The sequence below is a fragment of the Pseudomonas sp. F9001 genome (genome assembly GCF_013385435.1).
Classification (GTDB): domain Bacteria; phylum Pseudomonadota; class Gammaproteobacteria; order Pseudomonadales; family Pseudomonadaceae; genus Aquipseudomonas.
This window is the reverse complement of the sequence record NZ_JACAPX010000032.1, coordinates 55,844-105,973: the sequence shown is the minus strand read 5'-3', so window position 1 is coordinate 105,973 and position 50,130 is coordinate 55,844. Positions and strand designations below refer to the sequence as shown.

Sequence of the window (50,130 nt, the reverse complement as noted above, 5' to 3'; positions counted from 1 at the left end):
GCTCCCACATTTGATCTTCACAAGACCTTGCTACTCATTCGGCTTACTTAAGTAAGCCGGGATAAAACAATAAGAAAGGGATTCCATCATGCCCAGCGAACCGAATGGCGCTCCGGCGTCCGGGTCTTCCGTCGACTTTGAAAAGGTCGGCACCGAATACTTCCAACAACGGGAACTGAAAAAAGGCGCTGCCGGCTGGGTACTATTAGTCGGTCTCGGGGTTGCCTACGTCATCTCCGGCGACTACGCCGGCTGGAACTTCGGCCTCGCCCAGGGTGGCTGGGGCGGCATGTTCCTCGCCACACTGCTGATGGCCACCATGTACCTGTGCATGTGTTTCTCCCTGGCCGAACTGTCCTCCATGATTCCTACCGCTGGCGGCGGCTACGGCTTTGCCCGCAGCGCATTCGGCCCCTGGGGCGGGTTCCTCACCGGCACCGCGATCCTTATCGAATACGCCATCGCCCCCGCCGCCATCGCGGTGTTTATCGGCGCCTATTGCGAGTCGCTGTTCGGCATTGGCGGCTGGATGATCTACCTGGCGTTCTACATCATCTTTATCGGCATCCACATCTTCGGCGTGGGTGAAGCGCTGAAGCTGATGTTTGTGATTACCGCCGTCGCCGCGATTGCCCTGGGTGTGTTCCTGGTGTCGATGGTGCCGCACTTCAGTGTCGCCAACCTGCTGGACATCCCGGTGACCGAGGCCAAGGGCGCCAGCTCTTTCCTGCCCTTCGGTTATGTCGGCGTTTGGGCGGCGATTCCCTATGCGATCTGGTTCTTTTTGGCCGTCGAAGGTGTGCCACTGGCCGCTGAAGAAACCAAGAACCCCAAACGCGACCTGCCCCGCGGCCTGATCGGCGCCATTGTGGTGCTGACCAGCTTCGCCCTGCTGATTTTGGTGATCGCCCCCGGCGGTGCTGGCGCCTACGCGTTGATGGCATCGGGCAATCCGCTGGTGGAAGCCTTGTCCAAAGCCTACGGCGGCTCCACGTGGATGGGCCACTTCGTCAATCTGGTGGGCCTGGCCGGGCTGATCGCGAGCTTCTTCTCGATCATCTACGCCTACTCCCGGCAGATCTTCGCCCTCTCCCGCGCCGGCTACCTGCCGCGCAAGCTGTCGCAGACCAACAAAAGCAAGGCACCGGTACTGGCCCTGGTGATCCCCGGCATCATCGGGTTCGGCCTGTCGCTGACCGGCCAAGGCGATTTGCTGATCCTGGTCGCCGTATTCGGCGCAACCATTTCCTACGTGCTGATGATGGCCGCGCACATCACGTTGCGCATCCGCCGCCCCAAAATGGACCGCCCTTACCGTACTCCGGGCGGCATCTTCACCTCGGGCGTCGCCCTGGTACTGGCCTGCATCGCCGTTGTGGCGGGCTTTCTGGTGGATCCGCGCGTGGTGATTGGCGCCGCGATCATCTATGGACTATTAATTGCTTACTTTGCTTTCTACAGTCGGCATCACTTGGTAGCAGGCACGCCGGAAGAAGAATTTGCGGCGATCCAGGCCGCAGAGGCCGCCTTGCACTAACTGCCATAAACCTCGACGCGGGCGCTTTACTCACATTCAGCCCGCGTCGACAAGGAGACTCTGTATGGCAAGCTTTTCCCACGCGGTCGGTGCATTGACCTACCGCTTCGACAGCCTCAAGGACGTGATGGCCAAGGCCAGCCCGGCCCGCTCCGGGGATTTTTTGGCGGGTGTTGCCGCCCAGAACGATGGCGAGCGGGTCGCGGCGCAAATGGCCCTGGCCAACATTCCGTTGAAGCACTTTCTCGAAGAAGTGTTGATCCCGTACGAAAGCGACGAAGTCACCCGGCTGATTATCGACACCCACGATAAACAGGCGTTTTCCGTGGTCAGCCACCTGACCGTCGGGGGTTTGCGGGATTGGCTGCTCAGCGACGCGGCCGACGAACAGAGCCTGCGCGCCCTGGCGCCCGGGCTGACACCGGAAATGGCCGCCGCCGTGTCGAAGATCATGCGCGTGCAGGACCTGGTACTGGTGGCGCAGAAAATCCGCGTCGTCACACAGTTCCGCGGCACGATGGGCCTGCGCGGGCGCCTGTCCACCCGCCTGCAGCCCAACCATCCCACCGATGAGCCGGCCGGTATCGCCGCGAGCATTCTTGACGGCCTGCTCTACGGCAACGGCGACGCCATGATCGGCATCAACCCGGCCACCGACAGCATCGCCTCGATCTGCGCGATGCTGGAAATGCTCGACGCGATCATCCAGCGTTATGAAATCCCGACCCAGGCCTGCGTGCTGACCCACGTCACCACCTCCATCGAAGCCATCAACCGTGGCGTGCCGCTGGACCTGGTGTTCCAGTCGATCGCCGGCACCGAGGCGGCCAATGCCAGTTTCGGCATCAGCCTGAGCGTGCTGCAGGAAGGCTACGATGCGGGCCTGAGCCTGAACCGCGGCACCCTCGGGCAAAACCTGATGTATTTCGAAACCGGCCAGGGCAGCGCCTTGTCGGCCAACGCACACTTTGGCGTCGACCAGCAAACCTGCGAAACCCGCGCCTATGCCGTCGCCCGGCATTTCAAGCCGTTTTTGGTGAACACGGTCGTAGGATTTATCGGCCCCGAGTACCTGTACAACGGCAAGCAGATCATCCGCGCCGGCCTCGAAGACCACTTCTGCGGCAAGCTGCTGGGCGTGCCCATGGGGTGCGACATCTGCTACACCAACCATGCCGAAGCCGACCAGGACGACATGGACACCCTGCTCACCCTGCTGGGCGTGGCCGGGATCAACTTCATCATGGGCATCCCGGGCTCCGACGACATCATGCTCAACTACCAGACCACTTCATTTCACGACGCGCTGTACGCCCGCCAAACATTGGGTTTAAAGCCGGCACCGGAGTTTGAACAGTGGCTGGCGAAAATGGGCATCTTCACGCAAGCCGACGGCAAGGTGCACTTCGGCAACAGCCTGCCACCGGCATTCCGCCACGCCTTGGCGCAACTGGGATGAAGAAGGAACCGCCCGTGCACATCGACACCCCGGAAAACAACGTGGACAACCCGTGGCTTGAGCTGCGGCGCCTGACCCCGGCGCGGATTGCCCTGGGCCGCACCGGCACCAGCATGCCTACCGGCGCGCAGCTGGATTTCCAGTTCGCCCATGCCCAGGCCCGCGACGCGGTACACCTGCCGTTTGATCATGCAGGGCTCAGCAGCCAATTGGCGGAGCGTGGCCGCGACAGCCTGCTGCTGCACAGCGCCGCCGTCGACCGTCACAGCTACCTGCAACGCCCGGACCTTGGGCGCCGCCTCAGTGATGAATCCGCCCAGGCCCTGCGGGACTATGCCGAAGCCAACCCCGGCGGCGTGGACCTGGCGGTGGTGGTGGCCGATGGCTTGTCGGCCCTGGCGGTGCATAAACATACGTTGCCGTTTCTTACACGCATGGAGGAACAAACCCACGCTGAAGGCTGGTCGCTGTCACCGGTGATTCTGGTGGAGCAGGGCCGTGTCGCCGTCGCGGATGAAGTCGGCCAGTTGCTCGGGGCAAAAATGGTGGTGATCCTGATCGGCGAGCGGCCGGGGCTCAGCTCGCCGGACAGCCTGGGGCTGTATTTCACCTACAACCCCAAGGTCGGCCTCACTGACGCCTACCGCAACTGCATCTCCAATGTGCGCCTGGAAGGCTTGAGCTACGGCATGGCCGCTCACCGCCTGCTTTACTTGATGCGGGAGGCCTGTCGCCGGCAGTTGTCGGGGGTCAACCTCAAGGATGAAGCGCAGGTACAAACCCTCGAGTCGGATGATCCCGACCTGATGAAAGGAAACTTCCTGCTCAGCCCACCGAAGGACTGATCCCTGCACGATTGCGCTTTTTCTCTGCTTTAGGCAGCATCGAGACACGGCCGCTTGTGTGGTCATACCCCATTTGGAAGTTGAGGCCTGGCATGCGGATTACTCAAGCGACCCTTGAACACCTGGACCTGTTGACCCCGCTTTTCGTCAAATACCGCGAATTTTACGGTGCGCTGCCGTTTCCTGATTCGAGCCGCGCCTTCCTGGAAAAACGCCTGCGCCGCAAGGAGTCCGTGATCTACCTGGCGCTGGCCGACGATGACGACAAGAAACTGCTTGGCTTTTGCCAGCTGTATCCAAGCTTTTCATCGTTGTCCCTCAAGCGGGTGTGGATCCTCAACGACATCTACGTCGCCGAAGACGCACGCCGGCAGTTGGTGGCCGACAACCTGATGCGTACCGCGAAGAAGATGGCCAAGGAAACTCAAGCCGTGCGCCTGCGTGTGTCCACCAGCAGCGACAACCAGGTGGCGCAGAAAACCTATGAGTCCATCGGTTTTCGGGAAGACACCGAGTTCAAGAACTACGTGCTTGCGATCAACGATGACTGACAACTATTAACCAAACCTCATACATCTGTTGTGGGAGCCCCCTCCCACACTGACGCTGTGTCTACAATCAGATCGCTTTCGCGACATTCCCCGCTACAAAACCAGCACGCTTTTCACAACTCTATCCGTATAATGCGGACCTTTCAGGGTCGTAAGAAATACGCCACTACCTTGTAGCCCTTATTACCCGAAGCCTCCGCACAGGCCCGCTGAGCCAGGCCATTCACACAGGTGCCCTCCATGGATTTCAACCCGCTCGACCTTATCCTGCATCTCGACGTGTACCTCGACATGCTGGTGAGAAACTACGGAGTGTGGATCTACGCCATTCTGTTCCTGGTTATCTTTTGCGAAACCGGCCTTGTGGTCATGCCCTTCCTGCCGGGTGATTCCTTGCTGTTTATTGCCGGCGCCATCGCCGCAGGCGGCGGCATGGACCCGATATTGCTGGGCGGCTTGCTGATGCTCGCGGCCATCCTGGGCGACAGTACCAACTACGTCATCGGACGAACGGCCGGGGAACGCTTGTTCAGCAACCCCAACTCGAAAATATTCCGCCGCGACTACCTGCAAAAGACCCACGACTTCTACGACAAGCATGGCGGCAAAACCGTGACCCTGGCGCGCTTCCTGCCGATCCTGCGGACCTTCGCACCGTTCGTCGCCGGCATCGCCAAGATGCCTTACCCGCGCTTCTTCGGTTTCAGCGTGTTCGGCACCATCCTGTGGGTCGGCGGCCTGGTAACCCTGGGCTACTTCTTCGGCAACGTGCCCTTCATCAAGAAAAACCTGTCGCTGCTGGTGGTGTTCATCATCCTGCTGTCGCTGGTACCGATGATCATCGGCGTGTTCCGCAGCCGCTTCGGCCGCAGCTCTTCCGAAGCCAAGCCGCAGTAACCGGCTATGTGGTCCCTCAGCGCCTGGCGTCGCCGGCGCCTGCTGGCCAAGCACCCGATTGCCGATGAAACGTGGCAACGGGTGCGCCATCACCTGACTTTCCTCGACGGCATCACTGCCGAGCAAGACCAGTGGCTGCGGGAAGCCTGCGTGGTGTTCCTCGCCGAAAAACACCTCACCGCCCTGCCCGGCGTCGAACTGCACCAGGAACAGCGCCTGCTGCTCGCCGCCCAGGCACAGCTGCCGCTGATGAACCTTGGCGACCTCGACTGGTACCAGGGCTTCCACGAGATCGTGCTGTACCCCGACGACTTCCTCAGCCCGCAGCGCCATCGCGACGCCAGCGGCGTGGAACACGAGTGGGACGGCGAGCACAGCGGCGAAGCCTGGCAACAGGGCCCGGTGATCCTTGCGTGGCCCGGCGTACTGGCCAGCGGCAACTGGGAAGGCTACAACCTGGTCATTCACGAACTGGCCCACAAGCTGGACATGCTCAACGGCGACGCCAACGGCCTGCCCCCCCTGCACCACGACATGCGCGTGCAGGAATGGGCCAGCGTCATGCAAAGCGCCTTCGACGACCTCAACCGCCAGCTCGACCGCAACCCTGACGCCGAAACGGCCATAGACCCCTACGCCGCGGAAAACCCGGCCGAGTTCTTTGCCGTCACCAGCGAATATTTCTTCAGTGCCCCGGATTTGCTGGTCAGCAGTTATCCACAGGTGTACGAGCAACTGAGCCACTTCTACCGTCAGGATCCCCTGGCGCGCCTGCACCAACTGCAGGCCGGCGACGTGCGGTATCAGACGGAACGCCAAGCGCCCTACGACGTCTGACGCATGGCATCGGCGTCAGAATATGCCTATAATCGCCGCCACTTTTAGGCCAATCCGGCCATGTTCCATGGCCAACTACGGGGGCAACGCCCAATGAGCTACAGCAAGATTCCGGCTGGCAAAGACCTGCCGAACGACATCTACGTCGCCATCGAGATTCCGGCCAACCACGCGCCGATCAAATACGAAATCGACAAAGACAGCGACTGCCTGTTCGTTGACCGTTTCATGGCCACCCCGATGTTCTACCCGGCCAACTACGGTTTCATCCCCAACACCCTGGCAGACGACGGTGACCCCCTCGACGTGCTGGTCGTGACCCCTTACCCGGTTACCCCAGGCTCGGTTATCCGCGCCCGCCCGGTCGGCATCCTGAACATGACTGACGACGGCGGCGGCGATGCCAAAGTTATCGCAGTACCACACGACAAGCTGTCCCAGCTGTATGTCGACGTGAAGGAATACACCGATCTGCCGCCACTGCTGCTGGAACAGATCAAACACTTCTTCGAGAACTACAAAGACCTCGAAAAAGGCAAATGGGTGAAGATCGACGGTTGGGGCAATGCAGACGCCGCCCGCGCCGAGATCCTGAAGTCGGTCGCTGCCTACAAAGGCTGATACCGCTATTCGCTCTGAAAAAGCCCCGATTAAACGGGGCTTTTTTTGTGGGAAAAATATAAACATCCGCCTACTTTAATAAACACATTTACAGCAATTGTTTAACTAGCTTAATCAACTAGCAGAATAGTCCTGCGATAAGGAAACACCTACATACAGCAACTCAACGCATGGTTTATTTGATCTGATTTTACGGCCAGTAAACTCTGCGTTTATGAATACATCAGGTGATCGCTTAAGAGCGCTATTACGGGAAGTTCATCTTTCCGCTTCCGACTTCGCCAAGAACCGCGATGTTACGCCTCAACACGTAAACAACTGGTTCAAACGCGGCGTCCCCATGGGCCGGCTCAACGAGTTCGCAGAATTGTTGTGCGTCACCAGCCGTTGGCTGCGCACAGGCGAAGGCCCCAAACATCCACCCGCCAACTACCTGCTGGAAGGATCCGATGCAGACACCTCCCACCGTATCGCCCGCGAGACCAGCGGCAACTACATCACCCACCCGGTCTCGGGCCCGGTAAAAATCGACGTGGAGATCCCCCTCCACCCCACCTTCACCTCGACCGAAAGCATCCGCCTCTCCCTGCACACCCTTGAAGCCATCGGTGTAAGCCCGGAGCGGGCGCTCGGGGCCTACATGGTCGGCAACAGCATGATCGACATCATCCAGGACGGAAGTACCCTCGCCATCGACTGTGGCCGCAAACAGATCATCGACGGCGAAATCTACGCGGTAGAGCACGACGGAATGCTGCGGATCAAATACCTCTACAACCGTCCAGGAGGTGGCCTGCGGATGCGCAGCCACAACAGCGCCGAGCATCCGGACGAGTTTTTGACCTATGAGCAGCGGCATGAGCAGAACTTTGAGATTCTGGGTTGGGTGTTCTGGTGGGCGACACTGAATAACCGCCGCCCGCCGGTGCCGCTGGATGCGCATTTATTGGGCTACGAAGGCTCTAAATCGGATCCGGAGCTGGGAAATTGAGGCGAATATGGGTATTATCCGCCGCACATTTGGCAGGGGGTTGGCGTGAAGCCGGTCCGCCCTGCCTGGCGATGCGGAGGAGTTCCCGCTGATGCCCCTTATCACCTGGGTGTGAGCCTGGGTGAACGATTTGAAGGCTGGTGAGGTTTACCAAAAATAAGCTGAACCAGTCCCCGAGAAGCCGGCCACAAGCCGGCTTTTTAATGCCTGGAAGAAATGCGCTACACCTGCCAGGCATCGAGCTATTTGAGAACGCGCCAACCGCTCCAAGGCACGCAAGCCGTCTTTTCCATCCTCAGGACATTCGCCTGATACGTCGCTAAAAGCCCGTTCCAAGAACACGTTTCGCATACCTGTCGTTACCAACGACATGACATCAAGACGTGTCGCAAAAATCAAAATATAGCGACACGTAGTGCACGCATGTTTACACTGACGCCACGAAAGGGCGCCCTGATGAGCCCCTCTTACCTTTAGACGGATAAGTCAAAGACCGAGCCCCATCCATGACCGCATCCCACCTTCCCTGGCAGGCTGACAAGCCCTACAACCAGCTTCCCACTTTGCCACCGGCAACTGTTCTGGAAACCCATGCAGTGCTCAAACGCTGCATTGAGGCCCGCACAGCCCTGGCCGAATTGAAGCAAGCGGCTGAGCTGATCCCTAACCAGACAATGCTGATCAACACCATTCCATTGCTGGAGGCCAAGGACAGCTCAGAGATCGAAAGTATCGTCACCACCACGGATTTGCTCTTTCAGCATGCTCAGGATGGGGATAGCCACGCAGACCCAGCGACCAAGGAAGCACTGCGCTACCGCAAAGCCCTGCAGAAAGGTTATCAATCGTTGGCCGACCGCCCACTCTCCAGCGGTACTGCAGTCGAAATCTGCCGCACGCTTAAAGGCGTGAACATGGATATACGCCGGGTGCCAGGAGTCCAGCTAGCCAACGACCGAGCCGGCGAGATCATCTATACCCCACCGGAAGGCGAAGATCGCTTACGTGACATGCTCGCCAACTGGGAGCGCTTCCTGCACAACGAGACCGACCTGGATCCATTAGTACGTATGGCGGTTAGTCACTATCAATTCGAAGCCATTCACCCATTCACCGACGGCAATGGCCGTACCGGGCGAGTGCTCAACACCCTGTACCTGATCCAGGAAGGCCTGCTGAATCTACCGATTCTCTACCTTAGCCGTTACATCATTGCCCATAGAGCCGATTACTACCGCCTGTTGCTTGATGTCACTCGCAAACAAGCCTGGGAGCCTTGGCTGCTGTACATGCTCAGCGCTGTGGAAGAAACAGCACGCTGGACTTGTGCAAAAATTGCCGCTATTCGCAGCCTGTCCGAGCACACCACCCAGTTTGTTCGTGAGCAGTTGCCGAAAACCTATTCCCGCGAGCTGGTAGACGTCATTTTCGAACAGCCCTACTGCCGCATCAGCAACGTCGTCGACAAACAGATTGCCCAGCGTCAAGCAGCCTCCCGTTACCTCAAAGAACTAGTCGCCATCGGCGTTCTGCAAGAGGTTCAGGTTGGCAAGGAAAAGCTCTTCATCCATCCCAAGCTGATGCAGTTACTCACTCGCGACAACAACGACTTCAAGCCATACGCCTGAGGGGAGAGCTTTACTCGATGACAATCGTCTGCCGGGATCTGCGCCCCTGAGCCGTGATGATTAGCATTTGGTCAGTAGGTTGCTGACCAAATGCATCGTTACCTCAGTGTCGGCTTAGGATCCTCACCTCGGCTGCAAGCAATCCAACGCCCTATCCACCACCACCTTCGACATCTCCACCAAATGCATCACCGCCCGCTGCGCGCCGTTCAGCGGCTCGGTCGACGCCTGGGCGGTCGCCACGGCGCAATGCAATAACTCGGCAGCATGGGCCAGGGCATCTTCGAAACTCAGTTCGTCATCGACGGTAAACGGGTTGGGTGAAGGCTGCGCGTCCGGCGCTTTAAGGTAGTGATCGATCACTCGACGCGAGGCATCAGTGTCGCGGAGTAAGGCTTTATGGAATGCGGGTGGATCGGGGGTAACTTTGACCATGGTAGAACTCCTAGCAGTGAGTTAAACCACTAACCTCTCGCGACTAAACGATCAGAAGGTGGCAGCTGTACGCAGGTTAGTCGACCGGCCGCTAGGCACCGGCGCACCCGAAGGTGCCCTGCGCACAGCCACCATAAAGTGCAGGCGATAAATACCTGGCTTTGAGATGGCGCTGTACGCCTAGCGTTGTCCGGGCGACTAAACCCGATCACTGAATATGCAGTGACGGAACGCAGACTAGTCGCGGGATTTTGCTGGCGCAAGCGCTTGGAATTCTCTAGGAAACGTCCTGCAAATGAAAGGGATCAGTCTTCCTGGCCATTCCCAATCACCGCCTCTTCTTGACTCTCCCCCTAAGGTCACACCTCACCCTGAACCCCCAACTTTCAGGATCCCCACCACCATGAGCCAACGCATCCTGGTCATCCTCGGCCACCCTTCCCGCACCAGCTTCTGCTCTGCCCTCACCGACACCTACATCACCTCGGCCAAAACCGCCGGTCACGAAGTGCGCGTCCTGCGCCTCGGCGACCTGACTTTCGATCCCATCCTGCACAACGGCTACAACCAAACCCAACCCCTGGAACCCGACCTGCTCAACGCCCAATCCGACATCCTGTGGGCCAATCACCTGACGTTTGTCTTCCCCATCTGGTGGGGTGGCATCCCGGCTTTGATGAAGGGCTTTATCGACCGAATTCTCCTGTCTGGTTTCGCCTTCAAATACCGCAAAGGCAAAGCCTTCCCCGACAAACTCCTGAAGGGACGAACTGCGCATTTGCTGGTGACCCTGGACACGCCAGCGTGGTATTACAGGTGGTTCTACCGCATGCCCGCGCTGCACCAGATGCGCAAGACAACACTGGCGTTTTGTGGCATTCAGCCGATCAAGACGTTGCTGTTCGGGCCGGTGTTGGGCTCTACGCCAGCACAGCGGGAACAGTGGCTGAAACAGGCCGGCGCACTCTTTGGGAAAAGGACTTTTCATGTACATCGGCAAAGCCGCGCAACTGTCGGGCACAACCATCAAGGCGATTCGTCACTATGAAGCCATCGGCCTGTTGCCGCCGCAGCAGCGGGAAGGTCGTTATCGCATTTACTCCACGCAAAGTGTGGAGCTGCTGACGTTCATCAAGTGCGCTCAGCAGTTGGGTTTCAAGCTCAAGGAGTTGCAGGCAATTCTGGGTGGGCATCACGGTGATGGGCTGCCCTGGGGCCTGGCGGACAAGGCGATCGCCAACAAGAAGCAGGAGTTGGTGCGGCAGATCGAGGCATTGCAGAAGATGCATGGAGGACTGGTCGAGTTTGAGGCCAGTCTCAAGGATGCTCAGGGCCAATGCACCGCACCACTGAAAACGCCACTGCCGTCAATGAGCTGAACCGCTGTTTTACGTAGTACCGGGCAGCGGCTCGGAACAGAAAAAGCTTCGCAAGTAATGGAGTGGTTTCCGGCCGCACTGGGAAAGGTCCACTTCGAGCGCGATTGGCAATGGCGTGCTGGCGGGAAGTTGGACGGCGATTACCGGCGTGTGGGACGCCATCAAGCAAGCGCAGGAGATCTTCAAGGACGCCGGCAAGCTGTTTGAAAGCCTGGGGGCGACAGCCAGCGAATCGATGGAGCTGGCGAGTACTGCGCCAAAGGTTATGGAACAGGCGATCCTGCTGGCCAGTGATGAGGCGGCGCTGTACCTGATGTGCGCATCTGACTGGACAGTGAGCCGAATAGCTCACACAATCGGCTCACCAAATGAGCCGAATAAGCCTCCTATTCGGCTCACGCACAGAGCATGCCTCCATGGATCACCCGAACTGGATCTGGCAACAACCCGACTGGCCGCACTTTCACTGGCAACCAGAGCGCCTCGCAGCATTGTTGCGCGAGTGCACGCAGGCGCAAGGAAAGTTGCTGGGCATGCTCGGTTCGGTCAGCCAGGCACAGAGTTCGGAGAATGAACTGGATGCGTTGCTGCAAAACATTCTGACCTCCTCGGCAATCGAGGGTGAGCAGTTGAATGTGGGCTCGGTACGTTCCTCTTTGGCCCGGCGCCTGGGCCTGGAGCTATTGCAAGACGGCTCCGTGAGCCGGCGCAGCGAGGGTCTGGCTGACTTGATGCTGGACGCCACGCAACAGTTTGCTCAACCGTTTACCCTCACCCGTCTATTCAAATGGCATCGATGGTTGTTTCCCGCCGAGGAAGCCCGCTTTTCCACCCACGGCTTGAACGTAGGCGCGTTAAGGGGGGATGAGCCTATGCAGGTTGTGTCGGGACGACTGGACCGACCCACTGTGCATTTCGAGGCCCCACCCCGCCAAGGACTGGAGCAGTCGCTGGACGATTTCATCGAATGGTTTGAAGCCAGCCGGAATCATGCGGCCCTTGACCCATTGCTCCGCGCAGGCCTGGCGCATTTCTGGTTCGTCACCCTGCACCCCTTCGATGATGGCAACGGTCGTCTGACGCGGGCTATTACTGACCTCGCGCTTGCCCAGGCGGAGAACCAGGCGATCCGCTTCTACGCCATGTCGGCAAGCATCCTTGAAGACCGGGCAGGCTATTACCGTGCACTGGAAACCAGTCAAAAAGCCACGCTGGATGTCACCGATTGGCTAGAGTGGTTCCTGCAAACCCTGCTTCGTAGCCTGCAGCAGGCGATGGCGCGGATCGACCGGGTGCTGGGTAAAACTCGCTTCTGGCAACGGCATCGAGACAACGTACTCAGCGCCGAGCAGACAAAAGTCTTGAATCGCTTGCTCGACGGCGGCGAGAAGGGCTTTGAGCACGGGATCAGCGCGGCCCAATATCAAGCGGTAGCCAAAGTGTCCAAGGCAACGGCGACCCGACATCTGGCCGATCTTCTGGAAAAAAACTGCCTGGTTCGGCTACCCGGCGGCGGCCGCAGCACCCGCTATCAAATCAACACCCAAGGCGATTGATTTACAAGGCAAATCCCCCCACTCATTTGCCCCAATCCCCCATGTCTGCTAGTGTCGCGCCGGTTTACCGTCTACCGGAATAGCCGCCATGGCCCGCAAAAAAGTTGCACTCGATTTCGAACAATCCCTCGCCGACCTGCAAACCCTGGTCGAGCGGATGGAGAACGGCGAGTTGTCGCTAGAAGACTCGTTGACCGCATTCGAGCAAGGCATCGGCCTGACCCGCGACTGCCAGAGCGCCCTGGCGCAGGCGGAGCAGAAGGTCCAGGTGTTGCTGGAACGCGATGGGGAGTTGGCCGAAGAACCTTTCGATGCGGAACAGCCTGAATGATCGACGCTTATCAGGCCGGCAGCCAGGCCCGGGTCAATGCTGCGCTGGATCCGCTGTTTGTCGCGCCCAGCCCTGAGCTGAACCGCCTGTATGAGGCCATGCGCTACAGCGTGATGAACGGTGGCAAGCGCGTTCGCCCGTTGCTCGCCTATGCGGCCTGTGAAGCCCTCGGCGCCCAGGCGGAGGAAGCCAACGGCGCCGCCTGTGCGGTGGAGTTGATCCACGCTTACTCCCTGGTACACGACGATTTGCCGGCAATGGACGACGACGATCTGCGTCGCGGCCAACCCACTACCCATAAAGCCTTTGATGAAGCCTGCGCGATTCTCGCCGGTGACGGCCTGCAAAGCCTGGCGTTCAGCGCCCTGCTGGACCCGCGCCTGAGCAGCGTCAACGCCGAGATCCGTCTGCGCATGGTCACCGCGCTGGCGCTGGCCGCAGGGCCTGCCGGCATGGTCGGCGGCCAGGCGATTGACCTGGGCTCGGTCGGTTTGAAGCTCGATCAACAAGCCCTGGAATACATGCACCGCCACAAGACCGGCGCGCTGATCGAGGCCGCCGTGCACCTCGGCGCCCTGGCCAGTGGCCGTGCCGAAGCGGCGCAACTGGCGGCGCTGCAAACCTACGCGCGGGCCATCGGCCTGGCGTTCCAGGTGCAGGACGATATTCTCGACGTTGAAAGCGATACCGCGACCCTCGGCAAGCGCCAGGGTGCTGATATCGCACGGGACAAGCCGACTTATCCTTCGCTTCTCGGGCTGGAAGCCGCCAAGGCGTACGCCCTGGAGCTGCGGGACCAGGCCCTGGATGCCCTGCGACCTTTCGACGCGGCTGCCGAGCCACTGCGTGACCTGGCGCGGTATATCGTCGAACGTCGCCACTGACAACAGCGGCCTTTTCCACCGCATATCAGCCAAGTTCGGCGCTCTGCGTGGGCAGTTTGCGATGCTTGAGGTAAACTGCCGCCTCTTCTATACCTATAACGATTCGCCTGATGCCCACGACGTTTCAAGAGATTCCCCGCAAGCGCCCGGCCACGCCCCTGCTGGACCGTGCCAACACGCCAGCCGGCCTGCGCCGCCTGGGTGAAGCCGAGCTGGAAACCCTGGCCGATGAGTTGCGCCTGGAATTGCTCTACACGGTCGGCCAGACCGGTGGGCATTTCGGTGCCGGCCTGGGCGTCATCGAGCTGACCATTGCGCTGCATTACGTATTCGACACTCCGGACGACCGGCTGGTGTGGGACGTGGGTCATCAGGCCTATCCGCACAAGATTCTCACCGGACGCCGCGAGCGCATGGCCACACTGCGCCAGAAGGATGGCATCGCCGCCTTCCCGCGCCGCTCCGAGAGCGAGTACGACACCTTTGGCGTCGGCCACTCCAGCACCTCTATCAGTGCAGCGCTGGGCATGGCGATTGCCGCCCGCCTGCAGAACAGCGATCGCAAGGCGATTGCGGTGATCGGTGATGGCGCGTTGACCGCCGGCATGGCCTTCGAGGCGCTGAACCACGCGCCGGAAGTGGATGCCAACATGCTGGTGATCCTCAACGACAACGACATGTCGATCTCGCGCAATGTCGGTGGCCTGTCGAATTACCTGGCAAAAATCCTCTCCAGCCGCACTTACGCCAGCATGCGCGAAGGCAGCAAGAAGGTGCTCTCGCGTCTGCCCGGCGCGTGGGAAATTGCCCGTCGTACCGAAGAATATGCCAAGGGCATGCTGGTTCCCGGCACCCTGTTCGAAGAGTTGGGCTGGAACTACATCGGCCCGATCGACGGCCATGACCTGCCAACCCTGATCGCCACCCTGCGCAACATGCGTGACCTTAAAGGCCCGCAGTTCCTGCATATCGTGACCAAGAAAGGCAAAGGCTTCGCCCCGGCGGAAGTCGACCCGATTGGTTACCACGCGATCACCAAGCTGGAACCGCTGAACGCCCCGGCCGCCGCGCCGAAGAAGCCCAGCGGGCCAAAGTATTCCGGTGTGTTCGGCGAATGGCTGTGTGACATGGCCGCCGCCGACCCGCGCCTGGTGGGCATCACCCCGGCGATGAAGGAAGGTTCCGACCTGGTGGCGTTCAGCGAGCGTTTCCCGCTGCGCTATTTCGACGTGGCCATCGCCGAGCAACACGCGGTGACCTTCGCCGCGGGCATGGCCTGTGAAGGCGCCAAGCCGGTAGTCGCGATCTACTCTACGTTCCTGCAGCGCGGTTATGACCAGTTGATTCATGACGTCGCGGTGCAGAACCTCGACGTGCTGTTCGCCATCGACCGTGCGGGCCTGGTGGGCGAAGACGGCCCGACCCATGCCGGCAGCTTCGACCTCTCGTACCTGCGCTGCATCCCCGGCATGCTGGTGATGACCCCGAGCGACGAGAACGAACTGCGCAAGATGCTCAGCACCGGCCACCTGTACAACGGCCCGGCGGCTGTGCGCTATCCGCGTGGGAATGGTCCGAATGCGGTGATCGAAAAGGACCTTGAGCCTATCGAAATCGGCAAGGGTATCGTCCGCCGCCAGGGCAGCGGGGTTGCCTTGCTGGTGTTCGGCGTGCAATTGGCTGAAGCCTTGAAAGTGGCCGAGAAGATCGACGCCACGGTGGTAGACATGCGTTTCGTCAAGCCACTGGACGAGGCCCTGGTGCGCGAGATCGCCGGCAGCCATGAGCTGCTGGTGACCCTCGAAGAAAACGCCGTCATGGGCGGCGCCGGTGCGGCAGTCAGTGAGTTCCTGGCGCGGGAGAATATCCTCAAGTCGGTGCTGCACCTGGGCCTGCCGGATGTGTATGTCGAGCATGCCAAGCCGGCGCAGATGCTGGCTGAGTGCGGGCTGGATGAATCCGGGATTGAAGCTTCGGTTCGTCAGCGCATGGCACTCTTGAATCTGTAAACAACAATCAAATGTGGGAGCTGGCTTGCCTGCGATAGCATCACCTCAGTGTTACTGACAAACCGAGGTGCCTGCATCGCAGGCAAGCCAGCTCCCACATTGGTTTTGTATGGCCTTAACGCTACGGATAGCCCATGAACCGCCTTCGCCTCGCCCTGCCCCTTCTGTTACTGCCCGCCACCGACCTGCTCGCCGACAGTTTCGAACGCGACCAAGCCCTCAAGCTGCCCGACATGGTGATCAGCGCCAACCGCCAGGTCCAGGCGCGCAACGACAGCAGCGCCGCCAACACCGTCTTCACCCGCGACGACATCGACCGCCTGCAACCCACCAGCGTGACCGACTTGCTCAGCCGCGTGCCCGGGGTGCAGGTTTCACAGGCCGGTGGCCGTGGCAGTCTGGCAAGCGTTTACATTCGTGGCACCAAGTCGGCCCAGAGCCTGGTGCTGGTCGACGGCCAGCGCATCGGCAACTCGACTTCCGGGGACAGCAACCTGCAGCACCTGAACATCCAGCAGATCGAACGCGTAGAAGTCCTGCGTGGTTCGCGCTCGGTGATCTACGGCAGCGATGCGATTGGCGGGGTGATCCAGATTTTCACCCGGCGTGGTAACGAGTCCGGCCTGCAACCCCGCCTGCATGTGGGATTTGGCAGCAACCAGACGTGGGAACGCAGCCTGGGCTTGTCCGGCGGCGATGCGCAAACCCGCTTCAACCTCGGCGCCAGCCTGGATGACACGGCGGGAATCAATCGCACGTACGACTCCTATCCCAGCGACCGTGACCATGACGCCTATCGCAACCAGGCCATCAGTTTCAGCCTGAGCCATGCCTTCAACGATGACCTCGAAGCGGGTGTGAACGTGCTGGATAACCGCGGCAAAAGCGAATTCGACAACCCGTTCGGTCGCTTCGATTCGACCACCTTCCAAAGCTTCCAGCAAAAGCCCTACACCCACTTCACCGTGAGCAGTGTCAGCACCTATGTTGACGCGCGTATCAATGACACGTGGAAGTCCCGGCTGGAAGCGGGCCACAGCGAAAACCGCGAAGAAACCCGGGACAAGCTCAGCACCGAACGCAGCGTGTTCAACACTTACCGCAACTCACTGAATTGGCAGAACGACCTGACCCTCAATGAGCAGAACAGCCTGATCCTGGGCGGCGACTGGTACGAGGACCAGGTCAACAGCAGCACAGCGTTCGCCGAAGACAGTCGCTGGAATCGAGCGGCGTTTATCCAGCACCGCTTTCAAGCCCAGTCCTTTTCCACCGAACTGGGCCTGCGTCGCGACGATAACCAGCAGTTCGGCGGCCACAACAGCTGGAGCGGCACCTTCACCCTGCCGCTGAACCCGGACAATGATCTGTTGCTGAGCTACAGCGAAGGCTTCCGCGCGCCTACGTTCAACGACCTCTACTACCCGGACGAATTCGGCTTCAAAAACAGTAACCCGAACCTCAAGCCCGAGACATCGAAAAGCTACGAAGTGCAATGGCGCAGCCAGCTCAGCGACAGCAGCCGACTGGAAGCCTCGCTGTACCGCACCGATATTCAGGACGCGATCGTGTTTGCCAGCAACGGCCCGCAAAACGTCAGCGCCGCACGCATCAACGGCTTCGAGGCGGCGCTCAAGCAAGAACTGTTCGGCTGGCAAAGCAGCCTCGCCGTTGCATTGATCGACCCACGCGACCGCGACACCGGGCGCACACTGGCGCGTCGAGCCCGGCGCACCCTGAGCCTGGACCTGGATCGCCAATTCGATCAATTCGGCGTCGGCGCCAGCTGGCAAGCGGTCAGCAGCAGCTACGACGATGCGGCGAACCAGCAACGCCTGGGCGGGTATGGCTTGCTGGGGCTACGGGGCAGTTGGGCGGTGAACCATGAAGTCACGCTGGAAATGAAGCTCGATAACCTGCTGAACAAGGACTACAGCCGGGCGCTGTATCAGTATCAAGGCCAGCAATATGGCTATCGGGAAGAAGGCCGGGCACTGATGTTCGGGGTGACCTGGACGCCGGAACTCTAAGTCGTCTGCACCGGCCTCATCGCGGGCAAGCCCGGCTCCCACAGGGGACCGTGCTTATCCAGACGACTCGGTCAAATGTGGGAGCTGGCTTGCCTGCGATAGCGGTCTCACAGCCCCGGTGCAATCACCTGACACAACCGCGCCACCGCCTGCAGCATCTGCCCGCTGGGCCGTTCCAGGCCCTTGTCGGGCACCAGCAGCAAATGCCCGTTCGCTACCGCCGCCAGCTGGGGCCAGGCCTTCCAGGCATCCAACTGCGCTTGATCGCCCGCCAGAATCACCTCGGGATTACGCTGCAACACCGACTCAATACTGACCTGCGGTGCCGGTAATTTCAGGTCATCGAACACATTGCGCGCGCCGCACACACTCAGCGCATCGCTGATGATCTGCCCGCCACCCACGGTGTACAGCGGCTGGTTCCACACCTGATAAAACACCCGCAACGGCTCGGCCCGGTGATAGCGTGAGCGCAACTCGGCCAAGCGCTGACGCAACTGCGCGGCCAATTGCCGGCCGGCGTCATCCCGCCCGAGTTGCCGGGCAATGGTTTCGACCTGTGAGGTGAGTTGTTCGAGGCTGTGGGGTTCGGCGACAAATACCGGGATGTTCAGGCGTTGCAGCTGTTCACGCGGGCCCGGGCCGACGCTGCCGGGCCAAAGCAGGATCAGGTCGGGCTTGAGGCTGAGCAGCCGCTCCATGTCCAACTGCCCGTAGTTGCCCACAGACGGCACGTTCGCCAACGCCTGTGGCCGCTCGCCGCCATCCAGCACGCCCACCAGCAAATCGGCGGCGCCCAGTTCAACGACGATTTCAGACAACGAAGGCGCAAGGCTGACCACCCGCTCGACCGCCGCAGCCTGGGCCGCGACAACCAGCAGCCACACCGCCAGCCAGACGCGCATCAACCCAACTGGCGCGGGATGCGGTAGAGGTAGAACAGCACCAGGGTCGACAGTGCCAACAGAAACAGCGGCACCGCTTCCAGCCCGACAAACACTGCCAGCGCGCCGACCCAGGCCGGCAGTGCAGCCACCAGCAACGCCACACGACGGCGGGCCGCGAGGGTGATCCAGGCAGCCGGTTCTTCAGGGGTATCGAGGGCTTTGCCGGTGGCGATCAGCGCGTGTTTATAGCCGTGGAAGTAACGCAGGCTGACAAACATCGAGGCTACGCCGGCGATAAAAAACGGCATCGCCAGCACCGGCAGCAAGGGCTCGGCCTTGCCAAACACGAGGTTGATCACAAACAACGGCGCCAGCGCCAACGCCAGGTATTGCCACCAGTTAAACGACAGCCGCCGCTTGACCTGGCCGCGCGTCACGCCCGATCGGCCTCGCCCTGGTGCTCGTTGCCCATCATGTGGTCGAGCTTGCTGGCCTTGGTGGCCAGGTAGAGCTTGTTGTGCGGGTTGTGGCCGGTGTGCAGAGGCACGCGCTCGGCGACGGTGATGCCCATGTCGGTCAAGGCTTTGACCTTGCGCGGGTTGTTGGTCATCAGGCGCAGGGATTTGACGCCCAGGTGCTGGAGCATCGGCAGGCAGATCCCATAGTCGCGCTGGTCTGCGGCAAAACCGAGGCGCTCGTTGGCTTCCACAGTGTCGGCGCCGCCATCTTGCAGCTCATAGGCGCGGATCTTGTTCAGCAGGCCAATGCCACGGCCTTCCTGACGCAGGTACAGCAACACGCCACGGCCTTCGCGGGCGATGGCCTGCAGGGCGGCTTCCAGTTGCGAGCCGCAGTCACAGCGCTGGCTGAACAGCGCATCGCCGGTCAGGCACTCGGAGTGCACGCGACCGAGGACCGGGGCACCGTCCGCCACGTCACCGAGGCTGAGAACAACGTGTTCGCGCCCGGTGGCTTCTTCAAGAAAGCCATTCATGGTGAACGTGGCAAAAGGGGTTGGCAGCTTGGAAGCGGCGACGAAAACGACGGGCACCTTGTGCTCCTGATTTCAGATTTCACAGGGGAGGGATTGTAACAGTAGGTTCCTACAGACGCTTAAGCTGAATTATCGCTGATAAAGATCAATAGGTTCGATTGGCCTTCAGCTTGGTTCTATGCCTTTCAGAAATGTTGATAGCCACGAATGGCCGGCGTGACGTCCTGGCCAGACGCATCCAGCAGGGTAACGCCCTGCCCCGCCTCGACCCGGCCGATTACATGGACCGGTACACCGGCGGCCAACAGCGGCGCCAGTTCGGCGGGCGGCAAGGTGAACGCCAGTACGTAGTCGTCCCCCCCGCTCAACGCGGCCACCCGGGCATCCGCCTCACCGACGAACGCCAGCAAGGCGGCGGACAACGGCAGTTTTTGCTGCTCGATCAACAAGCTGACAGCCGACGCCTTGGCGATATGCCCGCAATCAGCCAAAAGGCCGTCGGAAATATCCATGGCAGACGTGGCCTTGCCCCGCAACGCCAAGCCCAGCGCCAACTGCGGTTGCGGCGACCAGTAATGGGCCAGCAGCGGCTCGGCGATAGCCGCCTCCGCCGTGCGCTGCCCCAGGACCAGCGGCAAGGCGCCCGCTGCGTTACCCAGCTCACCGCCCACACACAGCAAGTCGCCGGGCCGCGCGCCGCTGCGGGTCAAGGCCTGGCCCGCCGGCACCCGGCCAAACACGGTCATGGTCAGGCTCAGCGGCCCACGGGTGGTGTCGCCACCTACCAGAACCACGCCACAAACCTGCGCCATGGCGTTCAAGCCCTGGGCATAGCGTTGTAGCCAATCGGCATCAACCGTCGGGGTGGTGAGGGCAAGGGTAAACGCGAGGGGATTGGCGCCCATGGCCGCCAGATCGCTGACTGCCACGGCCAGCGAGCGCTGGCCGAGCAGAAACGGATCGCAGGGGTCGGCAAAATGCACGCCGGCCACCAGGGTATCGGTAGAAATCGCCAGCTGTTCCCCGGGAGGAACAGCCAGCAAGGCACAGTCGTCGCCAATCCCCAGTGCAATGCCTTCGCCGCCCTGCGCACAGGGCGCGGCGGCGAAGTAGTTGCGGATCAGCTCAAACTCGCCCATTGCGTCAGCAAGCGCCAGTTAGCGCTTGTACGCCTTCACTTCGGCTTCACGCAGGCGCGGGGCCAGCTTGTCGAGCACGCCGTTGACGAACTTGTGACCGTCGGTGGAACCGTAGACTTTCGCCAGTTCGATCCCTTCGTTGATCACAACGCGGTAAGGCACGTCGACGCGCTTGAGCAGTTCCCAGGTGGACAGGCGCAGTACGGCCAGTTCAACCGGGTCCAGCTCTTCGATCGCCAGGTCCAGGCACGGCGTCAGTGCAGCGTCGATCTCCGCCAAGTTGGCCGGAACACCGTGCAGGATGTCGTGGAAGTAGCTGGCATCGGCCGCGCTGAAATCGTTGTCGACGCGAAACTGCGCCTCGATTTCGTTCAGCGAGGTTTTCGCCATGTGGCGCTGGTACAAAGCCTGGGTCGCGAGCTGGCGGGCCGAACGACGCTTTTCGCTTTTCGATGGCTTGCCGGCGTCTGCCGGGCGCGGGTCCTGGGGGTTGAACTGATCGCTGTCGTCGCTAATCACTTGGCCTCCAACTGCGCCAGCAGGCTGACCATTTCCAGGGCGGACAGGGCAGCTTCAGCACCTTTGTTGCCGGCCTTGGTGCCGGAACGCTCGATGGCTTGTTCGATGGAATCAACGGTCAGGACGCCAAAGGCGACCGGCACGCCGAACTCCATGGACACCTGGGCCAGGCCCTTGGTGCATTCGCCAGCCACGTATTCGAAGTGCGGAGTGCCGCCACGAATGACCGCGCCCAGGGCGATGATCGCCGCGTATTCACCCTGCTGTGCAACTTTCTGCGCAACCAGTGGAATTTCGAAGGCGCCAGGAGCGCGGATGATAGTGATGTCGCTTTCGCTCACACCGTGGCGAACCAGGGCATCCACGGCACCGCTTACCAGGCTTTCAACCACGAAGCTGTTGAAGCGGCCAACCACCAGGGCATAGCGGCCTTTGGGGGCGATGAAGGTACCTTCGATGGTCTTCAGGGTCATTCGACAAATCTCTTAAAGAGCCGGGACGCGCTTAGTGCGCGCCCCTCAGTGATATTTGAACCGCGAACAAGGGGCAAACAACGCCGACCTTTATTCGGAGGGCACGTATTCTACTACTTCCAGGTCGAAACCGGATATGGCATTAAATTTCATTGGCGCACTCATCAGGCGCATTTTGCGCACGCCCAGGTCCCGCAGGATCTGCGAACCGGCCCCGACGATGCTGTAGGTGGTCGGTTTTTTCACCGGCGCGTGGTCGGCGGTTTCGCGGATATGCGCCAGAAGCACGTCGCCATCCAGCGGATGGCCCAGCAGCAATACAACACCGCTGCCGGCCTCGGACACCGCGGACATCGCGGCCCGCAGGCTCCAGCGCCCCGGTTGCTTGACCATCAGCAGGTCGCGCAGCGGGTCCATGTTGTGCACCCGCACCAAGGTTGGCTCTTCAGCGCAGATGGTGCCCAGGGTCAGGGCCATGTGCACGTCGCCTTCCACGGAATCACGATAGGTCACCAGGTTGAACTGGCCCAGTTCGCTGTCCAGCGGCTGCTCGGCAATCCGCTGAACGGTACGTTCGTGGATCATCCGGTAGTGGATCAGGTCGGCAATGGTGCCGATCTTGATGTTGTGCAGCGCGGCAAATTCTTCCAGCTCGGCGCGACGGGACATGGTGCCGTCGTCGTTCATCACTTCGCAGATCACACCGCTCGGCTCGAAACCGGCCATGCGCGCCAGGTCGCAGGCCGCTTCGGTGTGGCCGGCGCGAGCCAGGGTGCCACCCGGCTGGGCCATCAGCGGGAAGATGTGGCCCGGGCTGACGATGTCTTCGGCCTTGGCGTCTTTCGCGGCAGCGGCTTGTACGGTGCGGGCGCGGTCAGCAGCGGAGATACCGGTGGTGACACCGGTAGTGGCTTCGATGGACACGGTGAACTTGGTGCCAAACCCGGAACCATTGCGCGGCGCCATCAACGGCAGCTTCAGCAGCTCGCAGCGCTCGCGGCTCATCGGCATGCAGATCAGGCCACGGGCGTGCTTGGCCATGAAGTTGATGTGTTCCGGCTGGCAGCACTCGGCGGCCATGATCAGGTCGCCTTCGTTCTCGCGGTCTTCGTCATCCATGAGGATGACCATCTTGCCTTGGCGGATGTCTTCAACCAGTTCTTCGATGCTGTTGAGCGCCACGCGGCACCCCCTTGGGTCAGGATTTAAGGTAGCCGTTAGCGGCTAAAAAACTTTCAGTGATGTTCCCGGCGGGCCCTTGAAGAGAGTCAGACTCTGCGGCCTTATCGCCCAATAGAAGGCGCTCCAGGTAACGGGCAAGCAAGTCGACTTCCAGGTTCACCCGGCGACCCGGCTGGTACGACGCCATGATGGTTTCGCTCAGGGTGTGGGGAATGATGGTCAGTTCAAATTCGGCGCCATTCACGGCGTTCACGGTCAGGCTGGTGCCGTCGACGGTGATCGAGCCTTTGTGGGCGATGTACTTGGCCAGCTCTTTCGGTGCGCGAATGCGAAATTCCACGGCACGCGCGTTTTCGCTGCGAGCAACCACTTCGCCGACCCCGTCGACGTGACCGCTGACCAGGTGCCCACCGAGACGGGTGGTCGGGGTCAGGGCTTTTTCCAGGTTCACCGGGCTGCCGCTCTTGAGGTCGTTCATCGCGGTGCAGTCCAGGGTTTCCCGGCTGACATCGGCGGCAAAGCCGTTGCCAGGCAACTCGATAACGGTCAGGCACACACCGCTGACGGCGATGCTGTCGCCCAGTTTGACGTCGCTCAGGTCGAGCTTGCCGGTTTCAACCAGCAGGCGTACATCGCCGCCTTTTGGGGTCATTGCACGGATGCTGCCGATGGATTCTATAATGCCGGTGAACATGCCGTTCTCCTGAAGACGTGGCGCAGGCCGGGAATTATACGCTCGCTGATGGCAGAGGGATGGCAGTGACTCGCCAGTCATCTCCCACAGCGCGCATTTCAGTGATCTTGAGTTGGGGGGCGTCGGCCAGTTTCTCAAGCGGCCAGTCCAGCAAAGGCCGGGCGGCAGAGCCAAGAAACTTGCCGGCGACGAATATCACGTACTCGTCCACCAGCCCTTGCTGGGCGAAGGCACCCGCCAGGCTTGGGCCGGCTTCCACCAACACTTCGTTGACACCACGGGCCGCCAGGGCCACCAGCGCGGAACGCAGGTCGACCTGGCCGTCGACACCCGGCACCACCAGGCACTCGGGGCCTGTGGGGTACTGGTTATCCGGCGTCACGCAGGTGATGACCAGCGCGGGGCCAGCCTTGAAGAACGGCGCATTCAGCGGCACCCGCAGGCGGCCGTCGATCAGCACACGCAGCGGCGGACGGGACATCGCCAGGGCGGTGGTTTCTTCATCCAGGCCCAGTTCGGCGGCGCGCACGGTCAGGCGAGCACCATCGGCCAGCACCGTGTCGGCGCCGGTCAGCACCACACTGGCCTGGGCACGCAGGCGCTGCACAGCGGCACGGGCGGCCGGGCCGGTGATCCATTGGCTTTCGCCGTTGGCCATCGCGGTGCGACCGTCCAGGCTCATGGCCAACTTGACCCGCACAAACGGCAGGCCATGCTCCATGCGCTTGAGAAAGCCCGGGTTAAGCGCCCGCGCTTCGTTTTCCAGCAAGCCGCTGTGGGTCTCGATCCCGGCCTGGGCCAGGCGGCGCATGCCACGCCCGGCGACTTCCGGATTCGGGTCCTGCATCGCTGCCACCACACGGGCCAGGCCGGCATTCACCAAGGCATCGGCGCACGGCGGTGTGTGCCCGTGGTGGCTGCACGGTTCAAGGGTCACGTAGGCCGTGGCGCCCCGGGCTTTGTCGCCCGCAGCCCGCAGGGCGTGGACTTCCGCATGGGGTTCGCCGGTGCGCACGTGCCAGCCTTCGCCGACAACCTGCCCGTCACGCACGATCACGCAGCCAACCCGCGGGTTGGGGTGGGTGGTGTACAGGCCCTTGCGCGCCAGTTCCAGGGCACGGGCCATGTAATGGGCGTCGAGTACCGCTTGTTCTGCCGAAGGTGGGTTCATTCTTTTACCGGCTCACGGGCCAGGCGGTCGATCTCTTCGCGGAACTCGTTGAGGTCCTGGAAGCGTCGATACACCGAGGCGAAACGGATATAGGCGACTTCGTCGAGCTTTTGCAGCTCGCCCATCACCAGTTCTCCAACCACCAGGGATTTGACTTCGCGCTCGCCGGTGGCGCGCAGCTTGTGCTTGATGTGCACCAGCGCCGCTTCCAGCCGCTCGACACTCACCGGGCGTTTTTCCAGGGCGCGCTGCATTCCGGCGCGCAGTTTTTCTTCGTCGAAAGGCTGGCGACTGCCGTCGGTCTTGATCAGACGTGGCAATACCAGTTCGGCGGTTTCGAAGGTGGTGAAACGTTCACCGCAGCCAGAGGCCAGGCATTCACGCCGGCGACGCACCTGTTCGCCCTCGGCGACCAGACGCGAGTCAATGACCTTGGTGTCGTTGGCACCGCAGAAGGGACAGTGCATGGTGGCAGGCAACAAAAAATGGGAGGGCCATGGTAGCGCATCCCTGTGGCAAGACAAGCCATAGCCTTTACGGTATATAGGCTGACTATTATGTTTCATATTTTTTAAGCCACGGATTTTGTCCTTTCTGGAGCCGTACATGCAGTTACGACCACTTGTTTTGCTCACGTTGCTCGGTTTTCTGGTCGCCTGCAGCAGCCATGCCCCAAAACCTGCGGCGCCGGCTCCGGCACCGCAACAAGAGAAAAAACTGCCGGGTGTGGAAGAAGATCTCGGCCCGTTGCCCGCCTACCAGCGTGAAGTCAGCGGCCAATTGAACGGTATACCGGCGGGTGCGGAAGTCGAACTGGCGCTGCTGGTGATCGACGACCGTTCGCGCCCGCAACAACTGCTGGCCAGCAGCGTGCTGATCGGCAACAACAAGCCCCTGGCCTTCCGCCTGCGCTTCAACCCGCAAGCGTTCCCGGCGGGCGGGCGCGTTGAATTGCGTGGTCGCGCCAGCCAGTCCGGCCAGTTGATCCTGCACCTGCCGCCGGTGCGCATCACCCAGGCGATCACCCAGACCACCGGGCCGCTGCAACTCGTTCCCGCACCATGACGCCACCGCTGGGCCTGCAACGCGCACTGAGCGAACTGATCGGCGACGCCCAACTGGTGCCCTGCCCGCTGCCGGGCACCGAGTTGTCGCTGTGGTTACTGGACGCCGACAACATGGACCGCGCCTTCAGCCCCGAAGAAACCCGGCGCATCCTGCATGAGCCGCCGTACTGGAGCTTTTGCTGGGCCAGTGGCCTGGCGCTGGCGCGATACCTGGCGGCCAACCCCGAGTGGGTCGCGGGTAAGCGGGTGCTGGATTTCGGCGCAGGTTCGGGTGTTGCCGGGATTGCCGCGGTAAAGGCCGGAGCGCTGGAAGTGGTGGCGTGCGACCTGGATCCGCTGGCCCTGGCTGCCTGCCGGGCGAATGCCGAACTCAACGGCGTAACACTGGGCTATTCAGAAGACTTCTTCACCGAAGCCGACCGGTTTGACCTGATCCTGGTCGCCGATGTGCTGTACGACCGGGCGAACCTGCCGCTGCTGGATCAATTCCTGACACGCGGCCGCGAAGCGCTGGTCGCCGATTCCCGGGTTCGGGACTTCCAGCACCCGGAGTATCAGCGCCTGGGTATCCTCGACGCCCTGACACTGCCCGACCTGGCCGAGCCGTGGGAGTTTCGCAAGGTGAGCCTGTACCATTCGCAGCGCGCTTGAGAGCATCGCGGGCAAGCCCGCTCCCACATTTGAAATGCATTCCCCTGTGGGAGCTGGCTTGCCTGCGATTGCGATCCTGAGACCGCCCCGCTTTCAGCTAACCCCACCAACCCTTATAGTTGCCCCATCCCCTGCTTTCTTCGAGATTCCCCATGAGTGAGCCCACGCCGTACATCTTCGATGCCACCACCGCCACCTTCGATCAGGCGGTGATCCAGAACTCCTTCGAAAAACCCGTGCTGGTGGATTTCTGGGCCGAGTGGTGCGCACCGTGCAAGGCGTTGATGCCGATGCTCGCGCAGATTGCCGAGAGTTATCAGGGTGAGTTGCTGCTGGCCAAGGTCGATTGCGATGCCGAGCCGGACGTGGTCTCGCGCTTTGGCATTCGCAGCCTGCCGACCGTGGTGCTGTTCAAGGATGGCCAGCCAGTGGATGGGTTTGCCGGTGCGCAGCCTGAATCCGCCGTGCGCGCGATGCTGGAGCCCCATGTGCAGATGCCACCACCGGCGGCTGCCGATCCACTGGAGCAGGCCCAGGCGCTGTTTGCCGAAGGCCGTATCACCGACGCCGAGGCCGTGCTGGTCACCCTGCTTGGCGAAGACAACACCAACGCCGCCGCGCTGATCCTGTACGCACGCTGCCTGGCCGAGCGCGGTGAACTGGGCGAAGCGCAAACCGTGCTCGACGCCGTCAAGAGCGATGATCACAAGGCCGCACTGGCCGGCGCCAAGGCGCAGATCACTTTCCTGCGCCAGGCCGCCGACCTGCCGGACGCCGCAGACCTGAAAGCCCGCCTGGCGCAAAACCCGCAGGATGACGAGGCGGTGTACCAACTGGCCGTGCAACAACTGGCGCGCCAGCAATACGACGCCGCGCTGGATGGCTTGCTCAAGCTGTTCATCCGCAACCGCAGCTACAGCGAAGGCCTGCCCCACAAGACGCTGCTGCAGGTGTTCGAACTGCTCGGCAACGATCACCCGCTTGTCACGGTGTACCGCCGCAAGCTGTTCGCCGCGCTGTATTAAGCCTTACTCGATCCAACTGTACAGCGGCGTATCCCCGCCGCTGGCTACCTTGACCTTGGCGCTATGGCGCAGGCGCACCAGCAGGCGCTTGCCCGCCGAGGCGCTGCCGGCCAGGCCTTCCAGCTGATCAAGCAATTCCAGGCCGTTGAGTTGCCCGGCCTTGCGCAGCAAATCCTGGGCGGCCTGCCACAGGCTCTCGTCCAGGTTACCCGCCGCCGGCGTCACTACCGGTTCGGCGCTCGGGGTTTTGCTGGCCTGCAACTGCGCGCCCAGCCGGGCCCAGTCGCCGTCATCCAGCTCCAGGGTCAAGTCCACCGGCAGGTCACCGACGGTTCCACGAATTCTCAACATCGCACTTACTCCCGCACTTTTCTGACGAGCATGCTCCCACGCGTCTTGCGCTACGCCAAGCAGGCGGTCAAACTCCTCGCAAATTTGTTATAAGATCACATAACAAAACTTTCATCTTTGTCCGGGAGCTCCACCATGCGCCGTTTGCTGCTCGCTTTGCCGTTTGCCCTGTTGCCACTGGCCATCGCCCAGGCTGCCGACGAGCACGACCATGATCACGAGCACGGCAGCCTCGGTGCCCACGAACACGGCGTGGGTCGCCTCAACGCGGTGCTCGACGACCAGGCCCTGGAGCTGGAACTGGACAGCCCGGCGATGAACCTGGTGGGCTTCGAACACCTCGCTACAACGTCCGCCGACAAAGCCAAGGTCGCCGCTGCCCGCAAACAACTTGAACAACCTTTGGTGCTGTTCAGCCTGCCCAAGGCCGCCGGTTGCGTGATCAGCACCCAGGAACTGAACAGCCCGCTGTTCGGCGACAAGCCTGAAGGCGACCACGATGAAGACGATGACGACCACGCCACCGATGGCAAAGGCGCCGCCGCCCACGAACATCACCACGACCACAGCGAAATCCACGCTCACTACCAGTTCACCTGCGCCACGCCGACCGCGCTGAGCAACCTCGACCTGACCCAGGTGTTCAAGACCTTCCCCGCCACCCAGAAAATTCAGGTACAACTCATTGGCCCGAGCGGCCAGCAGGGTGTGGAAGCGACGGCCACAGCAGCCACCCTGAAATTCTGATGTAAACACCACACTGTAGGAGCTGGCTTGCCTGCGATGCAGACGCCGCGGTGCTCCAGAAACACTGCGGTGATGCCATCGCAGGCAAGCCAGCTCCTACAGTTGATCGGTGCCATCATCCAAATCGAGCCAGACCCCTGATTTCCTATGACCCAAGCACTTATCGAACTGTCTGACCTGGGCTTCAACTGGCCGGGTCACCCACAGTTGCTGGACATCCCGACGTTTCGCCTGGAGCCGGGGGAAACCCTGTTCCTCAAGGGCCCCAGCGGCAGTGGCAAGACCACCCTGCTGGGCCTGCTGGGCGGTGTGCAAAAGCCCAGCCGCGGCAGTATTCGCCTGCTGGGCCAGGAGCTGACCGAACTCTCGGCCGGCGCCCGCGACCGTTTCCGGGTCGACCACACCGGCTACATCTTCCAGCAGTTCAACCTGTTGCCGTTTCTCTCGGTGCGCGAGAACGTCGAGTTGCCCTGCCACTTTTCAACGTTACGGGCGCAGCGGGCAATCCAGCGTCACGGCAGCGTCGACCAGGCTGCCGCGACCTTGCTCGCCCACCTGGGCCTGAAGGACAAGAGCCTGCTGGAGCGCCGCGCCGACTCCCTGTCCATCGGCCAACAACAACGGGTGGCCGCTGCCCGTGCGCTGATCGGCCAGCCGGAGCTGGTGATCGCCGACGAGCCGACCTCGGCCCTGGACTACGACGCCCGGGAAGCCTTCATTCAGTTGCTGTTCGCCGAATGCCGCGAAGCAGGCGCCAGCCTGTTGTTCGTCAGCCATGACCAGAGCCTGGCGCCGCTGTTCGACCGCAACCTGTCGCTGGCCGAACTCAATCGCGCCGCCACGCCCGCAGAGGTTTGAGATGTATTTGTTTCGACTAGCCATGGCCAGCCTGGCTAACCGCCGCTTTACCGCGATCCTCACCGCCTTCGCCATCGCCCTGTCGGTGTGCCTGTTGCTGGCGGTGGAACGGGTACGCACCGAAGCCCGCGCCAGCTTCGCCAGCACCATCAGCGGTACCGACCTGATCGTCGGCGCGCGCTCCGGCTCGGTGAATTTGCTGCTGTATTCGGTGTTCCGCATCGGCAACGCCACCAACAACATTCGCTGGGACAGCTACGAGCACTTCGCGGCCAACCCGCAGGTGAAATGGGCGATCCCGATTTCCCTCGGCGACTCCCACCGTGGCTACCGCGTGATGGGCACCAACGAATCCTATTTCGAACACTACCAATACGGCCGCCGGCAGAACCTGGAACTGGCCAGCGGCCGCGCCTTCGCCACCGATCCATTCGAAGTGGTGCTCGGCGCCGAAGTGGCCGACGCGCTGCATTACAAGCTCGGCGACAAGCTGGTGCTGGCCCACGGCGTGGCGGTGGTCAGCCTGGTCAAGCACGATGACAAGCCCTTCACCGTGGTCGGCATTCTCAAGCGCACCGGCACTCCGGTGGACCGCACACTGCATATCAGTCTCGGCGGCATGGAAGCGATTCACATCGACTGGCACAACGGCGTACCGGCCCAGGGCAAAGGCCGGATCAGCGCCGACCAGGCTCGCAACATGGACCTGACGCCCCAAGCCATCACCGCGTTCATGCTCGGTTTGAACAACAAGATTTCCACCTTCGCCCTGCAACGGGAGATCAACGAGTTCCGTGGCGAGCCGATGCTGGCGATCCTGCCGGGCGTGGCGCTGCAAGAGCTGTGGAGCATGATGGGCACCGCTGAAAAAGCGCTGTTCGTGATCTCGCTGTTCGTGGTGCTGACCGGCTTGATCGGCATGCTCACCGCGATCCTCACCAGCCTCAACGAGCGCCGCCGGGAAATGGCAATCCTGCGTTCGGTGGGCGCGCGGCCCTGGCACATTGCAACCTTGCTGATCTTCGAAGCTTTCGCCCTGGCATTGTCGGGCGTGATCGCCGGCGTCGGGCTGCTGTATGTGTGCATCGCCGCGTCGCGCGGGTATTTGCAGGCCAATTACGGCCTGGACCTGCCGCTGTCGTTGCCGAGCGAATATGAATGGACTTTGTTGGGCGGTATTCTCGTCGCAGCCCTGCTGATGGGCAGCGTGCCAGCCTGGCGCGCCTACCGGCAATCGTTGGCCGACGGCCTGTCGATACGTTTATGAGGAAGCTGTTGATGCGTCGCGTCGTGCTCGCACTGTTACTGCTGGTGGCCCTGCCCGTGTGGGCTGAAGACCAGCCCAAGGACCTGTCGTGGCAGGAGATGATCCCGCCGGACGCGCCGCCGGAAATCCCCAACATGAAACCGCTGCACGACTTGTCGGGCATGGCCGATGCGTTGTCGGTGGAGTCAGCGCCGGCCGCCAAGCAGGACCTGCCCAACGCGCCGGTCGTACAAAGCCTGGACGGCAAGCACATCCGCCTGCCGGGTTATATCGTGCCGCTGGAAGTCAGCGAGGAAGGCCGCACCACGGAGTTCCTGCTGGTGCCGTATTTCGGCGCCTGCATTCACGTGCCGCCACCGCCGTCGAACCAGATCGTGCATGTGAAAAGCGAAGTCGGCGTGAAGCTCGACGAGTTGTATCAACCGTACTGGATCGAAGGCCAGATGCAGGTCAAACCGTCCAGCAGTGAACTGGCCGACGCCGGCTACCAGATGGATGCCGACAAGATCTATGTGTACGAGTTGCAGGAATAACCCGTGATTGCGCTTTCATTGAGCTGAGTCAAAAGCTCGAACGTTACGATCTTTACCATTGGACACAAGCAATTAATAACGTCCTTTGGAGCTCCCATGAACAAGTCCCTGCTCGGCGCGTCGCTTGTCGCGCTCGCCCTCGTCGCCCCTGTTGCCCACGCTCACGAAGCGGGTGACATCCTGATTCGCGCCGGTGCCATCACCGTCAACCCGAAAGCGGACAGCAGCAGTGTCAAGGTTGACCAGGGCCCGCTGGCCGGGACCAACCTGGGCGGCAAGGCGACCATGAGCAGCGACACCCAGCTGGGCTTGAACTTCGCCTATATGTTCACCAGCCACTGGGGTATCGAACTGCTGGCGGCCACACCGTTCGAACATGATGTGAAGATCAAGAACACCGCCCTGGCCCCGGCCAACGGCAAGCTCGGCTCGCTGAAACACCTGCCGCCGACCCTGAGCGTCGTGTACTACCCGCTGGACAGCAAGTCGGTATTCCAACCGTACATCGGCGCCGGTATCAACTACACCTGGATCTACGACGAGCACGTCGGCGGTCGCGCCCAGGAGGCCGGCTTCAGCAACTTCAAGGCGGAAAACTCCTGGGGCTGGGCGGCGCAGATCGGTGCGGACTACATGATCAACGACAAGTGGATGATCAACGCCCAGGCGCGCTACATCGACATCAGCACCAAGGCCACCGTGGACAACAACGCCCTGGGCCAGGGCACCCGGGCCAAGGTTAATGTGGATGTTGATCCGATGGTGTACATGGTCGGTATTGGCTACAAGTTCTAGGTTCTACCCAAAGGCCCTGTTGTACAGGGCCTTTTTTGTGAGGCTTCCCCTGGAGGCAAGCGCCAATCAGAAGCCAGGCACACGCCCGTGTGCTGCGAGTCAGGCTTCAGCCAGGAGCTGGCGAACTTCAGCAATGACCACGTCAATGTTGAACGGCTTATTCAACACTGCATTGAACAAGTCCGACCGCTCCATACCAATATGGGCCTGGGCTCCGCTGATCAGGATGATGGGCAAGTGATTGACTGCCGGTAGCGCGCGGACAGCTTCGGCAAACTCCTGGCCATCCATGACCGGCATCATGAAGTCGGTGATGATCAACGCTGGCCGCTCGCGCTCCAGGACCTCGAGTGCTTTCTGGCCATTGCTCGCTTTTACGACCATGTACCCCTCATCCTCCAGCGCATAGCCGAGAATGTCAGCGATCAAATACTCGTCGTCGACGACCAGGATGGTGGTCATGTCAGTTCAACCCGAATCAGAGACTTTGGACGTTGAGCCCGGCAGCGAAGAATCATTAGGGACCGCCAACGCATTTCTTGATGCCTTCTTCAGGTCAACGCCGTTTTCATGGATTACCACTTCAAGAAGCGAAGGATCGTAGAAGCTGTCTCGTACCTTAAGAATCGAAAGCATTCTTCTTAGTTCAGATTGAATCTCGAAGAAACGCATCAGCATCAGGTTATCGACAATACTGGAGAGGTCCGGGGTTGGAGAGCTGACCTCCGAACCAAAAACGTCACGCATCTCCCATGAGGCAAACACCGTTACGCCACGGGCACGAAGCTCGCTCATCAAGGCGCTGTAGAAATCAGTGATACGAGCCGGGTTTGTCGACACCCGGGTCATGCCGCTCAAGCTGTCGATGAACAGGCGCTTGATGCCCTTTTCCTCAACCATTTTCAGCAGCCGTGCGCCGAGACCATCGATCAGGCCTTCTGTGGTGGGTTGCCAGGCAATACTCAGCGCACCACTTTCTTCCATACCCTTGATATCAATCCCCAGCGATTGGCCTTTGAGACGTAACCGCTGCGGGCTTTCATAAAAACCGAAATGCAGGCCCGGCGCGTCCACTGTCGACTCTGCGAGAAACCTGAGCCCCAGCGTGGTCTTCCCGACGCCGGAAGGCCCCATGACGAGGGTAACGGAAGAGCTGTGCAGGCCACCGCCGATGATGGCGTCCAGCGAACCGATGCCGCTGGTGATACGCGTCAGATCGGCACTGTCAGGTAAAGACGGATGGCTGTAGAGGCTTTCCAGACGCGGATAAACCACCAGGCCATCGTCGGTAATTTCACACTCGTGCAGTCCGGTCAGTGCACCACTGCCTCGAGTTTTGCGCAGGTGAATACGGCGCACCGAACGGCTGCCGTGAAGCTCTTCACCCATCTCGATCACACCATCAACCATGGTGTGCTCGGGACTGCCGTCGTCCAACCGGGAACTGGTGAGAAACAGCACCGTACAACCGGCGAACGCGGCGTGCCCTTGCAGCTCGGAAATGAATTTTTTGGTGTCGATGGGCGAGTCAGCCTTGGAGCGTGCATTGAGCAAGCCGTCGACCACTAACACGGTGGCCTTCTGACGACTGATCTCACGCCGAAGCAGCTTGACCACTTCATCGAGACCTTCGTTCTCAAGGGTGTCAAACGCACTGACGAACTGAATCTCGGCTCCCACCCGGGAAGCATCAAAGAAGTTCAGGGTCGAGAGGAACTGAAATAAACGGTCGTGGGATTCGGCCAGCAACGTGGCAACCAGTACACGGCCCCCATTGCGCGCATGGTTAAACCCCAGCTGATTGGCGAGGATCGTTTTACCGGATCCCGGGCGCCCCTGGATGATGTAGGAGGCACCTGCGACTAGCCCACCCTTGAGCAGAGCATCCAGCCCTTCTATTCCGCTTTGAAGGCGATTTAGCTTTTCCACAATGCAACCCTGATGTGAACAACAGGCTCTTGAGCCGAAGGTTTACGATGCTAACTCCATTTGTGCAATCGGGCTATCCACTCAGCCCGTTCAAGCGCGGGGCAAATAAAGCGTGAACGTACTTCCCTGACCAGGACGACTCTCTACCCTGATCTCTCCCCCCGACTGCTTGGCAAAACCAAATACCTGGCTGAGCCCCAACCCGGTTCCCTGGCCGTTGCCTTTGGTGGAGAAAAACGGTTCAAAGATTCTGTCGAGGTTGAGCGGTGCGATACCCGAACCATTGTCTGTGATGGAGACGGCAACGTAACTTCCGTTCATAAGGGCATGACCATTGGACGCAGGGATAAGGTCCATCGACTCAACACGGATGACCACCTCACCGTGATCAGGCATGGCGTCTCGGGCATTCATGAGCATATTGAGAATGGCGGTTTCAAACTGTTCTGGGTCAACGTGAACAACGCAGGGTGCTGCTCTGGACTCAATGCGTACGTGGATGCCTGTGCCAACCCGCAAAGCAATCGTATCGGCCATGGCCAACGTGCTTGAATTGACGTCCAGCGGTGCGGGATGGAGGGTTTGCCTGCGAGCGAAGGACAGCAATTGGCTGGTGAAGTGAGAACCACGCTTTACCGCCTCGGAAATGGCTTGCACCAGGCGCAGCCGCCGCTCTTCCGATACTGAAGGACGCTTCAAAAGATCTGCTGAAGAACGGATCACCGTCAGCAGGTTGTTAAAGTCATGAGCCACGCGACCCGTTATCCGCCCCAGCGCTTCCATCTTCTGCGACTGCAGTAACCGCTCCTGGGTCGCATCCTGAACGGTTCCCGTCATCGCGACGGGCTGACCGTCATCGGCGTAACGGGCTCTGGCACACACGTGCAGCCAGCGAGTTTCACCGTGGGGCGTGACGATCCGGTAGTGAACGTCGTAGGCGCAGCGTTGAGCGATCGAGTGATCCCATGCGTCAGCCACTCGGCCTCTGTCTTCGGAGTGCACCAGGCGCTGCATGTGTTCATAACTGAACGGTATCTGTGGTTCGAGTCCGAAGTTGAGGCGGCAAGTGGCTGAGGTCTTCAGCTCGCCCGTCGTCAAATCCAGGCGCCATATACCAAGCCCGGCGGCACTCAAAGCGAACTGCAGGTCGTGCGCTTCCTCATACACATCATCGTGAGGCGGCGGCGAACCATTCAGCGGAGAATGTGTTGCCATGATGGGTGGGCTCCTCTTTTAGGCTGCCCATGGCTGGATGGGCGAAGTCTTCTTCTGAATGCAGACTTTTGCTTTTGCTGAACGAGCCGTAAGCACAATCAATCCCTATTGGCATGGATGACCGGGCGCACCAAAGGTTTCAAATTTTTCGTATGCCGTGGCGCATCCGACTTGCCAACACATATCACTTTTAACCGTCCGCGCACCGCCACAAAAAAAGGCGCCTGTTTCAGGCGCCTTTTTTATGTTTGACCGTGTCGATAGAACCGGTCGAGCAACGCCGGCAGCCCGGCCCGCCATGCCCGTGGCTTGATGCCGAAGGTGTGGAGGATTTTCTTGCAGGCCAGCACCGCGTGTTGCGGCTCGTCGGCTGCATCCGGACGGGCGGCGTGGGCCTGGGCGGTCGGCGCTTCCACGGCCAGCGGGTGGAAGTTGCGCGCTTCGGTCAGGATCGCCTGCCCCAGCGCCAGCGGGGTAGTCGCTTCGTGGCCGGCATAGTGATAAGTGCCCCACAACGGCGCGGCGCAATCCAGTTGCTTAAGCACCGAAATGATCACCCGCGCAGCATCGTCCACCGGCGTCGGGTTGCCCCGGCGGTCGTCGGCCATCAGCAGTTCGTCAGGTTTTTCGGCACGGGCCAGGAAGCGCCCGAGGGTGCCGTCGACGCTGTCATCCAGCAGCCAGCCGAAACGCAACAGCACGTGCTGCGGGCAGGTGGCGCGTACGCTCTGCTCGATGCGCCACAACGCCTGGCCTCGCAGACCCAAGGGCACGGGTTCGTCTTTCTCGCTGTAGGCGGTGGCGCGGGAGCCGTCGAACACCCGGTAGCTGGACGGTTGCAGCAGGGTGATGCTGTGGTGCTGGCACAGTTCGGCCAGGCGCTCAATCGCATATTCCTGGGCGGCCAGCCGTGTCTCGCTGACCGTCTCCGCCTGAAACCAGTCGAAGTAATAGGCGAGATTGATCAAGGCATCGGGACGGGTGTCGTCGAGCAGTTGCGTGAGGCTCGCGGCATCCCAGCCGTCTTGGGGCGGGCGCGGGGCGAGGAAACCGATGTCTTCCTCCGCACCGAGGCGAATCAGCGCCTGCCCGAGGGCATTCCCGCCGCCCAGTAACATAAGGCGCATTCGCATAGATTGAGCAGGCCCGGTCTGTTTGGAACGATGGTTATTATCGACAGGCTTGTGAGCCATGCCGTTGGCATTTGCCAGAATCGTTGCATTTTGCGGGTTTGTAGCGCAACCGTCACTTATAAAGTGCGCCGCCGATTGCGGCCGGGGGGGCTTTAGGTAGAGAGAGCCTTTTTATGGCCAGGGAGCATGCAGTGGCCAGGGGCCTTGCAGTGGTCAGCGAGCTTGCTGTGGCCAGGGAGCTTCTTGTGGCGAGGGAGCTTGCTCCCGCTGGGCTGCGTAGCGGCCCCAAAAAAGCGGGAGCGCTGCGCACTCCAGCGGGAGCAAGCTCCCTCGCCACTGCAAGCTCCCTGGCCACAACAAGCTCCCTCACCGCAACAAGCTCCCTCACCACAGGGAATGCATCCCGGGGTTGCAAGTTGCCGGGGCCGGCCGCATAAATTGGGGATGAACCTTCCTGAATCAACGGACACGGTCTTGAACGGTTTCCACCCCGCCGTCAGCACCTGGTTCCGCAGCACGTTCCCGTCGGTGACCGCCGCACAGGCCCAGGCGTGGCCGCTGATCCGCCAGCGCCGCTCCACACTGATCGCCGCGCCCACCGGCTCCGGCAAGACCCTGACTGCTTTTCTCGCCGTGCTGGACGATCTCGTGCACCAAGGCCTGGCCAATGGCGGCCAACTGCCAGACCAAACGCTGGTGGTCTACGTCTCGCCACTCAAAGCCTTGTCCAACGACATCCAGATCAACCTGCAAACCCCGCTGGCCGGCATCACCGAGCACTTGCAGCGCCTCGACCTGCCTCCGCTGGCGATCCGCACCGCCGTGCGCACCGGCGACACCCCACAGAAAGACCGCGCCCTGATGCGCAAGCACCCGCCGCACATCCTGGTCACCACCCCGGAATCGCTCTACGTGTTGCTCGGCTCGGATTCCGGCCGGCAGATGCTTGCCAGCACCCGCACGGTGATCGTCGATGAGATCCACGCCATCGCCGCCAGCAAGCGCGGCAGCCACATGGCCCTGACACTGGAGCGCCTGCAGGGTTTGTGCAGCGAACCGCTGACCCGCATCGGCCTGTCCGCCACGCAAAAGCCCATCGAGGCGGTGTCGCGCTTTCTGGTGGGCACCGGCCGGCCTTGCGAGATCGTCGATATCGGCCACGCACGCCCACGGGACCTGGATATCGAAGTGCCGCCGGTGCCGCTGTCGGCCGTCATGGCCAACGACGTGTGGGAGCTGGTCTACGACCGCCTCGCCGAACTGGCCAGGCAACACCGCACCACGCTGATTTTCGTCAACACCCGGCGCCTGGCCGAACGCCTGGCCCGGCACTTGAGCGAGCGCCTGGGCAAAACCGCCGTCGCCGCCCACCACGGCAGCCTCGCGAAGGAAATGCGCCTGGACGCCGAACAACGGCTCAAGGCCGGTGAGCTGCAGGTGTTGATCGCCACTGCGTCGCTGGAACTGGGGATCGATATCGGCGATGTCGACCTGGTGTGCCAGATCGGCTCGCCCGGCTCGATCAACGGTTTTCTGCAACGGGTCGGACGCTCCGGGCATCAGGTCGGCGGCACGCCCAAAGGCCGGTTGTTCGCCACCACCCGCGACGACCTGATCGAATGCGCCGCCCTGCTCGACTGCGTGCGCCGGGGCGAGCTGGACACCTTGCTGATCCCGGTTGCGCCGCTGGATGTGCTGGCCCAGCAGATCATCGCCGAAGTCAGCTGCCAGGAATGGCAGGAACAGGCCCTGCTCACGCTGATCCGCCGCGCCGCGCCCTACGCCGAGCTGGATGAACGTCACTATCAGGCACTACTGCAAATGCTCGCCGAAGGCTACAACGGGCGCCAGGGTCTGCGCAGCGCCTACCTGCACCGCGACGCCATCACCCGCACCCTGCGTGGCCGGCGGGGCGCCAAGCTCACCGCCGTGACCAGCGGCGGCACCATCCCCGACAACGCCGACTACAGCGTGCTGCTTGAGCCGCAAAGCCTGAACATCGGCAGCGTCAACGAAGACTTCGCGGTGGAAAGCATCGCCGGGGATATCTTCCAGCTGGGCAACACCTCCTACCGCATCCTGCGAGTGGAGCCCGGCAAGGTGCGGGTCGAGGATGCCCACGGCCAGCCGCCGACCATTCCGTTCTGGCTCGGCGAAGCACCGGGGCGCAGTGCCGAGTTGTCGTTTGCCGTGGCGCGTTTTCAGGGGCAACTGGACGCGCTGCTGGGCGCCACGCCGGGTAACCTGCAACCGGCGCTCGATTGGCTCACCGGTACCCTCGGCCTGAACCTGGCCAGCGCCGAACAACTGCTGGATTACCTGGCGCGGGCGCGGCTGGCGCTGAGCGCGCTGCCGTCCCAGGACACGTTGATCATGGAACGGTTTTTCGACGAGTCCGGCGGCACCCAATTGATCATCCACACGCCGTTCGGCAGTCGCATCAACCGCGCCTGGGGCCTGGCGCTGCGCAAGCGGTTTTGCCGCACCTTCAACTTCGAACTGCAAGCCGCCGCCAGCGAGGACGCAATCGTGTTGTCGCTGTCCACCAGTCACAGCTTTGAGCTGGACGAAGTGTGGCGCTACCTGAACAGCAACACGGCCGAGCACATCCTGATCCAGGCGGTACTGGATGCACCGCTGTTCGGCGTGCGCTGGCGCTGGAATGCCGGGGTGGCCCTGGCATTGCCGCGCTACACCGGTGGGCGCAAGGTGGCGCCGCAGATCCAGCGCATGAAGAGTGAAGACCTGATCGCCAGTGTGTTCCCCGACCAGATCGCTTGCCTGGAAAACCTCGCCGGCGAGCGCGAAGTGCCCGAGCATCCGCTGGTGGAGCAAACCCTCGACGACTGCCTGCACGAAGCCATGGACAGCGAAGGCTGGCTGGCCCTGTTGCGGCGCATGGAGCGCGGCGAAATCCGCCTGATCAGCCGTGATCTGCCGGCGCCGTCGCCACTCGCAGCAGAGATTCTCAGCGCCCGCCCCTACACCTTTCTCGACGACGCTCCGCTGGAGGAGCGCCGCACCCAGGCCGTGCTCAACCGGCGCTGGAGCGACCCGCAAAGCACCGATGACCTTGGCGCGCTGGATGCCGAAGCGATTGCCGGTGTGTGCGAGGAAGCCTGGCCGGCGCCCAATGGCCTGGACGAGATGCATGAAGCGCTGATGAGTTTGGCGTGCATTGCCGAATCGGAGGTCACGGCGCAGTGGGCAGAATGGCTGCAAGCCCTGGCCGACGGTGGGCGCGCCAGCCGATTGCAGATCGGTACCGACCAGGCCGTTTGGGTCGCTCTGGAGCGCTTGAGCTGTTTAGCGGCGATCTACCCGAACGAGCTGCCGCTGTTGCCCGGTTTCGATGAGCCCTGGACCTTCGATGAAGCCTTGGTGGAAGTGCTGCGGGCGCGCCTGAGCGGCTTCGGCCCATTGACGCTGATCGAGATCGCCGCGCCCCTGGCCTTGCCGGTGGCCGACGTATCACAGGCACTCGCGCGGCTGGAGAGCGAAGGCTACGTGCTGCGCGGCCGTTTCAGCCCCGGCGCCAGCGCCGAACAATGGTGCGAACGTCACCTGCTGGCGCGCATTCACCGCTACACGGTCAAGCGCCTGCGCCGGGAAATCGAGCCGGTGGCGTTGCAGGATTTCATGCGTTTTCTGTTCGACTGGCAGCACCTGTCGAACGGTACCCGCGGCCAGGGCAGCGCCGTGTTGCCGCAGATCGTCGCGCAGCTGGAAGGGTACGCCGCAGCCACTTCGGCCTGGGACAGCGATTTGCTCAGCGCACGAATCAAGGATTACGCGCCCCACTGGCTGGACGATTTGTGCCGCAGCGGCAAAGTGGTGTGGACACGCCTGAGCAACAAGGCCGGCGCGACGGCCCTGCGCAGCACGCCAGTGGTGCTGTTGCCCCGCAGCCAGGTGCCATTATGGAGTGGACTGACCGAAGCGCCGGACAGTACCGAGCTGTCGCCCAAGGCACAGAAAGTCCATCAGGCGCTGCGGGAAAACGGCGCGCTGTTTTTCGATGAATTGATCCACGAAGCCCATCTGCTGCGCAGCGAACTGGAAACCGCGTTGCAGGAACTGGTGGGCGCGGGGCTGGCGAACGCCGACAGTTTTGCCGGCCTGCGCGCCCTGACCACGCCGGCGAGCAAACGTCAGGCCCGCAGCAGTCGGCGCGGGCGTGGCGCGTTTGTCGGCGGGATGGACGATGCCGGGCGTTGGGCCCTGGTACGGCGGGCACCGGTGGCGGACGGCACACGTCCGGGGGCTCACTCGGCCGAGACGCTGGAGCATGTGGCGATGACCTTGCTGCGCCGCTACGGGGTGGTGTTCTGGCGCCTGCTGGAGCGCGAGGCGGACTGGCTGCCCAGTTGGCGCGAATTGCTGCGTACGTTCCACCGGCTGGAGGCCCGGGGCGAGATTCGTGGCGGGCGGTTTGTAAGTGGTTTGGCGGGGGAACAGTTTGCGTTGCCGGAAGCGATTCCGCTGCTGCGGGAAGTTCGGCGGCGGCCTCACGATGGAAGCTTGATTGCCGTGTGTGGGGCGGATCCGCTGAACCTGGTCGGTACGCTGCTGCCGGGTAGCAAGGTGCCGGCATTGAGCGGTAATCGGCTGGTGTACCGGGATGGTTTGCCGGCGGCGGTGGAGATTGCCGGCAAGCAGCAGGTGTTGCTGGAGTTGGATCAGCAGGAGGCCGGGTTGGTGCGGGAAAAACTGATCAGACACTGACTTGTGCAGCGCCCGTAATGACGCCTTCGCGAGCAAGCCCGCTCCCACATTCGATCCGGTTCCGCCCTTGGAATGCGATCGAATGTGGGAGCGGGCTTGCTCGCGAAGAGGCCGGCGGCCTCAACACAAAACTATTGGGTTCTTGGCTGCTCAGTGAGCACCACCGACGAAGGCACTTCTTCCTCCGGCTCATCCACCTGCTGCCCGACCCGCTGCGGCAGCATCACCTGCTGTGGATAAGTTTGCGCGAAGTGAACAAAGGCACAGTTATCCACAAGCTTTTTCAAGCGCTGGTTAAACGCGCGGCTCACCGCATATTGCCCACCCGACACCGTGCGGAACTGCGCCGTCAGCACCACGCCGTTGAGGTCCATCTTGTCGACGCCAAATACCTCCAGCGGCCCTTGCAGGTTGTACTTGAGGAACACGTCGTCGCGGATCGACTGCCCCGCCTCGCGAATCAGTTCCACGGCCTTGTCGACATCGGTGTCGTAGGTGAACTGCACCGAGAAGAACGCATAGGCGAATTGCCGCGACTGGTTGGTGACGGCCTTGATCTGCCCGAACGGCACCGAATGCACAAACCCCTTGCCGTCCCGCAGGCGCAGGGTGCGGATGGTCAGCCCCTCGACGGTACCGGCGTGGCCGGAGTCGAGCACCACCCAATCGCCAATCGACAGGGTGTCTTCGATGATGATGAACAGCCCGGTGATTACATCCTGCACCAGTTGCTGGGAGCCAAAACCAATGGCCAGGCCCACCACCCCGGCACCCGCCAGCAGCGGTGCGACGTTGATCCCCAGGTTGGCCATGGTGGTGATCGCGCAGATCACCACCAGGATGATTTTCACTGCGTTGCGCAGCAGTGGCAGGATGGTTTTCACCCGCGTGCTGGGCTGGCGGCTGGAGCGTTTGTTGACCGGGGGTTTCAATGCTTCCTGAATCGCCGTGTCGAGCACCACCCAGAACAGCCAGGTCACCAGCAGGATCAAACCGATGCTGCTCAGGGAGTCGCTGATGGCCCGGCCCACGGAGTTGCGCTGGGCAAACTCAAACAGCGAAACGCCCCAGATACGCCCGAGGATTTCGATAAAGGCGATGGCCATCACGATGCGCAACAGCGCGTGCAGCAGGCTGAGGAAACGTTCCTTGTAGGCACTGCTGCGCTGCACCGCCACCGTGCTGCGGGACTGGAACAGGTGCTGCAACACCGTGCTGAGGAACACCGTGCCGATCAGCAGGATCGTGGTGAACAGCGCACAGCGCAGGGCTTTCTGGCTGTCGTCGCCGGCGCCGATCAGGTTGATCGCCGACACCAGCACCATCAATAGAATCGGCCAATACCACAGGCCGGAAAACACCCGCAGGGATTGCTGCACCGCCGGGTGTTTCAAGCGCTGGGCCAGGGGCCGGTTGCGGATCAAATGCGCCACCGGACGGCGCAGGCGAATCACCAGCATGCCGAAGATCACCGAGGCAAACAGCCCGGTGAAGATCGCGACGCTGGCGGTGATATTGCCCCCCAGTTGGCGGGCGATCTGTGGGCTGGTCAGCGCATCGCTGAGGGCGGCAAGGAAGCCGATCAGGAACAGCGGCTTGGGGCAGTAGTCCCGAATAATCTGCACCGCCGGGCGCTTGTGGCCGACGTTGAACATGACGATCACGCACAACAGGATCGAGGTGGAGAAAATGCCGCTGCTGGTGGCGTAGGCAAAACACAGCGCCAGCGCACGGCCCACCGAGGTGGGCAGGAAGTGGCTGACGTAGAGCGTCAATGGCAGGCAGATAAGCGCCGGTATCGTGTAGGGAATCAGGTAACCCAGCAACGCCTGGAGGCGCTGGCGAGGTGCGATATGCCGCTGCAGGCTCAGGCGCTTGACGATAAAGCGCCCCAGCAGGGTCAGCGCGGCGAACGCGCCGATCCACACCCCGGACAACAACAGGAAATCCCCGGCTACGCTCCACGAGGAACGTTCGGACGGCTGGTTGACCAGCTTGTCCACCTCATCCGCCGCCCGGTCGGCCCGCAGCCGCCAGGCGTCGACCAGGTTCTGGTTGAGGTCGAGTTTGTCCTGCACATCATCGATGCTGGAGCTGATGGCGCCGAGCAGGCCGCCTTCTACCAAAAGTTCCGGCTGGGCCGGGGCGGCAGGCGCTGGAGCCGCGGGGGCGGTGGCCGCTTGCAGCGCGCCGCTGCCGCAGAACAGCAGCGTGCCGAGCAGTAGCACAGTCTTTAAATTCAACAAAACACCGGGCTCCTTCAGAAGGGTCTGTAAGGAACTGACGGGTTTGACGCCTGATCGTTCCCCACGCGCGTCGATCCGTGCGCCCCAGGCAAATATCAAATGCCAATACCTGTCTTTTTCCGCACAAGCCGAACCCCGAGACTGCGCTCCTGATTGAAACCCACCGGAGTTGCAGCCATGCCCATTGCCTTGCTCGCGCTGACCCTCAGCGCTTTTGCCATCGGGACGACCGAGTTCGTCATCGTTGGCCTGTTACCCACCATCGGCGCCGACCTGGGTGTCGACTTGCCGTCCGCCGGCCTGCTGGTCAGCCTCTACGCCTTGGGCGTGGCCATCGGCGCGCCGGTACTCACCGCCCTCACCGGCAAAGTGCCACGCAAACTGCTGTTGTTGTCGCTGATGGTGCTGTTCACCCTCGGCAACCTGCTGGCCTGGCAAGCGCCGAGTTATGAGTCCCTGGTACTGGCACGGATCGTCACCGGCCTGGCCCACGGGGTGTTTTTCTCGATTGGCTCCACGATCGCCACAAGCCTGGTGCCCAAGGAAAAAGCCGCCAGCGCGATTGCCATCATGTTTACCGGCCTGACTGTCGCATTGGTGACCGGTGTGCCACTGGGGACGTTTATCGGCCAGCACTTCGGCTGGCGCGAAACCTTCCTCGCCGTCTCGGCCCTGGGCTTGATCGCGTTTATCGGCAGCCTGCTCTACGTACCGAAAAACATCGCCCACAGCAAACCCGCGTCGCTGTTGCAGCAACTGCAAGTGTTGAAACAACCACGGCTGCTGCTGGTGTACGCCATGACGGCGGTGGGTTACGGCGGCTCGTTCATCGCGTTCACCTACCTGGCGCCGATCCTTCAGGACATCTCCGGCTTCAGCGCCGGCACCGTCAGCCTGGTGTTGCTGGTGTATGGCATCTCGGTGGCCATCGGTAATATCTGGGGCGGCAAGCTGGCCGACAAACGCGGTCCGATCAGCGCCCTGAAAATCATCTTTGCCCTGCTCGCTGCCGTGTTGTTTGTACTGACCTTTACCGCAGGCAACCCATGGCTGGCCCTGGCCACTGTGCTGGTGTGGGGCGCGGTCGCTTTCGGCAACGTGCCGGGCTTGCAGGTGTATGTGGTGCGCCAGGCGGAACATCACACGCCGAACGCGGTGGACGTGGCCTCGGGCCTGAACATCGCGGCGTTCAACCTGGGGATTGCCGGTGGCGCGTGGGCCGGCGGCCTGATCGTTGCCCACATGGGCTTGATCCACACGGCGTGGATTGGCGGCTCGGTGGTGTTGGTGGCCTTGGCGCTGACGGCCTGGAGCGGGCGCCTTGACCGGTTGGGGCCGGTGTATGCCGAGAGCTCGACCCGGGTGGTTGGCGGGCACTGATCCGTCGGGATAAACGTAAAACAACTGTGGGAGCCGGGCTTGCCCGCGATGGCGGTGGATCAGTGAGATAAGTCTCTGCTGACACTCCGTCATCGCGGGCAAGCCCGGCTCCCACATTGGAGTGTGGTGTTGCCCAGCGCCAAACCGTCTGTAGGACCGTCGAAACTTTCTCCCGATCCTCACAGTCATCCAAAAACGGAGGTCACCACACAGTTAACCCACGGGAGTCATCATGGCCGCGATTCATATCGGCATTTCCGGCTGGCGCTACACGCCCTGGCGGGGGGATTTCTACCCCGAGGGCCTGACCCAGAAGCGCGAGCTGCAGTTTGCCTCACGGGCGGTCAACAGCATCGAGATCAACGGCTCGTTCTACGCGCTGCAAACACCCAAGCGCTATGCCGAGTGGTATGGCGACACGCCTGAAGGATTTGTGTTCAGCGTCAAGGCGCCGCGCTATATCACGCATATCCTGCGGTTGCGGGAGGTGCACAAGCCGATGGCGAATTTCTTCGCCTCCGGGGTGCTGGAGCTCAAGGAAAAGCTCGGGCCGATCCTCTGGCAGTTCCCGCCCAGTTTCAAATTCGACCCGCCGTTGTTTGAAGCCTTTCTCGCCGAATTACCCACTACTACCCAGCAGGCCGCCGCCCTCGCCCGCGAGCATGAGCCGCGCCTGAACGGCAAGGCGAGCCTGCAAGCCCACGGTAAAAAGCCGCTGCGCCATGCGGTGGAGATTCGCCACAAGAGTTTCGCCGTGCCGGAGTTTGTCGAGATGCTCGACAAGCACGGCGTGGCCCTGGTGGTGGCGGACACAGCCGGCAAGTGGCCCTACCTGGAAGACGTCACGGCCAACTTTGTGTACCTGCGCCTGCATGGGGACAAAGCGCTGTATGCCAGCGGCTATACGTCCGAAGCGCTCAAGCGCTGGGGCGATCGCATCGAACGCTGGAGCCACGGCAAACAACCCGCCGATGCACAGTTGATCGACCCGAAGCACAAACCCCGCGCCCGCAAGCAGCGCGAGGTGTTTTGCTACTTCGATAACGACATCAAGGTGCGCGCGCCCTTCGACGCGCGCCAATTACTGCAGCGTTTTGGCCTGGACCAGGCACTGGCCACCGAACCCGGCAAGTTGCCGGACACGGGGGTGCTGTCATGACCCATCCGGAACTGATGCCAACCACGCCCACCGAAACCATCACCCGCTTCAGGGTGCTGACGGTCAATACCCACAAGGGCTTCACCGCGCTCAACCGGCGCTTCATCCTGCCCGAGTTGCGCGAGGCGATCCGCAGCGTGGCCGCCGACGTGGTGTTCCTTCAGGAAATCCACGGCACCCATGAACGCCACCCCAAGCGCTACAGTAACTGGCCGAGCATGCCGCAATACGAGTTCCTCGCCGACAGTATCTGGCCGCAATACGCCTACGGTCGCAACGCGGTGTATCCCCATGGCGACCACGGTAATGCGCTGCTGTCGAAATTCCAGATCATCCGCTACGACAATCTCGACATCTCCCAGAGCGGCCACGAAAGTCGCGGGCTGCTGCATTGCGTGCTGCGCTTGCCGGGCAACGTGCAGGACGTGCATGCCATCTGCGTGCACCTGGGGCTGCGGGAAGTCCATCGCCAGCAGCAACTGCGCCTGATCGCGCAGCGGGTCGCCGAGATTCCCGCCGACGCGCCGGTGATTGTCGCCGGTGATTTCAATGACTGGCGCCAGCGCGCCGATCTCGCCCACTGCGGGCTGCGGGAAGTGTTTATCGAAACCCACGGCAAGCCGGCCCGCACCTTCCCGGCGCGCCTGCCGCTGCTGCCGCTGGACCGCATCTATGTGCGCAACCTCAAGGTGCATCAGCCCCAAGTCCTGACCAGCCGCCCGTGGTCACACTTGTCGGACCATGCGCCGCTGTCGGTGGAGATCGAGTTATGAACAGCGCACCACTGGAAAAGGTCGCGGTGGAACACATCGCGACCGACCAACCGCCGGACGATGCCGTGGCCCGGGACCTGGATTACGGCTGGCAGAGCGGTAACCAGATCGAGTTGCTGGAGAACGGCGAGGCCTACTTTCCCAAAGTGTTCGAGGCGATGCGCCAGGCCCAGCGGGAGATCTTGCTGGAGACCTTTATCCTTTTCGAAGACAAGGTCGGCCACGAGCTCAAAGGCATTTTGATCGAGGCGGCGCAGCGTGGCGTCAAGGTCGTCGCCAGCCTCGATGGCTTTGGTTGTGGCGAGCTGACACCGGGGTTTCTCAGCGAATTGAGCCAGGCCGGCGTGACCGTGCAGATGTTCGACCCGGCGAGCAAGACATTGGGTTTTCGCACCAACTGGTTTCGCCGCCTGCACCGCAAGATTGTGGTGGTGGATGCCAGTGTGGCGTTTATCGGCGGGATCAATTTCTCGGCGGATCACCTGGGGGATTTCGGCCCCGAGGCCAAGCAGGATTATGCCGTGCAGGTGCAGGGCCCGGCAGTCGCCGACCTGCATCATTTCGCCCTCGCACAAAGTGGCCGGCGTGTGCGCAAGCGGCGCGGCTGGCGGCGCGAGCAACGCCCGTCGCCATGGGCTGCCGGCGAAGGCGACGGCCTGGTACGGCTGATCTACCGGGACAATCTGCAACACCGTACCGATATTGAAGAGGCCTACCTGCACGCCCTGCGCAAGGCCGAGCGGCGGGTGGTGATCGCCAACGCCTATTTCTTTCCCGGCTACCGCCTGCTGCGGGAAATTCGTAATGCCGCGCGGCGCGGCGTGCACGTGCAGTTGATCATGCAGGGCCAGCCGGATGTGCTGCTGGCCAAGCTGGCGGCACGCATGCTCTATGACTATTTGCTCAAGGAAGGCGTGGTGATCCACGAGTACTGCCAGCGTCCGTTGCACGGCAAGGTGGCGCTGGTGGATGAAGAGTGGAGCACGGTGGGTTCGAGCAATCTCGACCCGCTGAGCCTGTCACTGAACCTGGAGGCGAATGTGCTGGTTCGTGATCGTGGCTTCAACCAGCAGTTGTTCGAGCGCCTGGGATATCTGAGCCAGAACCACTGCAAGACCATGCCGGAAAACCGCGCGCCTCGCGGCTGGTTCTGGCGGGTGACCGTGGGTTTCGTGGTGTTCCATGTGCTGCGGCATTTTCCGTCGTGGACCGGCTGGTTGCCGGCCCACAAGCCGAGGTTGAAACCCTTCGTTCTTGAGGAGCGTGCGGATCATGACCCAAGCTCGCATCGCTGAAGAAAGCGCTCGCCCCGGCTTCTTGAAACGCTGGAAAAAACCGCTGACGGTGGTGTTTTTCCTGGTGCTGATCGTGTTGTTCACCCTGCTCGCCCGGCGTATCGACTGGAGCGAAGTGCTCGACACCCTGGGCGACTTCAAGCTGCGCACGCTGCTCATCGCGGGTGGGCTGACTTTGTGCAGTTTCCTGGTGTATTCGTGCTTCGACCTGATCGGCCGCACCTACATCCGCCAGCCGTTGGGCTGGAAGCAGATTTTGCCGGTGGGCATCATCAGCTATGCGTTCAACCTCAACCTGAGCGCGTGGGTAGGTGGCATCGCCATGCGCTATCGGTTGTATTCCCGACTCGGGGTGAGCAGCGGGAACATCGCGAAGATCCTCGGCTTGAGCCTGGCCACCAACTGGTTCGGCTACATGGCGATCGCCGGCGCGGTATTCAGCAGCGGGCTGGTGACATTGCCTCCGGGGTGGAAGCTCAGCAGCGGTGCGTTGCAAGGCGTCGGCGTGCTGTTGGTACTGGCGAGCCTGGGTTACCTGCTGGCCTGTCGCTTGTCGAAAAAGCGCGCATGGTCGATACGCGGGATTGAAATCAGCCTGCCGTCGCTGCGCATGGCAGTGTTGCAGTTGGCGCTCGGCGCGCTGAACTGGTCGCTGATGGCAGCAGTGATTTTTACCCTGCTGCCCAAGCAGCTGGATTACCCCGTGGTGCTCGGGGTGTTGCTGATCAGCAGCATTGCCGGGGTGGTCACGCATATCCCGGCAGGGCTGGGTGTGCTGGAGGCAGTGTTCATTGCCTTGCTGCAGCACGAAGCGTCCCGCGGCAGTCTGCTCGCGGGGCTGATCGCCTACCGCGCGATCTACTTCATCCTGCCCCTGCTGGTGGCCCTGGTGATGTACCTCGCGGTCGAAGCCAAGGCCAAGGCATTGCGCGTGAAGAAAACGCCTACGACTGGATGATGCTCAAGCGCTCGCCCACCACCATCTCGGTAATCCAGTCCACCAGGATCGAGGTGTAGGCCTGCTGGGAAACCGGATCACTCAGGGAATGATCCGCACCGTCGATAATCCGGTGAGTCAGCGAATGCGTCTGCTGGCAGGCGGCGCGGTAGCTCATGATGGTGGCATGGGGCACGTGGTCGTCGGTCTCCGACTCCACGATCAACACATCACCGGTAAACGCCGCGCATGCATGCAGGGCGCGATTGGTTTCGGCGTGCACAAAGGTGCCGCGATAATCCATCAGGTCGGCCTTGTCCAGGTCGCGCTTGGGCTTGAGCCATTCCTGGTCGCGGTACAGCGCCGGCACCCGCAAAGCCAGCCAGCGCACGGGGCGCAGCGAAGTGAGGATGGCGGCCAGGTAACCGCCGTAGCTGGTGCCCACCACCGCCACCGCCGAGGTGTCGATGGCCGGGTGTGACAGCAGGCGGTCGTAGGCCGCGAGCAGGTCGCGCAGGTTGTCTTCGCGGGTGACGCGGGATAACGGAATGCCGTTGCCGGCATGGCCGCGCAGGTCGAATGTAAGGCATACACAACCGAGCCCGGCGATACCCTTGGCGCGTTCCAGGTCACGCTCCTGGCTCCCACCCCAGCCGTGCACAAACAACACCCCCGGTACTTTCGATTTGGGACTGAGGAAGGTCCCGCTCATCTGTTCGTCGTCGATATCAATGGCAATGGTTTCGCTTCTAGCCGTCATAGGATTTGACCGTCACGTACTTGAGAAGAAAGTCGCTGTTTTCTGCCGGGCCCCGGTACACCTCGATCGCGTCAGCGGGCAGTGGCTGGTCGACGTAGGTTTCTACCGACGAGACATAAATCGCCCGCAGCCCGGGATTGTTGACGAAGCTTTGCAGCGCCGCGACTTCCGCGCTGCTGGCCCCGCCCATGCGCCAGGACTGCTCGAGCACGCCGCTGCGGCGTTGGCCGTCGCT

The 50,130-nt window shown here is 61.8% G+C and carries 49 protein-coding genes (1 of these 49 running past the window's edge); 30 read left to right on the top strand and 19 right to left on the bottom strand.

Annotation, left to right across the window (positions count from 1 at the left end; all coding sequences use genetic code 11):
* Positions 1–88 precede the first annotated feature (88 nt).
* From eat to fic, 9 genes are all read left to right on the top strand, one after another.
* The gene (eat, locus tag HX818_RS25160; protein WP_177020929.1) at positions 89–1,537 is read left to right on the top strand and encodes an ethanolamine permease; all 1,449 of its coding nucleotides are present in this window, start codon (positions 89–91) and stop codon (positions 1,535–1,537) included.
* A gap of 64 nt (positions 1,538–1,601) precedes the next feature.
* Positions 1,602–2,996 carry an ethanolamine ammonia-lyase subunit EutB gene (locus HX818_RS25155; protein WP_003219393.1) on the top strand — a complete coding sequence of 465 codons (1,395 nt, stop codon included), beginning with the start codon at positions 1,602–1,604 and terminating at the stop codon, positions 2,994–2,996.
* Positions 2,993–3,841, top strand: a complete 849-nt coding sequence (eutC, locus tag HX818_RS25150) for an ethanolamine ammonia-lyase subunit EutC (protein ID WP_087692359.1) — start codon at positions 2,993–2,995, stop codon at positions 3,839–3,841. The genes HX818_RS25155 and eutC overlap by 4 nt, the downstream gene beginning before the upstream one ends.
* Before the next feature lie 92 nt (positions 3,842–3,933).
* Positions 3,934–4,392, top strand: a complete 459-nt coding sequence (locus tag HX818_RS25145) for an N-acetyltransferase (RefSeq protein ID WP_177020928.1) — start codon at positions 3,934–3,936, stop codon at positions 4,390–4,392.
* Between the two features lie 240 nt (positions 4,393–4,632).
* The gene (locus HX818_RS25140; protein ID WP_003219387.1) at positions 4,633–5,289 is read left to right on the top strand and encodes a DedA family protein; all 657 of its coding nucleotides are present in this window, start codon (positions 4,633–4,635) and stop codon (positions 5,287–5,289) included.
* Positions 5,290–5,295: 6 nt separating this feature from the next.
* Entirely contained in the window at positions 5,296–6,126 is an 831-nt protein-coding gene (locus tag HX818_RS25135) for a zinc-dependent peptidase (protein ID WP_003219385.1), read from the top strand.
* Positions 6,127–6,219: 93 nt separating this feature from the next.
* Positions 6,220–6,747, top strand: coding sequence for an inorganic diphosphatase (ppa, locus tag HX818_RS25130; protein WP_003219382.1), 528 nt, complete (start codon positions 6,220–6,222; stop codon positions 6,745–6,747).
* A 214-nt stretch (positions 6,748–6,961) separates the two neighbouring features.
* Positions 6,962–7,738: an XRE family transcriptional regulator gene (locus HX818_RS25125; RefSeq protein ID WP_087692357.1), complete on the top strand. Its 777-nt coding sequence runs from the start codon at positions 6,962–6,964 to the stop codon at positions 7,736–7,738.
* Between the two features lie 506 nt (positions 7,739–8,244).
* The gene (gene fic, locus HX818_RS25120; protein WP_177020927.1) at positions 8,245–9,366 is read left to right on the top strand and encodes a protein adenylyltransferase Fic; all 1,122 of its coding nucleotides are present in this window, start codon (positions 8,245–8,247) and stop codon (positions 9,364–9,366) included.
* Positions 9,367–9,489: 123 nt separating this feature from the next.
* Here fic and HX818_RS25115 read toward each other — a convergent pair whose 3' ends face one another.
* Entirely contained in the window at positions 9,490–9,801 is a 312-nt protein-coding gene (locus tag HX818_RS25115; protein ID WP_003219377.1) for a DUF6124 family protein, read from the bottom strand.
* Positions 9,802–10,204: 403 nt separating this feature from the next.
* Between HX818_RS25115 and HX818_RS25110 the strand changes: the two genes are divergently transcribed.
* From HX818_RS25110 to HX818_RS25080, 7 genes are all read left to right on the top strand, one after another.
* Entirely contained in the window at positions 10,205–10,849 is a 645-nt protein-coding gene (locus HX818_RS25110; protein ID WP_177020926.1) for an NAD(P)H-dependent oxidoreductase, read from the top strand.
* Positions 10,788–11,180, top strand: coding sequence for a MerR family transcriptional regulator (locus HX818_RS25105; RefSeq protein WP_008436505.1), 393 nt, complete (start codon positions 10,788–10,790; stop codon positions 11,178–11,180). Before HX818_RS25110 ends, HX818_RS25105 begins: the two co-directional genes overlap by 62 nt.
* A 416-nt stretch (positions 11,181–11,596) precedes the next feature.
* Positions 11,597–12,736, top strand: a complete 1,140-nt coding sequence (locus HX818_RS25100; protein WP_177020925.1) for a Fic family protein — start codon at positions 11,597–11,599, stop codon at positions 12,734–12,736.
* An 88-nt stretch (positions 12,737–12,824) separates the two neighbouring features.
* Positions 12,825–13,067, top strand: a complete 243-nt coding sequence (locus HX818_RS25095; protein WP_003209964.1) for an exodeoxyribonuclease VII small subunit — start codon at positions 12,825–12,827, stop codon at positions 13,065–13,067.
* Entirely contained in the window at positions 13,064–13,951 is an 888-nt protein-coding gene (gene ispA / locus HX818_RS25090; protein ID WP_008436503.1) for a (2E,6E)-farnesyl diphosphate synthase, read from the top strand. Before HX818_RS25095 ends, ispA begins: the two co-directional genes overlap by 4 nt.
* Positions 13,952–14,061: 110 nt before the next feature.
* Positions 14,062–15,960, top strand: coding sequence for a 1-deoxy-D-xylulose-5-phosphate synthase (dxs, locus tag HX818_RS25085; protein WP_177020924.1), 1,899 nt, complete (start codon positions 14,062–14,064; stop codon positions 15,958–15,960).
* A 134-nt stretch (positions 15,961–16,094) separates the two neighbouring features.
* Positions 16,095–17,990 carry a TonB-dependent receptor domain-containing protein gene (locus HX818_RS25080; protein WP_177020923.1) on the top strand — a complete coding sequence of 632 codons (1,896 nt, stop codon included), beginning with the start codon at positions 16,095–16,097 and terminating at the stop codon, positions 17,988–17,990.
* Positions 17,991–18,097: 107 nt separating this feature from the next.
* Here HX818_RS25080 and HX818_RS25075 read toward each other — a convergent pair whose 3' ends face one another.
* The 10 genes from HX818_RS25075 to nrdR all read right to left on the bottom strand — a co-directional run bounded on the left by HX818_RS25075 (position 18,098) and on the right by nrdR (position 25,516).
* The gene (locus HX818_RS25075) at positions 18,098–18,895 is read right to left on the bottom strand and encodes a cobalamin-binding protein (RefSeq protein ID WP_177020922.1); all 798 of its coding nucleotides are present in this window, start codon (positions 18,893–18,895) and stop codon (positions 18,098–18,100) included.
* Positions 18,895–19,314: a nuclear FMR1 interacting 1 family protein gene (locus tag HX818_RS25070; RefSeq protein WP_008436498.1), complete on the bottom strand. Its 420-nt coding sequence runs from the start codon at positions 19,312–19,314 to the stop codon at positions 18,895–18,897. Before HX818_RS25070 ends, HX818_RS25075 begins: the two co-directional genes overlap by 1 nt.
* Entirely contained in the window at positions 19,311–19,928 is a 618-nt protein-coding gene (ribA, locus tag HX818_RS25065; protein ID WP_003209983.1) for a GTP cyclohydrolase II, read from the bottom strand. Before ribA ends, HX818_RS25070 begins: the two co-directional genes overlap by 4 nt.
* A gap of 128 nt (positions 19,929–20,056) precedes the next feature.
* Complete coding sequence (gene thiL, locus HX818_RS25060) at positions 20,057–21,010, bottom strand: thiamine-phosphate kinase (protein WP_008436495.1); 954 nt, start codon at positions 21,008–21,010, stop codon at positions 20,057–20,059.
* 18 nt (positions 21,011–21,028) lie between these two features.
* A complete protein-coding gene (gene nusB / locus HX818_RS25055; RefSeq protein ID WP_003209985.1) occupies positions 21,029–21,529 on the bottom strand; it encodes a transcription antitermination factor NusB in 501 nt (166 codons plus the stop codon).
* Positions 21,526–22,002 (bottom strand): 6,7-dimethyl-8-ribityllumazine synthase, encoded by a 477-nt coding sequence (ribE, locus tag HX818_RS25050; protein ID WP_003209986.1) that lies wholly within the window; start codon positions 22,000–22,002, stop codon positions 21,526–21,528. The genes nusB and ribE overlap by 4 nt, the downstream gene beginning before the upstream one ends.
* A gap of 90 nt (positions 22,003–22,092) precedes the next feature.
* Positions 22,093–23,184 carry a bifunctional 3,4-dihydroxy-2-butanone-4-phosphate synthase/GTP cyclohydrolase II gene (ribBA, locus tag HX818_RS25045; protein ID WP_003209987.1) on the bottom strand — a complete coding sequence of 364 codons (1,092 nt, stop codon included), beginning with the start codon at positions 23,182–23,184 and terminating at the stop codon, positions 22,093–22,095.
* A gap of 16 nt (positions 23,185–23,200) precedes the next feature.
* A complete protein-coding gene (locus tag HX818_RS25040; RefSeq protein WP_003209988.1) occupies positions 23,201–23,878 on the bottom strand; it encodes a riboflavin synthase in 678 nt (225 codons plus the stop codon).
* Between the two features lie 34 nt (positions 23,879–23,912).
* Positions 23,913–25,049 (bottom strand): bifunctional diaminohydroxyphosphoribosylaminopyrimidine deaminase/5-amino-6-(5-phosphoribosylamino)uracil reductase RibD, encoded by a 1,137-nt coding sequence (gene ribD / locus HX818_RS25035; protein WP_003209989.1) that lies wholly within the window; start codon positions 25,047–25,049, stop codon positions 23,913–23,915.
* Entirely contained in the window at positions 25,046–25,516 is a 471-nt protein-coding gene (nrdR, locus tag HX818_RS25030; RefSeq protein WP_003209990.1) for a transcriptional regulator NrdR, read from the bottom strand. The genes ribD and nrdR overlap by 4 nt, the downstream gene beginning before the upstream one ends.
* Positions 25,517–25,655: 139 nt before the next feature.
* On the opposite strand from nrdR, the gene HX818_RS25025 reads away from it, so the two are divergent.
* The 3 genes from HX818_RS25025 (at position 25,656) to trxA (ending at position 27,792) form a co-directional block, all read left to right on the top strand.
* A complete protein-coding gene (locus tag HX818_RS25025; RefSeq protein WP_003209991.1) occupies positions 25,656–26,114 on the top strand; it encodes a YbaY family lipoprotein in 459 nt (152 codons plus the stop codon).
* The gene (locus tag HX818_RS25020; RefSeq protein ID WP_087692350.1) at positions 26,111–26,767 is read left to right on the top strand and encodes a methyltransferase; all 657 of its coding nucleotides are present in this window, start codon (positions 26,111–26,113) and stop codon (positions 26,765–26,767) included. Before HX818_RS25025 ends, HX818_RS25020 begins: the two co-directional genes overlap by 4 nt.
* Before the next feature lie 152 nt (positions 26,768–26,919).
* Positions 26,920–27,792 (top strand): thioredoxin, encoded by an 873-nt coding sequence (trxA, locus tag HX818_RS25015; protein ID WP_003209995.1) that lies wholly within the window; start codon positions 26,920–26,922, stop codon positions 27,790–27,792.
* A gap of 3 nt (positions 27,793–27,795) precedes the next feature.
* Here the strand turns inward: trxA and HX818_RS25010 are convergent, their stop codons facing one another.
* Positions 27,796–28,143 (bottom strand): hypothetical protein, encoded by a 348-nt coding sequence (locus HX818_RS25010; protein WP_003209997.1) that lies wholly within the window; start codon positions 28,141–28,143, stop codon positions 27,796–27,798.
* 135 nt (positions 28,144–28,278) lie between these two features.
* Between HX818_RS25010 and HX818_RS25005 the strand changes: the two genes are divergently transcribed.
* From HX818_RS25005 to HX818_RS24985, 5 genes are all read left to right on the top strand, one after another.
* Complete coding sequence (locus HX818_RS25005; protein WP_177020921.1) at positions 28,279–28,890, top strand: DUF2796 domain-containing protein; 612 nt, start codon at positions 28,279–28,281, stop codon at positions 28,888–28,890.
* A gap of 147 nt (positions 28,891–29,037) precedes the next feature.
* Positions 29,038–29,748, top strand: a complete 711-nt coding sequence (locus HX818_RS25000; RefSeq protein ID WP_008436477.1) for an ABC transporter ATP-binding protein — start codon at positions 29,038–29,040, stop codon at positions 29,746–29,748.
* A 1-nt stretch (position 29,749) separates the two neighbouring features.
* On the top strand, positions 29,750–31,015 hold the full coding sequence (locus tag HX818_RS24995) for an ABC transporter permease (RefSeq protein WP_003210004.1): 1,266 nt from the start codon (positions 29,750–29,752) through the stop codon (positions 31,013–31,015).
* Between the two features lie 11 nt (positions 31,016–31,026).
* Entirely contained in the window at positions 31,027–31,548 is a 522-nt protein-coding gene (locus HX818_RS24990) for a DUF3299 domain-containing protein (RefSeq protein ID WP_008436468.1), read from the top strand.
* Positions 31,549–31,644: 96 nt separating this feature from the next.
* Positions 31,645–32,343, top strand: coding sequence for an OmpW family protein (locus tag HX818_RS24985; RefSeq protein WP_008436467.1), 699 nt, complete (start codon positions 31,645–31,647; stop codon positions 32,341–32,343).
* Positions 32,344–32,442: 99 nt separating this feature from the next.
* Here the strand turns inward: HX818_RS24985 and HX818_RS24980 are convergent, their stop codons facing one another.
* From HX818_RS24980 to HX818_RS24965, 4 genes are all read right to left on the bottom strand, one after another.
* Entirely contained in the window at positions 32,443–32,805 is a 363-nt protein-coding gene (locus HX818_RS24980; protein ID WP_102369993.1) for a response regulator, read from the bottom strand.
* 6 nt (positions 32,806–32,811) lie between these two features.
* On the bottom strand, positions 32,812–34,272 hold the full coding sequence (locus tag HX818_RS24975) for an ATPase domain-containing protein (RefSeq protein ID WP_087692346.1): 1,461 nt from the start codon (positions 34,270–34,272) through the stop codon (positions 32,812–32,814).
* 90 nt (positions 34,273–34,362) lie between these two features.
* Positions 34,363–35,487: an ATP-binding protein gene (locus HX818_RS24970; RefSeq protein WP_177020920.1), complete on the bottom strand. Its 1,125-nt coding sequence runs from the start codon at positions 35,485–35,487 to the stop codon at positions 34,363–34,365.
* A 242-nt stretch (positions 35,488–35,729) separates the two neighbouring features.
* Positions 35,730–36,620: a sugar nucleotide-binding protein gene (locus tag HX818_RS24965; RefSeq protein ID WP_008436463.1), complete on the bottom strand. Its 891-nt coding sequence runs from the start codon at positions 36,618–36,620 to the stop codon at positions 35,730–35,732.
* Between the two features lie 444 nt (positions 36,621–37,064).
* Here HX818_RS24965 and HX818_RS24960 point away from each other — a divergent pair, with 444 nt between their 5' ends.
* The gene (locus HX818_RS24960; protein WP_177020919.1) at positions 37,065–41,345 is read left to right on the top strand and encodes a DEAD/DEAH box helicase; all 4,281 of its coding nucleotides are present in this window, start codon (positions 37,065–37,067) and stop codon (positions 41,343–41,345) included.
* 131 nt (positions 41,346–41,476) lie between these two features.
* Here HX818_RS24960 and HX818_RS24955 read toward each other — a convergent pair whose 3' ends face one another.
* Positions 41,477–43,591, bottom strand: coding sequence for a mechanosensitive ion channel family protein (locus HX818_RS24955; RefSeq protein ID WP_102369996.1), 2,115 nt, complete (start codon positions 43,589–43,591; stop codon positions 41,477–41,479).
* A gap of 177 nt (positions 43,592–43,768) precedes the next feature.
* Here HX818_RS24955 and HX818_RS24950 point away from each other — a divergent pair, with 177 nt between their 5' ends.
* The 5 genes from HX818_RS24950 to HX818_RS24930 all read left to right on the top strand — a co-directional run bounded on the left by HX818_RS24950 (position 43,769) and on the right by HX818_RS24930 (position 49,156).
* A complete protein-coding gene (locus HX818_RS24950) occupies positions 43,769–44,971 on the top strand; it encodes an MFS transporter (RefSeq protein WP_102369997.1) in 1,203 nt (400 codons plus the stop codon).
* Positions 44,972–45,203: 232 nt separating this feature from the next.
* Positions 45,204–46,130, top strand: a complete 927-nt coding sequence (locus HX818_RS24945) for a DUF72 domain-containing protein (protein ID WP_177020918.1) — start codon at positions 45,204–45,206, stop codon at positions 46,128–46,130.
* The gene (locus HX818_RS24940; protein ID WP_003210026.1) at positions 46,127–46,903 is read left to right on the top strand and encodes an endonuclease/exonuclease/phosphatase family protein; all 777 of its coding nucleotides are present in this window, start codon (positions 46,127–46,129) and stop codon (positions 46,901–46,903) included. The genes HX818_RS24945 and HX818_RS24940 overlap by 4 nt, the downstream gene beginning before the upstream one ends.
* Positions 46,900–48,198, top strand: coding sequence for a cardiolipin synthase ClsB (gene clsB, locus HX818_RS24935; protein WP_177020917.1), 1,299 nt, complete (start codon positions 46,900–46,902; stop codon positions 48,196–48,198). Before HX818_RS24940 ends, clsB begins: the two co-directional genes overlap by 4 nt.
* Complete coding sequence (locus HX818_RS24930) at positions 48,176–49,156, top strand: lysylphosphatidylglycerol synthase domain-containing protein (protein WP_177020916.1); 981 nt, start codon at positions 48,176–48,178, stop codon at positions 49,154–49,156. The genes clsB and HX818_RS24930 overlap by 23 nt, the downstream gene beginning before the upstream one ends.
* Here HX818_RS24930 and HX818_RS24925 read toward each other — a convergent pair.
* The gene (locus tag HX818_RS24925) at positions 49,143–49,895 is read right to left on the bottom strand and encodes a S9 family peptidase (RefSeq protein ID WP_003210032.1); all 753 of its coding nucleotides are present in this window, start codon (positions 49,893–49,895) and stop codon (positions 49,143–49,145) included. The genes HX818_RS24930 and HX818_RS24925 overlap by 14 nt on opposite strands.
* Positions 49,885–50,130: the end of a DUF3182 family protein gene (locus tag HX818_RS24920; protein WP_177020915.1), read on the bottom strand. The gene runs 864 nt beyond the window's last position; 246 of the gene's 1,110 nt are visible here — the last part of the coding sequence; the start codon falls outside the window, past its right edge; its stop codon occupies positions 49,885–49,887. The genes HX818_RS24925 and HX818_RS24920 overlap by 11 nt, the downstream gene beginning before the upstream one ends.

Excerpts from the sequence above, each read along its gene's own strand:
- eat (WP_177020929.1), top strand. The coding sequence starts at position 89 with ATGCCCAGCGAACCGAATGGCGCTCCGGCGTCCGGGTCTTCCGTCGAC.
- HX818_RS25155 (WP_003219393.1), top strand. The coding sequence starts at position 1,602 with ATGGCAAGCTTTTCCCACGCGGTCGGTGCATTGACCTACCGCTTCGAC.
- eutC (WP_087692359.1), top strand. The coding sequence starts at position 2,993 with ATGAAGAAGGAACCGCCCGTGCACATCGACACCCCGGAAAACAACGTG.
- HX818_RS25145 (WP_177020928.1), top strand. The coding sequence starts at position 3,934 with ATGCGGATTACTCAAGCGACCCTTGAACACCTGGACCTGTTGACCCCG.
- HX818_RS25140 (WP_003219387.1), top strand. The coding sequence starts at position 4,633 with ATGGATTTCAACCCGCTCGACCTTATCCTGCATCTCGACGTGTACCTC.
- HX818_RS25135 (WP_003219385.1), top strand. The coding sequence starts at position 5,296 with ATGTGGTCCCTCAGCGCCTGGCGTCGCCGGCGCCTGCTGGCCAAGCAC.
- ppa (WP_003219382.1), top strand. The coding sequence starts at position 6,220 with ATGAGCTACAGCAAGATTCCGGCTGGCAAAGACCTGCCGAACGACATC.
- HX818_RS25125 (WP_087692357.1), top strand. The coding sequence starts at position 6,962 with ATGAATACATCAGGTGATCGCTTAAGAGCGCTATTACGGGAAGTTCAT.
- fic (WP_177020927.1), top strand. The coding sequence starts at position 8,245 with ATGACCGCATCCCACCTTCCCTGGCAGGCTGACAAGCCCTACAACCAG.
- HX818_RS25115 (WP_003219377.1), bottom strand. The coding sequence starts at position 9,801 with ATGGTCAAAGTTACCCCCGATCCACCCGCATTCCATAAAGCCTTACTC.
- HX818_RS25110 (WP_177020926.1), top strand. The coding sequence starts at position 10,205 with ATGAGCCAACGCATCCTGGTCATCCTCGGCCACCCTTCCCGCACCAGC.
- HX818_RS25105 (WP_008436505.1), top strand. The coding sequence starts at position 10,788 with ATGTACATCGGCAAAGCCGCGCAACTGTCGGGCACAACCATCAAGGCG.
- HX818_RS25100 (WP_177020925.1), top strand. The coding sequence starts at position 11,597 with ATGGATCACCCGAACTGGATCTGGCAACAACCCGACTGGCCGCACTTT.
- HX818_RS25095 (WP_003209964.1), top strand. The coding sequence starts at position 12,825 with ATGGCCCGCAAAAAAGTTGCACTCGATTTCGAACAATCCCTCGCCGAC.
- ispA (WP_008436503.1), top strand. The coding sequence starts at position 13,064 with ATGATCGACGCTTATCAGGCCGGCAGCCAGGCCCGGGTCAATGCTGCG.
- dxs (WP_177020924.1), top strand. The coding sequence starts at position 14,062 with ATGCCCACGACGTTTCAAGAGATTCCCCGCAAGCGCCCGGCCACGCCC.
- HX818_RS25080 (WP_177020923.1), top strand. The coding sequence starts at position 16,095 with ATGAACCGCCTTCGCCTCGCCCTGCCCCTTCTGTTACTGCCCGCCACC.
- HX818_RS25075 (WP_177020922.1), bottom strand. The coding sequence starts at position 18,895 with ATGCGCGTCTGGCTGGCGGTGTGGCTGCTGGTTGTCGCGGCCCAGGCT.
- thiL (WP_008436495.1), bottom strand. The coding sequence starts at position 21,010 with ATGGGCGAGTTTGAGCTGATCCGCAACTACTTCGCCGCCGCGCCCTGT.
- ribE (WP_003209986.1), bottom strand. The coding sequence starts at position 22,002 with ATGACCCTGAAGACCATCGAAGGTACCTTCATCGCCCCCAAAGGCCGC.
- HX818_RS25040 (WP_003209988.1), bottom strand. The coding sequence starts at position 23,878 with ATGTTCACCGGCATTATAGAATCCATCGGCAGCATCCGTGCAATGACC.
- ribD (WP_003209989.1), bottom strand. The coding sequence starts at position 25,049 with ATGAACCCACCTTCGGCAGAACAAGCGGTACTCGACGCCCATTACATG.
- nrdR (WP_003209990.1), bottom strand. The coding sequence starts at position 25,516 with ATGCACTGTCCCTTCTGCGGTGCCAACGACACCAAGGTCATTGACTCG.
- HX818_RS25025 (WP_003209991.1), top strand. The coding sequence starts at position 25,656 with ATGCAGTTACGACCACTTGTTTTGCTCACGTTGCTCGGTTTTCTGGTC.
- HX818_RS25020 (WP_087692350.1), top strand. The coding sequence starts at position 26,111 with ATGACGCCACCGCTGGGCCTGCAACGCGCACTGAGCGAACTGATCGGC.
- trxA (WP_003209995.1), top strand. The coding sequence starts at position 26,920 with ATGAGTGAGCCCACGCCGTACATCTTCGATGCCACCACCGCCACCTTC.
- HX818_RS25010 (WP_003209997.1), bottom strand. The coding sequence starts at position 28,143 with ATGTTGAGAATTCGTGGAACCGTCGGTGACCTGCCGGTGGACTTGACC.
- HX818_RS25005 (WP_177020921.1), top strand. The coding sequence starts at position 28,279 with ATGCGCCGTTTGCTGCTCGCTTTGCCGTTTGCCCTGTTGCCACTGGCC.
- HX818_RS25000 (WP_008436477.1), top strand. The coding sequence starts at position 29,038 with ATGACCCAAGCACTTATCGAACTGTCTGACCTGGGCTTCAACTGGCCG.
- HX818_RS24995 (WP_003210004.1), top strand. The coding sequence starts at position 29,750 with ATGTATTTGTTTCGACTAGCCATGGCCAGCCTGGCTAACCGCCGCTTT.
- HX818_RS24990 (WP_008436468.1), top strand. The coding sequence starts at position 31,027 with ATGCGTCGCGTCGTGCTCGCACTGTTACTGCTGGTGGCCCTGCCCGTG.
- HX818_RS24985 (WP_008436467.1), top strand. The coding sequence starts at position 31,645 with ATGAACAAGTCCCTGCTCGGCGCGTCGCTTGTCGCGCTCGCCCTCGTC.
- HX818_RS24980 (WP_102369993.1), bottom strand. The coding sequence starts at position 32,805 with ATGACCACCATCCTGGTCGTCGACGACGAGTATTTGATCGCTGACATT.
- HX818_RS24970 (WP_177020920.1), bottom strand. The coding sequence starts at position 35,487 with ATGGCAACACATTCTCCGCTGAATGGTTCGCCGCCGCCTCACGATGAT.
- HX818_RS24965 (WP_008436463.1), bottom strand. The coding sequence starts at position 36,620 with ATGCGAATGCGCCTTATGTTACTGGGCGGCGGGAATGCCCTCGGGCAG.
- HX818_RS24960 (WP_177020919.1), top strand. The coding sequence starts at position 37,065 with ATGAACCTTCCTGAATCAACGGACACGGTCTTGAACGGTTTCCACCCC.
- HX818_RS24950 (WP_102369997.1), top strand. The coding sequence starts at position 43,769 with ATGCCCATTGCCTTGCTCGCGCTGACCCTCAGCGCTTTTGCCATCGGG.
- HX818_RS24945 (WP_177020918.1), top strand. The coding sequence starts at position 45,204 with ATGGCCGCGATTCATATCGGCATTTCCGGCTGGCGCTACACGCCCTGG.
- HX818_RS24940 (WP_003210026.1), top strand. The coding sequence starts at position 46,127 with ATGACCCATCCGGAACTGATGCCAACCACGCCCACCGAAACCATCACC.
- clsB (WP_177020917.1), top strand. The coding sequence starts at position 46,900 with ATGAACAGCGCACCACTGGAAAAGGTCGCGGTGGAACACATCGCGACC.
- HX818_RS24930 (WP_177020916.1), top strand. The coding sequence starts at position 48,176 with ATGACCCAAGCTCGCATCGCTGAAGAAAGCGCTCGCCCCGGCTTCTTG.
- HX818_RS24925 (WP_003210032.1), bottom strand. The coding sequence starts at position 49,895 with ATGACGGCTAGAAGCGAAACCATTGCCATTGATATCGACGACGAACAG.